The following is a 57,671-nucleotide window of genomic DNA, read 5'->3' as shown; positions in this document are numbered from 1 at the left end:
ATTGAATGCTGGAGCCAGGTGCTCCAGCGGCGTGCCGTGCAGCAGTTGGGCTTCCTTGCGCGCGACGATGACCCAGGACGAGCGCGGCAGCGCGCTCAGTTGCGCAAGGTCGTCACGCCCGACAAACAGCGGCTGCTCGTCATGGTCCAGGTTCATGATGTAGCGAATGGCCCAGGTGTCCTTGCCGAGGTCGAGAAACACCAGTGGCCCGGGGTTCTCGGCCCGCAGGGTCTGCACCGCCCGCACAAAGGTTTTGGTGTCGAACTGCAGATCCTTGGCCGGCTCGACGACCGTCACCAGTACCAGCCATTGAGTGGCCAGAGCAATCAGGCTAAGCGACACCAATCGCGCTCCCACACGGCCGCGCCAACGGCGCCAGGCGACCACCGCCGCCAGTTGCAGGACGATCAGCAGTGCAATCAATCCCGGCACCGAAACATCCGGCCAGTAATCGTGCTTGCTCCACAGCTGCCGGCAGACCACTACCACGACAGCCCCCAGCAGCGGCAGGATCGCCACCAGCCACTCATAACCCCGACGCACGCCAAGCAACCAACCCCGGGCCTGAAGCAGCCCATAGGCCGCCACAGCGGCAAACATCGGGACCATGGGCACGATGTAGTAGGCGCGTTTGAAGTTCGGCACCGACAACCCCAGCAGGATCATCAAGCCACAACCAGCCAGGCGCAGCATCAGTTGCACATCGGCATCGTCATTGCGCGTCGACCAGGTGTGACGCAGGGCAATCAACGTCGCGAGCGCCAGCGGTATCACCGGAAAATAACGATACAGACTCAGTTGCAGGTAGAAGTAGAACGGTTCGCCGCTCTCATCGAGGCGACCGGCCACCTGCATCTTCAACACCTCATCGGCAAACCCTTCACCACCGCTGATCCGCGCCAGCTTCAGCAGCACCCACCCACAGGCCAGAAGCAGGACCAGGCCGATTACCCCGTGGGCAACTACCTTTTTCAGTAAGCGAATCTTCTCTTCTCGCGAGCCAGCAGGCCCCAGCACCCAATACACACAGGCCACCCCACAGACTTCGATCAGCCCCAAAGGGCCCCGAATGGCAAACGCCGCCACGAACAAGGGAAAGATTGCGTATTGGCGCAGCTTTGAGCCCAAACGCTCGCCGGTATGCAGCAGGTAGAAGCACCCAAGACACAGCAGGGAGACCATCTGATCCAGGCACACCGAGCGCGACTTCTCGAGCAATTGCGCCGTCGACGCCGTGAGCAATACCGTCAGCAACGCCCACGCCCGACCCGAAGGCACCAGCAAACGGTAGATCAGCGCCATGACCCCGGCCGATGCCAGGGCAGTGGGCAAGACGTTAGCCAGGTCGTTGGGCGCACCGAACAGCCGGGCAAAGAACAGGCTGAAATAGGTCGCGGTACCTGGGTAATCCGGGTAAGGCTCACCGTAGGTGGTGGGGAAGAAGCTCGCACCGTGGCGAAACATCTCCTGCATGAACACCGCCCAGCGTCCGTCAAACCCTTGCGGCTGTTGGTCCCAGATGCCTAGCGTAAATAGCAACAAGGCCACCAGGAAAACACCCAGGGCCTCCAGACGAAAACGCGTGCGGTGTTCCATGCTTTAACCTGCCAGGCCGGGGGAAATGCTGGCGTATATTGCCGGCAGCACGGCTGAATCACGCCTGAACCAAATGCAACAATCCCTCACCACCGATCGGCATTCACACTTAAAGATTACGGGCCTTTGCCCGTCGATTTTGTTAGCGTCAACTCCCAATAAAAACTGCGCACGGGCAGCCCATGCCCCATCGAAAGCGCATGGATCGAGGCCCGTCATGAACCTGCCCACCCGCCTTCACCCCGAGGCATTCCGCGAGCCCGCCGCCGATAGCTACCCCATCGGCGGCTTCACCTGGCGCCATATCCGCACCGATATCGCACGCCCGGTGGTGATCATCAACGCCGCCAGCTCAGTGCGCTGCCGGCACTATTCGCGCTTTGCCGACTACCTGTTTGCCAACGGTTTTGATGTGATCACCTACGACTATCGCGGCATTGGCCAATCACGCAGCGGCTCATTGCGTGGGTTCAAGGCCTCGTGGTCGGACTGGGGCCGGCTGGATTTCGAGGCCATCTTGCAGCGTGCGCAGCGAGAGTTTGCCGGGCAACCCATTGATGTAGTCGGCCACAGCTTTGGCGGCTGTGCGGCCGGGCTCGGGGCGTCGGGGGCGGCGATCAGGCGCTTGGTGACTGTGGGGGCGCAGTTTGCGTACTGGCGTGACTATCAAGCGAGCGGCCGCTGGCGGATGTTTGCCAAGTGGCATCTGGTGATGCCGCTGGTGACCGCCGTATGCGGGTATTTCCCGGGCAAGCGCCTGGGCTGGCTGGAAGACACACCTGCGGGGGTGGTGCGCGACTGGAGCACGCCCACGCCCACCTACCAGACACGGCCTAGCGGGCGCGCGTTGGGCGAGCTGCCCTTCGCACGGGTGAAGGCACAGATCCTGGCGATCAGCATCAGCGACGACCCGTTTGGCACGGTACCCGCCATTGAGCGTCTGCTGAATTACTTCCAGGCCAGCGAGCGCACGCACTTGCGGATTGCGCCGAGGGATATTGGCGAAGAAGCCGTCGGGCATTTCGCGTTTTTCCGTAGTGAATATGAAGATCGCTTATGGCCGATTGCACTGGCGTGGCTGCAACACGGCCAGCTCGCGGCCGACACGCCGGGAGCGCGACTGTAGAAACCCTTGGGATTTCGCCCGACCTGCGCTTCAATACGCCACCCAGATCCTGAACCAAGGACGTGAGCCCATGGCTTCGCCAGACAAGCAGCAAAAACGCGCCCAGCGGGCAAAAGCCAAGGCCAAGCAGAACCGCACCCAGCGCGCCAATGCGCCGAAGCAGGATGCATTTGCCGGTGACGACGACCGCATTGATCTTGAGTCGGTGGACTTGACCGAACTGTTCGTGGAGATGCGCACAGCCGGCGAGACCAGCCAGCAGGCGCTGTGTGCGGCATTCCTGGCGCACCCGCTGCTGGCGTTGGTGCTGGAACAGGAAGGCGAAGAAAACGCCACAGACTTTATCCTGGCGGCGCTGATCGAATATCGGCAGTGGTCCACGGACAGCGACGATGAAGCAGCGGCGCTGGCATGGATTGAATCGCCCGCGTTCCAGGCCGACTACGTAGCGGCGTCGCAAGCCCTGGCCACCTCGCAAGATTGATACAAACCCAATGTTGGAGCGAGCTTGCTCGCGAAGAACTCAAGAACCACGCGTTTACCCAGGCAGCCCGCGTTATCGTTGACGTTTTTCGCGAGCTCGCTCCTACAGTGTTTTGTGGCGTTAGCAGCAAGGTGGCGGCGTCGCAGGCACTGACCACTTCGCAGGATTAATACAAAACCCATGTAGGAGCGAGCTTGCTCGCGAAGAACTCAAGAACAACGCGTTTACTCAGGTAGCCCGCGTTATCGTTGACGTTTTTCGCGAGCAAGCTCGCTCCTACAGTGGTTTGTGGCGTTAGCAGCAAGGTGGCGGCGCACCAGGCGCCGGCTCCTGCTGAGGGGGTGCTGATTAATTCAGCACCGCAGTCTCAAGGTTGCGGGCCTTGCGGCGGTTCGCCACCAGCAACCCCGCCACCACCACCAGCAAGCTCAACACGCCGGTCGCGATGATCTCCACCCGATGCGCTTCCTGGAACAGCATGATGGTCAACGCACCGACGATAAACACGATCACTGCGTAGGTCAGGCCCGGAAACAGCCACATCTTGAAGGCAATTTTCTCGCCCGCCGCCGTACGTTTCTGACGCATGCGCAGTTGCGACACGGCAATCACCAGGTACACCAGCAGCGCAATCGCGCCGGAGCTGGCCAGCAGGAATTCAAACACCGCCGCCGGCGCCACGTAGTTGGCGAATACCGCGAGGAATGCCGCGCCTGTGGACAACATCACCGCCCAGTAAGGCGTGCCGCTCTTGTTGGTGCGCTTGGCCACCGCCGGTGCATCACCACGACGCCCCAGGGAAAACAGCATGCGCGACGCGGTGTACAGCGCCGAGTTCAGGCAACTGGTCACGGCAACCAATACCACCAGGTCGACGATCAGCTTGGCATTCGGGATGCCCATGCGCTCCAGCACGGTCTGGTAGGAACCTACGGCTGCCAGGGTCGGATCGTTCCACGGCACCAGGGCCACGACGATGAAGATCGATACCAGGTAGAACAAGCCGATCCGCCAGATCACCGAGTTGGTGGCCTTGGTGATCTGCTGGCCAGGGTTCTTCGATTCTGCGGCCGCGATGGTCACGATCTCAGTGCCCATGAACGAGAACATGGTGGTCAGGATTGCCGCCAACACCGCGCCCATACCGTTGGGCAAAAAGCCCTGGGTGTCGAACAGATGCGATACGCCGCTGACCTGGCTGCCCGGCAGCAAGCCGAAGATCGCCAGCACGCCGAGGATCACAAAACCAATGATCGCCACCACCTTGATCAGGGCAAACCAGAACTCGAACTCGCCGTAGTTCTTCACGCTGAACAGGTTGGTAGCAGTCAACAGCAAGGTAATGACCAGGGTGAACGCCCAGATCGCCACGTCGGGGAACCAGGCATGCAGGATGGTTGCGGCGGCGTTGGCTTCCAGGGGAATGACCAGCACCCAGAACCACCAGTACAGCCAGCCGATGGTAAAGCCGGCCCAATGGCCGATGGCCCGGTCGGCGTAGGTGGAAAAAGAACCGGTGTCGGGAGAGGCAACGGCCATCTCGGCCAGCATGCGCATCACCAGCACCACCAGCGTACCGGCCGCAGCATAGGCCAGCAGCACCGCGGGCCCGGCTGCCGCAATCGCGTGGCCGGAGCCGACAAACAAACCGGCGCCGATCACACCGGCAATCGACAACATGGTGACGTGACGCGGTTTGAGCCCCTGTTCGAGGTCATTGGAGCTTTGCGTACTACTCATTGACACACCTTTGCGAGGAATTGCGAATACGGTCCACCCGGCCTGCTGCCACTTCGTGAAAAGAAACAAACGGGGCGTTCTTTATTTTTTACGCAAGATTTGCGCCAAAATGTTACAAAGCCAAGATTGACGCGGCCTGTAGGACAATCCTCTAGCACTCGCAAGCCATTGAGATTACTGGCAATCCGCCACAACGTTACCAGCCGACTCACTTCCAGAACGTATGAGCGCACCAAAAACACACACAGAAAGTAAGTGACGCCCAATTAAAGGGCTGATAGGCACCGTTTACCCGTTTAACCCTTCCAACACCCGACCAAAGCTGGCACCATCGCGCCCTTTTTTACGCGACTGCCACGGGTTTATCGGTTAAAACGGCTGTTCGGTTGTTGATGGCGCGACACGCTGCTGTGCCGATGCGACAACCTGTCACACACTGTCTGTTTTACGCCCGTGGCGCTGTTGGCTGTCATCCGAACGCTATGCTAGCTTGGCGCCACGCCAGGAAGGCGACCCAACAGCAGGAACGCAATGAACACAATGAGGACCGCTCATGGCTTTGGCCGCGCCCGCGCTTGAAATCCGCAACTTGCATAAACGCTATGGTGAGCTGGAGGTGCTAAAAGGCATCTCGCTGACCGCTCGCGACGGCGATGTGATCTCGATCCTGGGCTCCTCCGGTTCCGGCAAGTCCACGTTCCTGCGCTGCATCAACCTCTTGGAAAACCCGCACCAGGGCCAGATCCTGGTGGCCGGCGAAGAGCTCAAGCTCAAGGCCGCGAAAAACGGCGAGCTGATGGCCGCCGATGGCAAGCAGATCAATCGCCTGCGCAGCGAAATCGGCTTTGTGTTCCAGAACTTCAACCTCTGGCCACATATGAGCATCCTCGACAACATCATCGAGGCCCCACGCCGCGTGCTCGGCCAGAGCAAGGCCGAAGCCATCGAAGTAGCCGAGGCGCTGCTGGCCAAGGTCGGTATTGGTGACAAGCGCCACGCCTACCCGGCGCAATTGTCCGGCGGCCAGCAGCAACGTGCGGCCATTGCCCGCACCCTGGCGATGCAACCCAAGGTCATTTTGTTCGATGAGCCCACTTCGGCACTTGACCCGGAAATGGTTCAGGAAGTACTTAATGTGATCCGCGCGCTGGCCGAAGAAGGCCGCACCATGCTGCTGGTCACCCACGAAATGGGCTTTGCCCGCCAAGTGTCCAGCGAAGTGGTGTTCCTCCACCAGGGCCTGGTCGAAGAGCAAGGATCGCCACAGCAGGTGTTCGAGAACCCGCTTTCGGCGCGCTGCAAACAATTCATGTCCAGCAACCGCTAACGGAGCAACATGCATGCAGAACTATAAAAAATTCCTCCTGGCCGCCGCCGTTTCCATGGCATTCAGCGCCACGGCCATGGCCGAGACTTTGAAAATGGGGATCGAAGCGGCCTACCCGCCCTTCAACAATAAAGACGCCAGCGGCAACGTTGTCGGCTTCGACAAAGACATCGGCGACGCCCTGTGCGCCAAGATGAAAGTCGAGAAGTGCGAAGTGTATGTCTCGGATTGGGACGGCATCATCCCGGCCCTGAACGCCAAGAAGTTCGACTTCCTGGTGTCGTCGCTGTCGATCACCGACGAGCGCAAGCAAGCCGTTGACTTCACCGACCCGTACTACTCCAACAAGCTGCAATTCATCGCGGCAAAAACCACGACAGACTTCAAGACCGACGCCGACTACCTCAAAGGCAAGATCATCGGTGCACAACGCGCGACATTGGCCGGTACCTACCTGGAAGACAAACTGCCAGACACCACCGCCAAGCTCTACGACACCCAGGAAAACGCCTACCTCGACCTGACTTCCGGCCGCCTGGACGGGATGCTCGCCGACAAGTACGTGCAGTACGAGTGGCTCAAGAGCAAAGACGGTTCGGCCTATGAGTTCAAAGGCGATCCGGTTGTAGAAAGCGACAAGATCGGCATCGCCGTGCGTAAAGGCGACCCACTGCGCGAGCGCCTGAACAAGGCCCTGGCGGAAATCAAGGCCGATGGCACCTACAAGAAGATCAACGACAAGTACTTCCCTTTCAGCATCGAATGATCCTGATGGGCCAGTCCGGCGCGCTCGCATGAGCGCGCCGGCTTTTCGCAATGCCTTGCGCGATATGAAAAAACCATGAATTTCGATCTCTACGGATTCGGCCCCGCACTCGCTGCCGGCGCGCTGATGACCGTCAAACTGGCGCTCACGGCATTATGCCTGGGGCTGGTGCTCGGCCTGGCCGGCGCCCTGGCCAAGACTTCCCCGTACAAGTTCCTGCAATGGCTTGGCGGCGCTTACTCGACGATTGTCCGGGGCATTCCCGAACTGCTGTGGGTGCTGCTGATCTACTTCGGCACGGTCAATATGATGCGGGCCCTGGGGGAGTTTTTCGGTAACCCCGACCTGTCGCTCAGCGCCTTCGCCGCCGGGGTGATCGCCCTGGGCCTGTGCTTTGGCGCCTACGCCACCGAAGTGTTCCGTGGCGCGATCCTGGCGATCCCCAAGGGCCACCGTGAAGCGGGCGTTGCCCTGGGCCTGTCGAAGCTGCGCATCTTCACCCGGCTGATCATGCCGCAGATGTGGCGCATCGCCCTGCCGGGCCTGGGCAACCTGTTTATGATCTTGATGAAGGACACCGCGCTGGTCTCGGTGATCGGCCTGGAAGAAATCATGCGCCACGCGCAAATCGGCGTGACCGTCACCAAGCAGCCTTTCACCTTCTTCATGGTCGCGGCCTTTATGTACCTGGGCCTCACCGTCCTGGCCATGGCCGGCATGTACTTCCTGGAAAAACGCGCCGCTCGCGGCTTTGCGAGGAGCACGCAATGAACGGCGACTATAGCTGGCTGTCGCATTTCGACCTGGGCCTGAACTGGGCCGTGATCATCAAGTGGCTGCCACGACTGGCCCAGGGCGCGACCCTGACCCTGGAACTAGTGGCCATCGCGGTGATCGCCGGCCTGCTGCTGGCGATCCCCCTGGGCATCGCCCGCTCCTCGCGCCTGTGGTACGTGCGCACCCTGCCCTACTGCTACATTTTCTTCTTCCGCGGCACACCGCTGCTGGTGCAGCTGTTTTTGGTCTACTACGGCCTGGCGCAGTTCGATGCCGTGCGCGAAAGCGCCCTGTGGCCGTACCTGCGGGACCCGTTCTGGTGCGCCACCGTCACCATGACCCTGCACACCGCCGCCTACATTGCCGAAATCCTGCGTGGCGCGATCCAGGCCATCCCGCCTGGTGAGATCGAAGCGGCGCGGGCGCTGGGCATGTCCAAACCCAAGGCGCTGTTCTACATCATCCTGCCGCGTGCCGCGCGCATCGGCCTGCCGGCCTACAGCAACGAAGTGATCCTGATGCTCAAGGCCAGCGCCCTGGCCAGTACCGTGACCTTGCTCGAACTGACTGGCATGGCCCGCACCATCATTGCTCGTACCTACCTGCCGGTGGAGATCTTCTTTGCCGCCGGGATGTTCTACCTGCTGATGGCCTATGTACTGGTGCGTGGCTTCAAACTGCTGGAACGCTGGTTGCGGGTCGATGCCTGCCAGGGCCGCTGATACCGGGTTGACGGGCGAGCGCCTGCTGGAACGCTTCCTCGCACTGGATGCGTTCCTCAGCGAACATCAAGGGCTGTGGCGACCACGGCCCTTTACCCATCTGCAATTGCCCTGGGAAACCCAGCATCCGCAACTGGCCCAATGGCTGCGCCAGCGCTCGCTGGCAGAGGCCGAAAGCAGCCACAACCTGCCCACTGAACTACAAGCACCGGCGCCGTTTCCCCACTGGGCGCAACTGGCCGCGCGCTTGAGTGCTGTGGATAAGTTACCGTCAGGCGCACTGCATACGCCGCCGTCGCGCCTGAATGTGGATGTACCCGGGCGCAAATGGCAGCAGATCGAGGCGTTTGGCGCCGCCCTGCAGTTTGCCCGGCGCCCCGCCCATTGGCTCGACTGGTGCGCCGGCAAAGGCCACCTCGGCCGTCGCCTGCAGCAACCGGGGCAGCAGTTGACCTGCCTGGAATACGATCCCGCGCTGGTTGCCGCCGGCAAAGCCCTCAGTGATCACCATCGACTGCCGGCGCTGCATCGCGAGCAAGATGTGATGGCCGAGGCCGCCGCGCAGCACCTCACCCGCGAACACACCCCGGTTGCCCTGCATGCCTGCGGCGATCTGCACGTGCGTTTGCTGCAACTGGCCAGCGCCGCCGGCTGCCAGCACCTGGCCGTGGCGCCCTGCTGTTACAACCGCATCGGCAGTGAGCAGTACCAGGCGCTGTCGGCCCCGGCCCGCGCTTCGGCACTGCGTTTATCACGGGAAGATCTTGGCCTGCCACTGAGCGAAACCGTCACCGCTGGCGCGCGGGTGCGCCTGCAACGCGACACCTCCATGGCCCGGCGCCTGGGCTTCGACCAACTGCAGCGGCAACTGCGCGGGCGTGATGAGTACCTGCCCACGCCGTCACTGCCCAGCGAATGGCTGACGCGGCCCTTCGCTGATTACTGCCGGCACCTGGCGGCGCTCAAGGGTTTATCCACAGGCGAACAGGATTGGCCAACCCTGGAGCAGCACGGCTGGCAACGCCTGGCGCAGGTACGAAACCTGGAGTTGGTGCGTGGCCTGTTTCGCCGCCCACTGGAAGTGTGGCTGGTGCTGGATCGGGCACTGTTTCTGCAAGAAAACGGCTACAAGGCTCAAGTCGGCCACTTCTGCGAAACCTCCCTGACACCGCGCAACCTGATGGTGCTCGCCGAGCGCGATTAAAGGGCAGGGCGACCTGTGGATAAGTCTGTTGATGGATTTTTTGAAGCCCCCGCATCTACGGGCTCCACAGGCCAAAATGCTGACTGGTCATTTTTTGTTCACAAAATAAAACGCACACAAAACAGGCAGTTGCAGCGTAATGAGAACAGCTCCACAAAATGACTGTTTCCATACCTGTACAACCAACAGATTGTGCATAAGCATCTGCGGTTAGCCGTATAAGACGTGGTTCAAGCGCCATCCAATCGCTGGCACAGCACATGGATATCGTCACAGGCCATGCTCGCAGCATCCCTCTCCAGAGGGTCCTCGCCAAAGGCCAGCGCCTCACTGATATGCGGATCGCGATGGATCACTTCCAGGCCATCTTCCCCAAGGCGTTGCTTGAATAAGTCCACCATATCCAGACTGAAGGCGCTGCCGTCGTCCAGTTGATTGACGAACATGTGGCAACGCGGCGCCGACGGGCGCGCAAGGTATGGCGCCAGCAACCGCTGCATCTGCTCCAGCGCGCCGAGCGACGCCGCGTCTGCCAGGGCAACCACTACCACGGTATGGGCGACGTGCAATGCCTGGTGCAGGTAAATGTTATTGCCGGCGGGAGTGTCAATGATGACCGTGTCCTCCTCACCCAACCCCAGGTGCGACAAGTGCTGCGCCAGCCACTGCGGGTCTTGCTTGAGCCAGCGCTGCAGGTCTTCTTGCTGTTGCATGTCGGTCTCGCCAAACACCAGCACCCGGCTGCCGCAGAAGCCCGGCTGGACAAGTTGATCCCAGGCCTGATTACACAAGCTGGCACGACCGATTCCCGGGCTGTCGTGGGGCAGGCCAAAATGCAGGTGCAGGGCGTTTTGCGGGTCCAGCTCCAGGACCGTCACCGCCCGCCCCAGGCGTTGCAAGCCACTGCCCAGCGCCGTCGCCAGGGTGCTACGCCCCACACCACCATTGACCGATACCAGCACCACAACCTGCGCTCGGCAGGCTGGCATGACGGTGGGATGGGGTTGTTCGGTGGGGGAAGGCGCGTCGTCGAGGGGGGTATCTTCGAAGAACTGCAGCGTCGACGTCATCGGTTGATCATGACTGGCAAAATTCTTTGCAAAACGTTCGTCGTCCTGGCTCACAGCCCATCCTCCCTTGTCACGGCGCCTCCTGCTGGGCATGGGCGCACTTGTTGTTCACGCAGTGTGTGACAGGACTAGGGGGGGTGTCATTATTTTGGTGTTTTTTATCATAGTGATTGCGACGAACGGCCAAACGTCAATTTAGTGGCTTTCTTTTATCCGCTCCCACTGCTGCGCAACCTGCTCGGCACTGGACGCACTGACCCGCGCCAGTTCGACGGGATAGTCCACCCCCGGATTCTCGACAAACCGCGTCGCAGTAAATTGACCGTTGCTGGCGCGCAGGATGTAGCCGGTGTCCTGGCATTGCCCCGACGCCAGGAACACCACCCCGGGCGCTACCCACTCAGGCTTGAGATTATCCGGCTCGCCATCAACCCCCCACATGCGCGTCTTGGCCACCGGCGAGACCGCATTGACCAAAATCCCGTCTTTAGCGCCCTCCATACTCAGGGCATTCATGATGCCCAACTGCGCCATCTTCCCGGCCGCATAGGCCACCAGACCGGGCTGGGCATATTGCTGGTACATCGCCCGATCAGAAGACGTCAGCACCACCCGCGCCGCCGCCGATTGCTTGAGGTATTTCCAGGCATGTTTGCACAGCCAAATGGGCGTATAGACATTGATATCCAGCGCACGCCCGACAAACGCCGCGTCCGCCTGCTCAATGGCTTGATACCCCACCCAGCCAGCGTTATGAATCAGGATATCCAACTGACCAAATGCGGCGATGGCCACCTCGACCAACTGCCGGCAACCCTGCTCGCTGGACAAGTCACCCTGATGATCAACCACCCTCAACCCCTGAGCCTGCAGACGCCGCGCCGCATCCTCGGCGACGGCATTATCGCCCCCCGAACCGAGGTGATCGGCGCCGATATCACTGACCACCACATTAGCCCCGCGCCGGGCCAACGCCTGTGCGTAGACAAAACCCAAGCCACGGCCTGCACCGGTGATAACGGCGGTTTTTCCTGCGAAGTTCATGGGCTTTTCCTCATTGAGTGCCACCTCAACTTAACAACGAACAACGGTGTTGTTTAATACTGATCAAGGGGCGGTTTGATACCTTCTGCGTATCAAGCCTCACGCCACCCCAAGGCCTGGGCACAGGCCCTCATCAGCCTTCGCGAAACCGCTGGAACGCACGACCAGAAGGGGAAAAACCGGGTTCTGAAAAATAGTCAGAATTCAGGGGTTTACAGAACCTTTTCAATCGCTATAATCGTCGCCCTAACACGCCGGTATAGCTCAGTTGGTAGAGCAACTGACTTGTAATCAGTAGGTCCCGGGTTCGACTCCTGGTGCCGGCACCACATTAGGCTCCATTGCATTCCACCGAATGCTCTGGAAGCCCCGAAAACCCGCCCTTTGGCGGGTTTTTTCGTTCCAAGACCCTCTGTCGGGATCCAACAAAATCCCCCTTCCCCGAGGGTATGTTAGGGGTACTGCGATTTCCCGGTCAGGAGCGCGTACCCCTATGCCACGTCTAGCGATCCCCCTCAGCGACCTGCAATGCCGCACGGCCAAAACCCGCGAACGCGCCTACAAACTGTTCGACGGCGGAGGCATGTACCTTTTCGTCAAACCCAATGGCGTGAAGACCTGGCGCTTGAAGTACACCAAGCCCAGCGGCAAGGAAGGTACGCTCATCATCGGCAATTACCCCATCGTTACCCTTTCCGTCGCACGACGTAAGCGAGACGAAGCCAAGGCGTTGCTGCTAGACAACCTCGATCCAATGGAAGAAAAGAAGAAGGCCAAGATCGTAGCCCAGCGGGCGGCACTGCTTTTCGAAACCGTTGCTCTGGAGTGGCACGCCGACATGTCCCGTCGCTGGACCGAAGGACACGCAAAAACCGTGATGAGCCGACTGCGTACCCACGTCTTCCCGTTGATCGGCCAACGACCCATCGCTGAACTCGATACCCATGACCTGCTAGAGATCACCCAGCGCATCAAGGAACGCGGCACCATGGATGTGGCGTTAAGGGTACAGAACTACTTATCCACCATCATGCGCGGGGCCAAAAGGGCTCGGCAGATCACCATGAATCCTGCACTGGATCTGGCAGGCTCGATTCACGCGCCACGCACAATCCATCGTCCGGCCCTATCCCTCAACCGCCTACCCGAATTGCTACACCGTATCGACAACTACAACGGCCGCGAGCTAACGCGCCTTGCTGTGCTACTGACTCTGCATGTATTCGTCCGCTCCAGCGAACTGCGCTTCGCTCGATGGAGTGAGTTCGACCTACAACGCGCCATGTGGGAAATTCCCGATACGCGCGCACCGATTGAAGGGGTACGCAACTCCACACGTGGGACCAAGATGAACGGCGACATTCAAATGGTTCCGCTATCGCCGCAGGTCATCGAAATACTGGAGCGCCTGCGAAGCCTCAGTCGCTTTTCAGAGTTGGTGCTACCGGGCGACCACAAGTACTGGAAGCCCATGTCCGAGAATACGGTGAACACCATGCTCCGTAACGTCGGCTATGACACTAGCAAGGACGTGTGCGGCCACGGCTTCAGGACCATGGCCTGTAGCGCTCTGCTGGAGTCCGGGTTATGGACCGACGCAGCCATCGAAAGACAAATGAGCCACAAGGAACGCAACCGCGTGCGCGCCGCGTATATCCACAAAGCTGAATTTCTGGAGCAGCGCCGGCTGATCATGGCGTGGTGGAGCAACTACATCGACGCCAACCGCCATGGGCATGTGACGCCACACGAATTCGCTCACCCAGTCGGCGACAACATCACGGCCCTACAAAATAGCCGTGGCGCATCCAAACGTGGGTAAGCCTGTGAGATCACCGCAGTCCGCCCTTCCACGCGGGTCCATCCAAGCAGGGCTGCAAAGCCGCCCTGCTTGGATGGACCTCACTTAAAAAATCTAAAGCCCACGCAACTGTCTGTGGAAAACCACTGATTTCCACCGGTGGATAATTTCATCCACAGCCGCAGAATCCCCGAAAATTCGAGCCTTGACCCGAATTATCCACAGGCGTAGAAAAGATCGGGCAAAGCGCTGTCGTTGACAGCAACCCAGGTAGCCAGAACCTTTAAGGCTACGCCACACCGTGGTGGTTCACCCAAAGTGCGATTAGCGTCCGGCGGCTCGCACGGTCACAGCGATGTGATGGATGCCTACTTTTACCAGTGTGCCCACTGCGGCAACTCACACCCCTTCCTAGCTGTTCTGCAGCAACCTACCCGCTTGGCCATTTCCTTGCGCCAACCTGCGCCCGTCTCTTTCTTCCGGAAAGAGACGGGCGCTCCTACCGCTGCTGCAGCCCAACTTGGACAAGGCTTTGCGGCATTCCCCTCGTGACAATCGGCGTGACAAACACCGAAGTCACCAGCAACAGCGATGCAGATGATGGTGCCGCAGCCCAAGGAATGGACTGCACCTGACTGACAGTCAGGCACGCCCCGGTAATCGCATCACTGCCTTCACCCGACTCAGGATCTCGCGGCGCTGCTCTCGTCAGCCAGTGCAGCCTCCACCCGCCCACCACTATCGGTGTTCAGGAGGCCAGATCATGAGATGCCCAAGCTCCCGGTCGTAAAGAGCCGTCAGTCCCGCGTTAGTGGACAACCCTCACAGGTCGCAGGGGCCTTGATCCCTGATAACACTCAACATTCTTGGCGGGATGACGTGGGGAAAGTTTTAAAAGGTTTGGCTTCGAGAGGAGTTCGATCATGGCATTGGTGGGCAGGCGAGATGGACGCAATTTTGGCTATGGTCGGCAGTTGAGCTATGCCGGGCCACAGGCATTGAAAGATCTGTTTGGCGGTGGACATTACGGGACCGTCAAAGCACACAGTGATCGCTGGCAGGCGTTTGTGCGCTGGTGTCGCTCGGAGGATGGGCCGGGGTTTAACGATGCTCGGCAAATTGATCGACAGACCCTGCGGGACTATGCCGAACATCTGCGTCACCACGTTGAACAAGGTGAGCTCGCCATCACCACTGCGCAAAATCGATTATCCAGCGTTAACCGGACTATGGCTGCGCTTCGCGGAGATCAGTATGTGAAGGTGGCAAGTCCGAGCAAGGCGTTGGGAATGCGGCGCACCAGTGTTCGTCACTCGGTGCCCCAAGGCCAAAACCATGACCACCTGAAGCGGATCGTCAACGTGCTCTGCGAGCATCAGCAGTCGCGCGCCGCCGCCATCGCGCAGTTAGCGCGAGCTACTGGCATGCGCTTGCGCGAGGCGATTTTGGCCGACCTTCCGCGTCTAAAACGTGAAGCCGAACAATTCGGCAAGATCAACATCCAGGACGGCACCAAAGGTGGCCGTTCAGGCGCGTCAGCACCTCGTTGGATTACGGTGAACGATCACATCCGCGGTGCACTAGCATTCGCCAATCATGTCTCGCCTGACGGTAGCCGCAACCTACTTGCACCGAACGAAACCTACCTCGATTTCCAACGGGGAATCGTCCGTCCTGCACGGAACATCCTCCATCAGTACAACCTCAAAGGGTTCCACGAATTGCGGGCAGCCTATGCGTGCGAACGCTATGAGCAAATCACCCATCATCCCGCCCCCATCAAAAGTGGCCATTGCTATCAACTCGACCGACGCCTAGATCAGGATGCCCGAGTGCAAATCAGCTATGAGCTGGGGCACAGTCGTATCGACGTGATATCGGCTTACATTGGTGGCCGCGCATGAGCACGGCATTCGATATGGAGCTGTTCATCTCCGGCGTCTTGACCGGGTCGCATACCACGCGCCAACGTCACCTGCGCCAGGCGAAGGCTATCCAAACCGCAATCGCTGAGCGCTGGCAACGCGACAATCCATGGACTTGGAAGAGAAAACACCTTGCGTGGTTTTTGAATCACCACCTAAACCAGCACACTGAATCGACGCGCTATTACTATTTGCTGACCCTGCAATTACTCACTCATCGTCTAGGAAAAACCTGGCAGTTCAACCGCTAAACGAAGGTCAGAAAACGGCCAAAAGCAGTCAAGAGTGTCCACGAAGTCTTTCCCAATTCACCTCGACTGTATACGCCCTGCCTTTGAATCCGTTCGTTGTCAGCCCAGATACTAGAAGTACGGAGCATTCACAGTGGCCATATGTCATCATACCAAGTCAACCTTAGCTAGAAGGAATCTAGGATGTTGCGTGAAATTGATGACGAAGAAGCGAACTTCTATTGCACGGAAGACGAGGGTGACTTTTTCGATCGTAAGGCGTTTGAAATCAGACCAGCAAGTCTTGAGAAAATTGTAGTCGCATTCGCAAACTCGGACGGTGGTGAGGTTTTAGTCGGGATAAAAGACGAAAAACATGAGCCGGACCCTTTGAAACGTTGGGTCGGGGCCGATTCAAGAGAAGCTTACAATCAGCATTTGGACGCACTTATTCGCTTAAATCCAACCGTTGATTTTAAGCACGCTTTTTTGAAGCGTAAGTCAATGAGTCGAAATTATGTTCTTAAAATCTCTGTAGGTAAAGGATTGGAAGTGCATGAGGCATCCGATAAGTCCGTCTATGTAAGGAAAGGTGCCCAATCTTTGATTGTAAGGGGTGCGGCAAAACTGATGGAACTAGCTTATGCCAAAGGCAAGATATCAGCAGAAGATAATGACGTTGAAAATGCTAGGATTGAAGATATAGAAAAAAGCTCTGCACTAACTAGTTTTATAGCACAACTACCAATAACCGATAAGGACCCACTGAATTTTTTACTTCAGGAAAACCTGTTTAATCCTGAAACATGGATCCCTAAAACCTCCTCGGTACTTCTTTTCTCCGAAAACCCCTCAGCGCTGATGAGATCTCAGTGTGCGATTAGAATTGTCAGGTACGACACTCAAAAAGATGATATCGACCGAGATGCTTTAACCTCCGATATCTTTAGCATTGAGGCCCCCCTGCATCTTCAGGTCTCCGAGGCCTTAAAGAAAGTTAAGGAAATGCTAGATAAATGCAATGCATGGTCATTAAATGGATACCAACCTATAAGTTTTCCAGATGAGGCGCTTTGGGAAATTTTGGTAAACTCGGTAATTCACAGAGATTATTCGATTTCCGATAACGTATTAGTTAGTATTTTCAACAATAGAGTTGAAATAAAAAGCCCCGGGCGGCTACCAGGCCTGGTGACGGTTAATAATATTCTAGATAATCGAGCCTCTAGAAATCCAAAGTTAGTCAGATTGCTTTCTAAATACAGGTCCACGCCAAATAAAGATCTTGGCGAAGGTATGAACACAGCATTTCAGCGGATGCGGGACTTCGGCTTTGTTGAGCCCGTTGTCCAGCAAGTTGACAACTACGTAATAGTAACGCTGTATCACAGACCCAATAAGCCAGCTGAAAATTTAGTATTAACATTTATTGAGAATCACGGCTCGATTAACAACGCACAGCTTCGCGACTTGGCAGGAGTGTTGTCTCCGGAACAGGCCACTGCTATTTTTGGTGGAATGAAAGATAGGAACTTGATCCGCAGGTTAGATGAATCGACTGGCGCCAAGGTCAAGTGGGTTAAAGCATAGATCCCCATGCTTTGACTCACCCATGCTTTTGTAAATACATACGGCTGGCCGCTTGTGGCAAAAGCTGCCTTGGCAACCGAAAATAGATCTGCCCCTTTTCCTCCTCACGTCTAAAGTGGCATTGGTGAGCTACCGTTTGGGGTTGTAAACTACCGCTAGTGAGCAGCTGCATCCGACGGTTGATGGCGAGAATTGGCGAACTGAGATCAATGCAGATGCTGAAGCAACATACGTATATTACGGCAAAATATTAGTTACCTTAATTGACCAAGCAGCGCCAAGGCCATAAACAAATGAGCAAGCATACTTTACACTTTATAAAACCTTGCAGAAAAACAGACAGCTCTCCGAGACTCACTCCAAATATAGTAGCGGAAAACAAACGCAGGGGAATTGAAACCACATTACTTCTTGATCTAAACATCCTAATAAGAATGGAAGATGTTATTCTACGAAAACACAGCCCTAATGACTTTGACTTGACCAGACTCATAAACTTCATCAACCTTTGCCCATCTGAAAGTTTATGCCTTACGCCGGGACTTGCACTAAGTGAAGTCCACCCGAAATTTAAGAAGCTTAGCTTTGAGATCTATGAGGTTTTTTTATCGATTTTCTGTCCCGGAATGGTCGATCATCCAACCGCAACGAGAAATACACTGAACGAAGAAGAGCGAACACGGGCGTATGAGTTTTCGGAACTTAGCATAGAAGAACAGTACCTTTATAGCGTTTCACTCTTCTCACTCATGCAGATACACATCATAAGCGCCAAACATCACAATCTATCTGGCGTCGAAAAATTTGAACTTTACCTAGCTCGTGTATGTGGCGATATAGACATGCTTAGCGCCGTGGAAGCCGAAATAGCTAAATATTGCTTCTGTGATAAAAAACTCAAGTATTCCAAAGCCCTCAATGACAAAATTGAGCATATTAAAGAAAACTTTATGAGTGGAAACTCAAAACCAAAACAGCGTTTCATAAATATTTTTAATGGCGTGCAAGATCTAAAGTATATAAGAGGTGCTCTAGAATTCTCCCAAGAGTATTTTTATGGAAAACCCCAAGACACATGGATAGCCACACTCGACTCAAAGCTATACTGGTTGAGTGAGTCCGTTCATCATTATCCTGTAGCCGGAGAGAGGGATGGTAAATATTTTAGTATCGTCCGATCTCCAGATCAGGAGACATGCGATTATTGGATGTCAGTTGACCGACTACAAGAACATCTTCAAGAAAAGAGGCGGTTAAACGGTAAAGGCGTTGCACCACTGGGTAAAGACGGCATGCCTCGCATACATAAAACTCTTACAACAACAGGGTTCGAAGAGTTCTTTGCGGTATTCAAAAACTAATAACTATTTGAAACAACGTACAGGGACGAGGCGCTTACTCTAACGACCCCTTACACCTCTTATTCGGCTGCTCAGCGTCGAAAATCGGGACAAACCGAAAATCGGGACAGATTTATTTTTGACGTACCTCCAGCGGCCACTTTTAACTGATTTCTGCCTTTGGCCAACGGCGCCGTTGAGTCGTATGAATGTAGCGGGGCCGATTTAACGAGGCTCGCGCGCCCAGCATTGACCCGTCTTCGATTTCGTGGCTAATCCGAGCGACGTCTTTGGGTCGAAAGTAGCTGTTCGGTATCCCAAATGCTCAGGCCCTAAATGGGTGCCAGGCTCGACTCGGTTGTAGCCATAGATGAGAAAACGGGTACGACGGGGTCGGCCTGCCAGGTTGGAAAAGAAGAAAACCCCCACAGCTAAAAACTGCAGGGCGAGGTTGCTTTCAACCTAGACTTGAGACCAGCTAATGAAAATCCCGCCTTTATCAAAGAAAACGCTTGGTTTGTTTTTTAAACTATAAAAATCGCTCAACAAGAGAGTAATTTTTTTTGCTTATGCTTGATATCTGGTCGTTGAAGATTATTTTATATTCATCGATATGCTGCACATAACCTCGAAGCCATTCTATATCCTCAAAGCTGAATCCATATTTCAAAAGCCAAATATCAATCTGATCATTGGTTCCGAATTTAATATAGTTGCTTAATGAGGCGGCGCGTTCATCGTGGGTTCTTGAATGGTATAATGTGAACGCCGCACAAAGTGCGTCGGCGAGAGAGAGTCCCACAACCTTGTCTAAGTAGTCGTATGTATCGTATACAACCAGGTCATAATCTGTATATTTTACGGGAGTGTTTTTAGGGAATAGTCCTGCCGCTCTTAAAAATCTGTCAGGCAAGCTAGAAGGAATAGGTGAATATCGAATTTTAAGCTTTTCTAATTCTGACTCGTACTCTTCATTGGTTATATCTTTCGCCTTTAATTGCCTAGTAAGTTTTCTGCGGTTTTTAAGGTCGCTCAAAAAAGCAAAGCGCAGTGATACTATTTCGCTAAATGATTTTCCTTGGACGTGCCAGAGAAGAATAGGGATTGCCGCGCTTAATATTGAAACCTCTGCTCTTGTTAAGTCTTTCCTGCGTAGGTGTTGAATATAGATGCTTCTCAAAGACTTTTTTACATCGTCTCTTTTTGAGCCTAACTCATAATATTCTTCGGCGGTAATTAGCACTCCGTCTACGTATAAGTTATCTAGAATCAGTTGAATGTCGTTGTCAATATCGGCTTGTTTTAAACGCTCAACTTGAGAGTCTGTTAAGTGAAGTTCGTCGTCGTAGCTCTCATTTTTAACTGCTTCGACCATGTCTTTTAAGTCTTCATCAATCTCATCAATAGGCATATCTAATAATGAGTCAGACTCAATCGTTACAATCTCAGAGAATCGCGATTTGAATGTCTTCAGATTTCGCTTGTTGATGATGGTATAGCCGTAATCTAAGCTTCCTTTTTCATTTGTTGTGCGGCCAGCTCGGCCAATTAAGTTTTTCAGCACAAGCGGTTTCATATCCTTGAAGTTATCGATCCAGACAACGTCAAAAGGCATATTAATCCCCTGACTGAGAGTTGAGGTCGAAAAGCATATGCGAGCGAATCCCTGCTTGATGAAACGCTCTATTAACAGCCGGGCTCTTAGTGGGATTGATCCATGATGAATGACTATCCCTTTCTTCATCATGTCAATCAGGGTGGAATGCTTTTCAGAGTTACCACTGCTTGCGCCGATAAACTCTCTAAGCTCCTCGATTATAGAGATTGCTTTCTCTGTTTCTAGTTCGGCACAGAGTTCTATATAATGATTGAACTCGCTTAAATACTCGCCGCTGTAAATTTTTGCCTTCGATATGTATATTAACAGTGTGCCTTCGTTTTCTAGCACGATACTTGGTAAGTCTTGGGTTATTTCTACGTTTTTACAGTTTATATTTGGGGAGAAAAAACTAAATGTTCCATCTTCAGCTACAGCAAATACTTTTCCGACAGAGAAAAGATTGTAGTTTCTAGATGATGAGTTTTCGCTGAAGTCGTGTTTAGACAGCTGCGCTTCAGGGTTTTCAATGAAAGGATGTGCGAAAACTTTTCTTGCCGCTGGGAAATACCGATCCGCGCGCCTAACAAATGAGTCAAACTTCATGCCCCGGACGGGCTCTTCTGAGATCTGAGCTTCATCTAGTAAGAATAAGTCTATATTAAAAGAGTTTTTATATTTAAATAGTTCTGCCCCACGTTCAGGGGTCACAATGAATACTCGGCGTTTGGTTTTTTCTTTATTTACATCTTCTATGAATTGAAGGACAAGTACATCCTTGTCAACCAGGTTCATAACCTCTTCGTAGTATTCCGCTATTAATGCTCGAGAGGGGACTACTATTATGATGTCGTTGCTGGTTTTTTCAATTAGTTCGCGAAATAGAAAAGATTTTCCTGCACTTGTAGGTGCAGAGAATGAAAAATACCTATTGTCCATTATTCCGTTATAGGCACTGGCTTGCATTGGGGTGAATCTCTTACCTAGGCTATCGCTTATAGCATCTGCAAAGACCTCATAGACTTCCTCGAAAACGCTTCGAGGCTCTTCCGTTTTGTAGAAAAGCCCCATGGCTGATAAAAAACGACCTTCATAGTCTTCAAATATATCTTGGTGAAAAATTTTAATGTAGGAGATTTTCTCAAAAATTAGCGGGTTAGATGGACCGTCACGATGTATTTCGTAAAGAGCGTCTTTAAGTATTCTCTCTATATTTACGCCATCTATTAAGTCAGCCAACATCTATTTCCACCCCGATTATGTAAAGCTCTTTATAAACCAAAAGTTTATCCGTTAAAGCATGGCTAACAGCGTTGGATATAATCCTTTCTGGTTCTTCTGAGTTTATGGAGAAGGCAGCCACATAAGCTTTGTGTCCTGCTAGATAGTTTGTTATGGCACCTACTGATACAAAATTTTCAAGCAGGTCCAGTTCTGCGGAATCTTTTTCTAGTGAAATGAAATCTACGATCTGCTGAAGAGCTTTAGTATAAGGATTGATTGAGCCACTATACTTGGCCTCTCCAAAAGCAATGAAACTCTCGCAACTCTCCGTGTGGAAGTCAAAGCCTGGATTACCAGAGACCTTTTCTTTTAATAATTCTGCTAGTGGGACTTTTAGATGGTTGCAGTTGAGGTTTAAAACGCATTGCGCAGAATCAGATACTAGATACTCACCAAAATCTGTAGTCAGCTCGGTCTCTGAGCGATTGACTATTAGGCCAACTAACTTTTGAATTGTACGTTTGGCTCTCGCCTCAAAGGATATTTTCTTTACTGCTCCGAACTCATTGATCCAGCTAGTATTTGATATGGTCTCAAGCATTTCGGAGGCGCGTGAATCCAGGTCTTTTATTTTAATGTGGATTCCTACCACAAGACAGCCATGTGCTTTTCCTAATGCAACTATATCAATAGGACCACATGAGACAACCTCCATTTTTTCTCTCCCACAATGAGTGGCTATTAAATTGTTATATTAATGTTTGATGTGGATTTTTTTTGCCGCAGCACTTCAGATGAAGTTTTCTGATGTTCGCAACTATACTTTCGGAAGAACAAAGAGTATGTGGAAATTGCAGATCTTGTAGCTGCCCGTGTGAAATAGCGGCAGCACGCGCATTTCGATTTTTCAGCGATGACAGCATGCGTGTACTCCCTGTACATAAGGCTTTGCAGTGGCAAGGTGCCACCTTGGAGATTATCTCGCTAGCGGGTAAACGTAAAGGATGTAGAGCCGAAGCGTTATTTTAGCTTCTTGGCCAGCTCTTCCATTTTAGGGTGGTAGTAACGCATTAGCATGCGAGTGTCTTGGTGGCTGGTGATTTTCATGAGCTCGTGAAGTATGAATATCTCCGCCAGGCGTGAGGTCGTCTCATGACAGTGAATCACCCCGGATTTTCCAGACACATCTGACCGACTGCTTTTGGCCGTCTGCTGCCTGTCGCCACGGCAGCTTTTGGCGGATTCCTAACTATTCTCGACGGAGGGGATGATCAACAACGTTCGAACTCAGGAGGTTTACCATTCCGTATGCGGCTCTGAATTACTTGCAGACCGACAACGTGCTGACATCTAAAAAATCCCGAGTTCGATTCCACCGAACGCCATAACTAGCTGATTTGTTTATAGTTACTAGTTGGGGTACGCCGAATTTTCCAGCGAACTCCAGATGCCCGAAAAACCTAGTCTCGCCGAAACATACCGTTCGTCTGGTGCCGCACCATACAAAACAAAGCCCCTGCAGAAATGCAGGGGCTTTGTTGTTTCTGGGGTTTGGGCGTACCCGTCCTCTCCACTCGCCGTGGACATCCTCTTAGCCGTCCTCTCCTCGCCATTACTTAGCTTCGTCGTGCACCTGACGTGCGGGATGCCTGCAGATTAAGGGTGAGAATAAATCGGTCTCCTTTTCCAAAACGTCCACAAAGTGTCCACACCGGAATTACTAGGCCGCGCGCCACCACTTCATTTCGACGGTTGAGATGCTGCTGTCAGCTCACGAGCAAATTTCAGGGCAGGCGCTGGTGAAAATAAATCCGTCCCCTTTTCACTCCCTTCGGGCTTCAGTCCCTAACGTCTCCGGCTGGAGGTTTGCGTGCTTGACCGAATAGTAGGGCACCATGCCAATATCGCCGCAATAATCTGACCTCATTAGCGCGTTGAACGGAAGCAAGCCATGCGTAAAGCTGCTCTTTTACTGACATTTACTGCTTTGGTCGCCGGATGCACAAACACCGGGCCAGGATCACCGGGCGACCCCTACACAAGCATACGTTGCTCGAAATCATTGGATCACCCGCCCATCCCCAGTGAGCATGTCGAGTACATCCGCGCGCAAAGCGATGACGGAGACCTCTATTGCAAAAACGTACTTGCCCTTATGTACGAGAGCGGCACGGGTGTGCCGCAAGATATACCGAAAGCCAGGGCGCTCTTTCAATCAATAGCGAATGTGGACGAAGCGGGTTATCACAACCTTGGCCGCATGGCGGAGGAGGGTATTGGTGAGACATCCGACTATGTGAAGGCAAGAGCCCTTTACCAGCGGTCTATTTCTGTTTCTGATAGCAAAACGAAGTTGGCCAAATTCATGGAGGAAGGGATTGGAGGGCCCCAGGATCTTAACGGGGCGATGGCGCTATATCTGCGAAGCAGCAGCGAAGGTGTTCACCGGCTACGCGCCAAAGGTGTGACATTAACCCCCGAGCAGATAGAAGACTTCAACGCACGCTGGCTCAAGGGAGTGACTGCCTACAGTCAAATGAAGATACTCCAGGTAGAAAACAGTCTGCCCTTGGAAGTAAGGCGGGGCCCTGCTCTCAAGCCAGTTTGGTTCGCGATGAAGTACACCAAGGGGTCCTTAGTACCTGAAATCGAGCTTCTCGAAAGTTCGGGCAATAATTCCGTCGATCAGATGGTGTTGAAGGGGATGAGTTCCTACAGATTTCGCTATGAACCTATCATGCCCGAAGGCAAGACCGTTTGGCCGCTGGTTACCAGTCTCAGCCCAAATTCAGCTCCACGCAGTTTGGAGTAGTACGTTTCCCTTGCTGCGCAGCGGGCCGGGCTTTCGTGCTGCGCATCGAGCCTAGTCAAACAGCCGACCTGTCTCCACCTCTTCTGGCTTCAATACCTAACGTCCGGCCGGGCGGCCTGCTGACCAGCACCCAAACTCAACCCGCCCCACCTCAACCCAACCTATTCAAAAAATACCGACTAGGCACCTCCCCCAACACCCGCCTGAACACACTCGTAAACGCACTCGAGCTGCTATACCCCAAATCAATCGCCACCCGCGTCACCGACTCGCCATTTCCCAACCTGACCACGGCCGCCAACAGGCACGCTTGCTGGCGCCATTCCACAAAGCTGATTCCGGTCTGCTGGCGAAACAGCCGGGTGAAGGTGCGGCGGCTCATGCCGAGGTGTTGGGTCATGTCGTCGATGCTGGTTTCCAGTGATGGCTGTTCCAGCAGCTTGCGGCAGATGTGGGCCAGACGGGGGTCGTTGGGGAGGGGGGCGTTGAGTGACAGGGGGCGCATGCCGGCTATTTCGTCGAGCAGCAGGGTCATCAGCCGGCCGTGCAGGTGCTCCTTTTCGTACAGCGCCGGTACGTCGATGGCGCGGATCAGCAGTTCGCGCAGCAGCGTGGATACGCCGAATACCTGGCACTGCGCGGGCAGGTTGAGACGGGTTGCGGCTCGGTCGCGGATGTAGGTGTTGAGCATGGTCACCGGGCCGCTCATGCTCATTTCGTGGGGCACGCCCGCCGGGACCCAGATGGCGCGGTGGGGTGGTACCACCCAGTTGCCCTGTTGGGTGAACACGGTAATCACGCCGCAGGCGGCGTAGGCAAATTGCCCGCGTTGATGGGTGTGTAACGCAAAGTGCCGGCCATCGTGGTAGTCGTTGGCGGTGACCACGGCGTCGCGGGGGGTGTTTTCGTAGGGGTCGATATCAGTTTCGCGCATGGCCCGAATTTAATGATTTATGACCTGATAGTGCAAGCGAGCCATCGCGCCGATTGCCCATAGTTGCGCCCTGGCTGGCGCACACAGGTGCCGGCGCTGCTTTGTGGAATCAGAACATCATGCAAAACAAGCATCTGGCCCTGGCCGTGTTGGTGACGGCTGTGTGGGGGCTGAATTTTCCGATCACCAAACTGGGTTTGGTGGGGATCGATCCGCTGTTGCTGACCGCCCTGCGCTTTACGCTCGCGGCGTTGCCGTGGGTGTTTTTTGTGCGGCGTCCGGCCGTGGCGATGAAGTGGCTGGTGGCCTATGGCTTGATCTTCGGGGTGGCGATGTGGGCCTTGATCAACCTGGGGATTGAACTGGGTGTACCGCCAGGCACTGCGGCCTTGCTGATCCAGTTCAGTGCGTTTTTTACCTTGGGCTGGGGGGTATTGTTGTTTCGCGAGCAACTGAGCGTAGGCCAGATCCTGGGGGTGGGCCTGGCGGCTGTAGGACTGATCGGCATTATCGCCAGCAGTCCAGGCGAGGCGACGACGCTGGGTTATGGCTTGTTGCTGGTGAGTGCGTTCAGTTGGAGTGTGGGCAACGTCATCATCAAGCAATCGAAGGTGCGCGAGATGTTTGCTTTTGTGGTGTGGGCCAGTCTGTTCCCGCCGCTGCCCTTACTGCTGCTGACGTGGCTGGCCCATGGGGCGGCGCCGTTCACCGCGCTGGTCACCCATGTGCAATGGCCGACGGTGTTCTCGCTGCTGTTCCAGGTGTACGCGGCCACGCACTTTTGTTACTGGGGCTGGAACTTGTTGCTGCGCGAGTACCCGGTTTCGAAGGTGGCGCCGCTGTCGTTGCTGATCCCGGTGTTTGGCGTTACCGGTTCCATGCTGTTGCTGGGGCACAGGGTCGATATCAGCGAGGGCATCTCGATTGCGCTGATTCTATCGGCGCTGGCGGTGGGGTTGGTGAAATGGCGCCGCCCTTCACCACCCACGCCCCGAGTTGACCCAGAAATTCACCGATAGGGATGTGGCCAGTGACTCCACCTGGTGGAACCAGCCTTCGGGCAAGAACAACATATCCCCAGCTCGCAGCACCACGCGTAGGAAGGTTACGTCGCGCGCGGCGGGGAAGCGTTGGTAGTCAGGCGCGTCCGGGTTGAAGTCGCAGCCATCCAGGCCGCCTTTCGGGGCGGTGGACCAGGTACCCAGGGCCTGACGATGATGGGGAGCAGCCAGGATGAAGGATTTTTCGCCCCAGACCTGGGCAAACAGGTTATCGGTGTCGTCGCGATGCAGCGGTGTCAGGGTGCCTTTGGGGCCGATCCAGATGCGGGGAGCGATGTACTGCGCGCGATCAAAATAGAGCGGGTAGCTGATCTGTTCCAGCAATTGCGCCGGCAGGATGTTGTTGCCCATATAGGCCGGCGGCTCGCCGTTGGCGCCGCGCACCGCAGGGCGGTCGAGGGAATCGATGAAATCGGCCATGGGCGTGGAGCGAAAATCGCGCTCGGTAGAGAAGGTTTTCTGCACGTAGTCGCCATGCCGGGTGATGCCTTGCAGTTGGGCGAAGTGCACCAGTGATTCTTCACGGCTCATATTGAACAAGCGCCAGTCTTGCAGGGCGTCGCTGATGACCAGCGGGATGCCCTCCGGCACGTAGCCGCCGCGAAATTCGTCCACCGACAACCCCGCACGCGGCCGCCGCTCGACGCTGTGCTGGGTCGGCAGGCTGGCCGAAACCCGCTCGCTGAAGCGCGGGGGCGTCGGGTAGCGCTTGTTCATATCGACTTTTTCGGCGCTGGCGCCCTGGCGCGCGCTGTCGATGATCTGTGGCAGCAGCGTGGCCAGGCCCATGTTGCCGCTGATTTTCAAACGGCCGCTGGCGAACAGTTCTTCGACGTCGGTGGCGCCGGCCATGATGCCGAGAAAGTCTTGTTGCGCCACTTCAATGGTCACATCCGGCGCTGGATGCACCCCGGCCTGGGTCACGCTGTGGGTCTTAACTTGCGCCCAAAATGCCTGGCCTGGGCCAAAAAGGAACTGGAAGGTGCCCTCCAACCCAACCGCGCCGGCATTGGCAAACAACCTGGACAGAATGTTGAGCACGTCCATTGCGTTCCCTCTTCGTATTTTTCTGAATAGGGAACGAATAGCCGCCTTGAAAAGTTATAACAAAATATTGCACAGCTCCCCAATAGGTAAAGCTGACAGCGCCACAACACCCGCTTGCATAAAAACTCCACCCTCACAATAATGAGAGAGATTACCATTTACGCTTGGTGAAACCCTCATGTCGGCGCTTGATCATTCAGCTCTTCATCAGCTGTACAGCGAACACAACAGTTGGTTGAAGGGCTGGTTGCGCGTCCGCCTGGGCAATGCTGCCGATGCTTCTGACCTGGCTCAAGATACGTTCCTACGGGTCATGACCGCACGCAATGACACGCCCATTCGCGAGCCCCGGGGTTATCTGAGTGCCATTGCCCGTTCGCTGCTAATCGACAAGTCGCGCCGACGCACCATCGAAAGGGCCTACCTTCACGCCCTGGCCCAGAGGCCGGAGCCGGTGGATGTTTCGCCGGAGATTCGTTTGTCCATCATCGAAATGCTGGTAGCCATTGATAGCCTGCTCGATGAACTGGGTACCCGGACCCGGGAGATTTTCCTCGCCGTGCAGCTTGAAGGCCTGAGTTACGTTGCCGCGGCTGAACGCTTCGGCGTGTCGGTGACGACGGTCAAAAACCATCTGATCCGGGCCATGACGCGCTGCCTGTTGCTGGTCGAACCTTGATGCCTGCCACAGTCGACCTCAAGACACTGGAAGCCGCCGCAACCTGGTATGTACAGCTCAACGACGGTAGCGGCAGCGAAGCGCAGACCCAGGCCTGGCAAGCATGGGTAGATGCCAATCCACAGCACGCGGCGGCGTGGGCCCGGGTCGAAATGTTGCAGCAACAATGGGCAAAGATGCCTCGACAAGCGGCCCTGTCGAGCCTTGGCGCCGCCCAGGCACAGCGCCGTGATGTGCTGAAAATACTCGGCATGCTGGTGGCCGTTGGCGGCTGTAGCTGGCTGGCGGTGGAGCAGGTGCCATATCGCTCGATGCTCGCCCAGCAACGCACCCGCCTGGGCGAACGGCGCTCGGTCCGCCTGGACGATGGGTCGCAATTGGAAATGAACGCCGACACGGCACTGGATATCCACTTCGACGCCAGGCAGCGGCGGATCGAGCTGTACCGTGGCGAGATTCTTATCCAGACCGCCAAGGATCCCGCCCACCGCCCATTTATTGTGTACACCACTGATGGCAGCGTGCGTGCCCTCGGCACCCGCTTCAGCGTTCGCCCGCTGGCAGGGCAAACGCAGGTGGGGGTTCTGCAGGACGCGGTCGAGGTCACGCCAGGTAACCATGACCACCAGCCATTGCGCCTGGAAGCCGGGCAACAAGTCACTTTTGATCGCCATGCGGTCTCCCCTCCTCACCCGCTGCCAACCGGCTCGACCGCCTGGGTGCAAGGTATGTTGAGCGTGGACGACTGGCGCCTGGGTGATTTTATCGAGGAGTTGAGCCGCTATCGCCCTGGCGTGCTGCGCTGCGCTGCTGGCGTGCAAAACCTGAGCATCTCAGGTGCGTTCCGTATCGACGACACGGATACGGTCCTGGAAAATCTGAGTAAAACCCTACCGGTGAAGGTGCGTTATCTGACGCGATATTGGGCCAGTATCGAACCGGCCTGATTGCCCGCGCAAATTTGTTTGGCTGCTACCTTGCTGATTCCGATTCTCATCCGTCAATGACACAAGCCGCGATAACAGCGGCTCTCTGCCAGCTCAACGGAAGGATCATCCGATGCCCCCGCTTCCTCTCTACGCCAGGACTTCATTGACACGTGCGGTTCGCCTGGCGCTGTTTGGCTTGACCCTCGCAAGCCTGCCGGCAATGGCGCTCCTGCCGACGCAGGCAATGGCCCAAAGCACGGCGCCTTACGCGATCGCCGCCGGCCCGCTGGGCAAGGCCCTCAGCCAATTTGGTGTGCAAGCTGGGGTGACTATTTCGTTCGATACCGAGCAGGCTCGCCACCTCACCACCGGCGGGTTGCAAGGCGCGTACAGCGTCGAGGAAGGCCTGGCCCGGCTGCTCGCCAACAGCGGCTTGCAGGCCCAGCGCCAGAGCAACGGCGGGTATGTTCTGGTCACCGCCACGGCGCAGGCCGCGCTGGAACTGGGTGCGACCCAAGTCACCGCCAACCAGTTGGGGACGGTGACTGAAGGCTCCGGGTCATATACCCCTGGCACCATCGCGACGGCGACTCGCTTGGTCCTGACGCCTCGCCAAACGCCGCAGTCGATTTCTGTGGTCACCCGCCAGGCCATGGATGATTTCAGCCTCAAATCCATCGACGACGTGATGCGCTATACACCAGGCATCACCGTCGCCACCTACGACAGCGAGCGCACCGCTTACTTCTCGCGTGGGTTTGCCATCCAGAACTTCCAGTACGACGGCATTCCGATCCTGCAGGATGCCCAGTATTCGTCCGGCCATACGCTGACCGATACGGTGATGTACGACCGCGTGGAGATCCTCAAGGGCGCCACCGGCCTGCTCACCGGTGCGGGCGGATCGGGGGGCACGATCAATATGGTGCGCAAAAAGCCGACCTCGGCGTTCAAAGGCTATATCGATCTGGGTGCAGGCTCCTGGGACAACTATCGCTCGGAAATCGATATCAGCGGCCCGCTGACCGAGACCGGCAATGTCCGTGGCCGAGCGGTTGCCGCCTATCAGGACAAACATACGTTCCTGGATCACTACCAGCGCAAGACCAACGTGTATTACGGGATTCTTGAGTTTGATCTGTCGCCGGACACCTTGCTGACGGTTGGTGGTGACTATCAAGACAGCGACCCGCAAGGTTCTAGCTGGTCCGGATCTGCCTCGCTGTATGACTCGGCGGGCAACCGTATCAACACCTCGCGCTCGTTCAACAACGGTGCCAAGTTCAGTAAGTGGGAACAGTACACGCGCACTGTATTCGCCACCCTGGAGCACAGCTTTGAAAACGGCTGGGTGGCCAAGGCGCAATACAATCACCAGATCAACGGCTACGACGCACCGCTGGCGGCCTTGCTGTCACCCGATGTCAATACGGGCAAGGCGATGATGCTGACCCGCAAATACACCGGTGAAACCACCAGCGACACCGGCGATCTTTACGCCACAGGGCCCTTCAGCCTGTTTGGACGTGAGCATGAGCTGGTGCTCGGCACCTCGGTGTCCCGTTCCCGCTGGCTGGGCCGGGATTACACCAACGCCACCAACCTCAACAATAGCCACGACTACTTCAACTGGGACGGCGATGCCCCCCGACCGGACTGGGGCCCGCAAACCAAGCGTAACGATGAACTGACCCGCCAGAGCGCCAGCTACATCACCGGGCGCTTTAGCCTGATGGATGACCTGACGCTGATGCTCGGTACCCGGGTCAACAACTATGAGGTCAGCGGCACCAGCCAGGTGAAGGACACCGGCAAGGTGGTGCCCTATGTCGGCGCGGTCTATGACCTCAACGACTATCTCTCGGCCTACGCCAGCTATACCGAAATCTACCTGCCACAAGACGACTACCGCGACAGGACCAACAAGCCCATCGAACCCGATGAAGGCAAGAACTACGAGGTCGGTCTCAAGGGCGAGTTCTTCAATGGCCGCTTGAACGCAAGCCTTGCGTACTTCCAGGTGCATGAAGAAAACCGTGCGGTGGATGACGATGACTATATCGGCGGCAGCTACCCTGGGCTCGACTACGCCTCCAAAGGGATCAAGGCCAAGACCAAGGGCTGGGAAGCGGAAGTGTCCGGTGAACTGAGCCCTGGCTGGCAGTTGCAGGCCGGCTATACCCACAAGATCATGCGTGATCAGGCGGGGGAAAAGGTTTCTACCTGGGAGCCGGAAGACCAGGTCAATCTCTACACCAGCTATAAGCTCAAGGGCCCACTGGACAAGCTCACCCTGGGCAGCGGCGTACGCTGGCAAGGTACTGGCTGGAAGATGCTCAGTAACTACGGCAAAGGCACCACCGAGAAGTTCTCCCAGGAACCGCTCTGGCTGGTGGACGTAATGGCGCGCTACCAGATCACCGACACGGTGTCGGCCTCACTGAACGTCAACAACATCTTCGACAAGACGTACTACACCAACATTGGTTTCTACAACTCGGCGTACTACGGCGACCCACGCAATGTGATGCTGTCCACCCGCTGGAACTTCTGACCGGCTAACAAGAGCTCTGCGTCCAGGCATCACATCACGCTGCCTGGACCGCCGCCGGACACACCAGATGGCACTTAGCCATATTTCTAATTGACACCCCCCTCCCCGTCCTTTAAAACCCATGCATTCGCTGCATTCACGCGGGAAACCCTGCCCCTGACAGCACCCGCTGCTTTATATCGAGACATGGATGTCGAAGAACCCCCCGCTTTTCAATCCCCGCCGCTATTTGCTCGCGATTTTTATCGTGTTGCTGGCGGTGCTCGACCCCTTCGGCCTGGCCAGTTCCAGTGACAAGGCATCCGCCCAGTGGCTCAACCGGATGTCTTCCAGCAAGTACCCCAGCACCGGCCAGCAACACATCACCGTGGTGTTGGTCGATGACGCCTACTTGATGCGTAACAACACCTCGTGGCCGATGCCGTACAACGAGCAGAGCAAGTTGTTCAAACGCTTGCTGGCCTACAAACCCAAGGCGGTGTTTGTGGATTTGCTGTACAGCCACGATCACTCCCTCGGTGACCCGACGCGGGGCAGTCAGTTGTTGGCGAATGTGTTCGAGCGCTATCAGCGCCGGGGCATTCCCTTGTTGCTGGCCAATACCGGGGTGACGCGTGGCGAAAAGGGCCAAGCCAATACCCTCGAACAATTTGCCGCATTCAGCCAGCCGGGGCTGGTGGTGTGGGACGGTGTGGACGACAAGTACCCGCTGGCAATGCCGACCGCGCTGGGGGTGATGGAAACCCCGGCCTTGGCGATGTACCGCCAATTCTGCAAGGACGCTCCCTGCACGGGTCTGCCCGAAGATGCCGAGGCGGCCTCACGCTTGCAGCCAATCGCCGTGCAGTGGGGCTTGAAGCTGGCACCCGAGCAGGCACAGATCGCCGATATTCGCCACTGCGCAGCGCCGCGCAACTTTGTACTGGATTGGGTGGCGCAGTTGCTCCAGGCGGTGTTCTGGAAACTGGACGACTCAGCCCAGGCCCGCTGCCCTTATAGCCTGACCTTGTCGGCCAGCGACCTGGAGGTCAGCTCGCCGCAGGATCAGGCGCTGGTGGCCGGGTTGCTGCGCGATCGGCTGGTGATGGTCGGGGCCAGCATCACCTCCACCGGCGACGTGGTGCAATCACCCGTGCATGGCCTGATTCCTGGGGTTTACCTGCATGCCATGGCCTTGGACAACCTGATCAACAAGGGCATGGATTACGAGCGCGAGCCGGCCAATTTCCCCGGTTGGAACCTGCACTGGGTGGACGTGCTGGAGCTTGGGCTGCTGGCGCTGATTATCGTGCTCAAGGCCCTGCATGCCCGGCGTCTGGCCGGCCTGCATACCTGGACTCGCTGGCGCAGGCAGGAGATCCGCTTCTTCACCTCGCCCTATCCGTCGTGGGGTTTGGTGATGCTGATGCTGCTGGTGGTGTGCGGGGTGCTCTATCTGAACCACATCACCCTGGTCAACGTACTGGGGATTGTTTTGTTGTCATTGGCGCTGTTCAGCGAGCGGATCGAAGCCTTCTTCGACCGTGGCCGCTGAGGGGTGCCGCCATGTCGTCTCACTCAAGGAAACCAAGGATGAACAAGATCCTCATCGTGTTACTCGCCGCGCTTTACAGCCAGGGCGTGCTGGCCGAAACCCATCTCATCAAGGAGTTCCTGGCCGACCCGGTGGAGGTGGTGGACGAGCAAGGCAAAGTGCAGCGGGAAATCGCGCGCAAAGACGCACCCAAGCAACCTCTTCCGGTGTTGCAGCTCAACCAGGCGCTGGAGCTGATCCAGGTGGAATTGGCAGGGCAGAAAGTCTGGCTGGACACTGGCGACGTGCGTATCGAGCCGCCATTTCACAAAACCGCACTGCCGTGCCAGCTAATGCCCCAAAGCCTGGCCAAGGACACACACAACAATTCCACGCTCAGCTACGGCGCCGGCTGCAATCAATAAGGGAGTACCGCGGTGAAGGGATATCTATTGCTGGCCAGTGCATTGCTCAGCGGCTGCGCCACCTTGAAAGGTGCCGACCAGGCGTTTCTGAACCTGGTGGGGCCATCGACCCAGTCACGCGTCGAAGGCCACTATGTGGATAACGCCGACGTGCGCCAGTACTACAAGCTCGACCCGCAACGCGCGGGCCAGCAGCGCTTGAGTTACGACGGTCGCACCGTACCCGCCGCCGAGGCGCGCCAGCAGAACCTGGCGGATATCCCGATGTTGCAGGTGTACTTGCAGGGCATCGTCACGCGCCTGTCCAAGGGCTGGCCAGGGCAGTTGCCGCTGCTGCAGGTGAAGATCACCGACAGCTACAGCTTCGGGCCGTCGGCGGACCCGTACGGCAATATCTTCGTGCCCCTGGGCATGCTGGAAAACGTCGGCAGCGAAGATGAAATCGCCGCCATGCTCGGCCACGAGATGAGCCATGTGCTGCTGCATCACCATGACCGCGCCGCCGCCTTCAAGCAGCAGAAGGACATGTTTACCACCGTAGCCTCCACTGTGGCCCTGGCAACGGTGGCGGCCAACACCGGGGTGGATCGCAGTTCGGGCACCATGAAACTGTTCAGCAAGGACCCGGCGGGCACGCAAAAAACCATCGGCAACACCGTGCTGTATACCTCGCTGGCCAACAGTTTTTCCGACAACGTCTGGAGCACCGCCTGGGGCCGCAGCCAGGAAGACCAGGCAGATTTACTTGGCACCGACCTGATGATCCGCGCCGGCTACGCGCCCCGTGCGGCCACCCATAGCCTGGAACGCCTGAATGATTTCCAGGGCAAGCAGAAGCCGCTGCTGACGGGCTTTCTCACCGCCCGCAAGGACGCGATGCAAGACTCATTGCAGCAGTTCAACCTCGACCGCTTTACCAAGGAGCTGGACGTGCTGGTCAAGGACGGCCTGACCAATACCATCACCGCCACCACCGATTACTTCAACCGCTCCCACATGTCCGCCATCGACCGTGACACCGAGCTGCGCCAATACCTGCAACGCGAGTACCGCAAGGAGCGTCGCGCTCGGGTCAATACCACGAGCTGGCCAAAGGTGCGTGACGCCGCGCCCGTGGCCAAGGCCATGCAAGGCTACAAGGATGCGTACGCCGCCACCGCTGCCCTGGCAAAAAACAAAGTGCCCGAGGCCGATGCCTTTATCCGGCGCGCCTTGAGTTCACCGGTCAAGGACCAGCCGAACATCCGTCGCACCGCCTACGCCGTACGCCTGGCCCAGGGTCGGAACGCCGATGCGCTCAAGGAGTTGCAGGCGATCAAGGACTGGTCCCTGGCTGGGCCTTCGACCTATGACTTGATGATCAGCTACTACCTCAAGCGCGGCGACGGCAAGGCCGCGCTGGCCATGATCGACAAGGCCGAACGCAACCTGGGCTCGGAAGAGTTGTTTATCACCGAGAAGCTGCTGGCCAACCAGCAACTGCAAAACACCCAGCAGGTGCAGAGCGTGCTGCGCAAATGCGGGCAGTACCCGGCGCGCAAGGCCAACTGCCAGAAGCTGGCGCAGGTCAAGGCGTAGGGTTTCAGGCAGGTAAAAAAAAACCCCGACAAGTCGGGGTTTTTTATTGCCTGGTATCAGGCACGACGCTCGATCTTAGAACACGTTGATCGGGTAGTCGGCGAACAGACGGATTTCGTTACCACCAACGTTGTAGTTGTTGGCGTTGGTCGAAACACGCAACCAGGAAGCGCGGGCACGCAGGCTCAGGTCTTTAGCCGGGCCGCTCTGTACCACGTACTTGAACTGGTTGAAGATTTCACGCTCGGTGCCATCGCCACGGTTGCTACCGTCGTCGATGTTGGTGCCGCGCACGTAAGCGATGTTGTAGCTCAGGCCCGGTACACCGAAGGTGGTGAAGTCAATGCCGTAGCCGACCTGCCAGGAGCGCTCGTCTTTAGCGTTGAAGTCAGACCAGTAGGAGTTGGCCAGCAGGATGGTATTACCACCGTCGCCGATACCGCTGCCACGGGTGTTGTTGCGATAGCCGCCGTACATGTAGCCGGTGTCACCGGAGCTGCGCTGGTGAGCCAGGGTCAGGCTGTGCGGACCGAAGGCCCAAGTGGCGCCCAGGCTCCAGATTTTGTTGTCGCGAGCGCTAGCATCACCTTGAGTCAGCTGGGCGAAGCTCTTGTCCAGCTTGGTCTTGTAGCCGTTGAAGTCAAAAGTCAGCGACTGCTCCTGTGGCAGGGCCAGCACGTAGTTGACGTTGACGTATTGCTTCTTCAGCACGTCTTCCATGTCGGATGCGTACAGCGCGGCCGACAGGCTTTCGGTGAACTTGTAGCTACCGCCCAGGTAGGCGATGTTTTTCAGGTTGCCGCTGTCGGTGCCTTCGGCGCCTTTTTGGGCTTCCTTGGTGAAGTAACCACCTTGCAGCTCCAGACCTTTGATCTCTTTGGAGACGATCGAGGTACCGGTGTAGGTTTCCGACAACAGACGGGAGTTGTCGTACTGCAGGACCGGCACGGCTGGCATCTGGTCACCGTACTTCAGCACAGTGTTGGAGATGCGTGCCTTGACGGCTGCGCCGCCCTTGGCCAGGTCGTGTGGTGCTGCGCCGCTGTCGCCTTGCTTGAAGAAGTTGATACCGCCAGCGCCGCTGCGACCTTTACCACCGTCCAGACGGATGGCGTATTGGCCGATCACGTCCACACCCACACCGACGGTGCCTTGGGTGAAGCCGGACTCGAACTTACCGATGAAGCCTTGGCCCCACTCGGCTTTATCTTGACCACCGTCTTTGTAATCGCGGCTGATATACGCATTACGCGCCGCGATGTTCAGGTGACTGTCTTCCACGAAGCCTTTGGATTGCTCCTGGTCGTTTGCCATTGCCTGAGTAGCGCTCAAAATCCCCAGAGCAAGCAGACCCATCCGTTTATTCAACATTTTTTTATTCCTTATTACTGGTTGAGTACGCGCTGTGACACCTGGCTCCATTTGGCTTTTTTGGTATCGACTTTCCCCGGATAAAAAAAGGCCCGCGGACGACCGAATATGCCGCGGGCCTTTTTTTATAGAGAAGTCATGGCGGTTAGCCACAGGCGTTGAGGCGAATCCTATCCGCGCCCTCAACCGCATGTCAATTTAGTGAATCGTCTGTATTTAGGCAAAAAAAGTCTAAGCGATATTATTTAGCCATTATTTACGCCATATATACGCTCGCCCGATTCATACGGTGAATAAGCCGCTGGTGGGTAACGCAATTTCCAATGTGGCGTAAAATTCCCTACAAGACACATCTTGATACAAATACCCGAGCGGGCAGCGCAAGAATAAATCACGCGCGCAAATAGCAAGCATTATCATTCGCGCGTTATTTTCCCTCCCTCTTACGGATGCGCCCCTAGATGCCTGCCCCACGCCTGACGCCCATGACCCTTGGGCTTTCTGCACTGCTGTGCGCCGGATTTGCCTGCGCCGCGACCACACTTCCCGCCACCTCGATCAGCGCCGAAGCGGACGAGGACGACCCTCGCGTCAAAGACTCCAACACCGCCACGCGTACCAATACGCCGGTACGCTACGTGCCCCAGGCGATTGATTCGGTAAAGACCGAGAACCTGCGCGCCTACGGCACCAACGACCTGGGCCAGGCCTTGAGCGGTATCCCCAACGTCAGCAGCGGCGCCGATACGCGCTTCGACAGTTTGCGCATCCGCGGCTTCGAGGCCAGCAGCGACTTCTACCTCGATGGCATCCGTGACGACAGCCAGTACGTGCGCGACCTGCACAATATCGAGCGCATCGACGTGCTCAAGGGCCCCGCCGCAGTGTTGTACGGGCGTGGCGGCCAGGGTGGGATCGTCAACCGCGTCAGCAAGCTGCCCCAGGCCGGGCGTGCTTCCAGTATCGAGGCCCAGGGCGGCACCAACGGGTTGCGCAGCCTGTACACCGACTTGAGCGCCGACCCTAGCGAGAACATCAGCCTGCGCCTGAACATGGGTAACGAGGACACCGACAGTTTCCGCGACGATATCAGCGGCAACCGCAAACTGTTCGCGCCGTCGATAAGCTGGCAACTGACCCCGCAACTGAACTGGCTGGTGCAATACGAATACAGCCGCTACGACCGCACCCCGGACCGTGGCATCCCTGGCGTGCGTGGACGCCCGGCCGATGTGAGCCGCGACACCACCTACGGCGACCCGCGCGACTACATCGACGACACCACCCAATCCCTGCGCTCCAAGCTCGCCTATGAACTCAACGACAGTTGGCAACTGCGCCACACCCTGGGCGTGTTCAAGCTCGACAGTGACTTCGACAACACCTACCTGACCGGCTACGACCCCAAGACCAACACCGTCGGGCGCCAGCGCTGGCAGCAGGACCTGAGGACGCGCAACGTATTCAATAACGTCGAGCTCGAAGGCGGCTTCAACACCTTTGGCCTGGAACACCGCCTGCTGAGCGGTGTGGAATTGGGCAGCCAGCGCCGTGATCCGAAGCTGTACAGCGCGGTAACGGCAACAGTGCCCGGCCTTGATCTGAACCACCCCAACCGGCACCTGAGCCATACCGGGCCGATGAGGATCTCCAGCAACAACCACACCGAAGTCGAAAGCCAGGGGCTGTATGTGCAGGACCAACTGCGCCTGAACGATCAGTGGCAAGTCCTCGCCGGTTTGCGCTACGACCGTTTTGAAGTAGAAACCACCAATAAGATCACCCATATCCGGCAACCCGTCGACAGCCACAACACCAGCCCACGGCTGGGCGTGGTGTGGACGCCAGTGGAAAACCATTCGTTCTACGCGTCGTGGAGCAAGACGTTTTCCCCCACCGGTGGCGGCCTGATCGGCATCACCCCGAATGCGCCGGGCAATGCCAACGACCTGAGCCCCGAGCTGACCAAGCAAAAAGAAATCGGGGTCAAGAGCGACTGGCTCGACGACCGCCTGAGCACCACCCTCGCCGTGTATGAACTGGAACTGTACAACCGCCGCACCCGTGACCCGGAGAACCCGCTGATCACCCTGCTCAGCGGCATGCAACGCTCCCGCGGTATCGAGCTGACCACCACCGGCAAAATCGTCGGCAACTGGTATGTGCGCGGCGGCGTCGGCGTACAGGACGCCAAGGTGGTGAAAGACAACAACGGCTTTGAAGGCAAGCGCATCAGCGACGTGGCCAAGCGCAACGCCAGCCTGTTCGTGACCTGGAAACCCGAGATGGGCTGGTACGCCGAAACCGGCCTGACCCTGGTGGGCGATCGTTATGCCGATAACGCCAATACCGTGATGCTGCCCGGCTATGGCCGCTGGGACGCCCTGGCGGGCTTCCGGCACAAGGAATGGGATGTGAAGGCGGCGCTGAACAACATCAGCGACAAGACGTACTACGCGTCGGCGACCAGCGCCAACCAGATCCAGTTTGGCGACCCGCGCAGCCTGGTGGTGACGGGGACGTACAACTTCTAACCCACATGCAGTTCCTGTGGGAGCGGGCTTGCCCGCGATAGCAGTGTGTCAGTTGATGCATATGTGACTGAAACACCGCTATCGCGGGCAAGCCCTCTCCCACATTTGGATATCAGCGTCCGTCAGTCCTGGATCAAGTCGCACAGCACCTGCACTTCATCCTCGCTGAACAACCCCACCGGGTAACGCTCACTCATCACCCTGCGCGAATCAGCCTGCCTGATCCGGCGCGAGCCGTTTGCCTTCAACCAGAGTGCCAGCGCGTGAATCGCGTCGCCCCGCATTGCCAGGGGATGGGACGCGCGTTTATAGACCAGGTTGATATCGGCGTTCATTTCAGCGCTCTCTCCTACTGCTTGAGCGGCTAACTTACTCAAGGTTTATGACAGAACTGCGCAGTCACAAACCCCGATCACTGTCACAACGCCGATACAAGAGCTGTGCCAATAAGCCCGGTTTATCTGGCACCAGGCACAAAAAAACCCACGACCCTCACGGGCCATGGGCTTGCTGTTACTGCTCGGTGCAACTAGCGGCGATCAGTCGCCGTACGGCGAAATTGCCTGTTACAACTGCACTCAGTTTTTGTGCGGTGCGGGCTGTTGTTGGGTCAGGCAGTGGATATTGCCGCCACCCAGTAACAGTTCACGGCCGGGCACCATCACCACTTCATGTTGCGGGAACAGACCCTGAAGGATTTCCTGGGCACGGCTGTCCAGCGGATCATCAAAACTCGGCGCAATAATGCCGCCGTTGACGATCAGGAAGTTGACGTAGGAACCGGCCAAACGCACGGTCGGATTACGCTCCTGGGAACCGTCCACCGGGTCGACCCCGGCGCATTCTTCCTCAGTGGCGTACAGCGGCCCCGGGATCGGCATTTTATGCACAATAAATGCGCGGCCCTTGGCATCGGTGCTGTTTTGCAGCACGTCCATGGCAGCATGGCAGCGCGCATAGTTCGGGTCTTGCGGGTCGTCAGTCCAAGCCAGCAGCACTTCACCCGGGCGCACGTAGCAGCAGAAGTTATCCACATGGCCGTCGGTTTCATCGTTGAACAGACCGTCGGGCAACCAGATGATTTTATCCACCGCCAGGTTGGCGCTGAGGACCGCTTCGATTTCTTCACGGCCCAGATGCGGGTTGCGATTGCGGTTGAGCAGGCATTCCTCGGTGGTGATCAGCGTGCCTTCGCCATCGACGTGAATCGACCCGCCTTCGAGCACAAACCCCTCAGTGCGATAACGCGGGCTGCGCTCGATCTCCAGGATCTTGCCGCCCACCTGGGAGTCGCGGTTCCACGGCGCATACAAGCCACCGTCAAACCCGCCCCAGGCATTGAAGTCCCAATTCACGCCACGGACTTCACCCTGGTCATTGATCACGAAGGTCGGCCCGCTGTCGCGTACCCACGCGTCGTCGCTGGACATCTCCACCACGCGAATATTCGGCACATCCAGGCGCGCCCGGGCGTTTTCGTACTGGGCGGCCGAAACCGCCACCGTCACCGGCTCAAAGCGCGCAATGGCCTTGGCCACCGCCACATGGGCCGCCTGTGCCGGTTTGCCGCCCAGGCGCCAGTTGTCCGGGCGCTCGGGCCAGATCATCCAGGCCTGGGTCTGGGGTGCCCACTCGGCTGGCATATAGAAGCCGTCAGCGCGAGGCGTGCTGTGCAAAGTGGTCATGGCGATCAGGACTCCAGGGAACCGTCGAGGGTCTTGAGCGCGCCGTACAGGTTCGGCCGGCGATCACGGAACGAGCCCCACGCGCTGCGGATGTGCTCCAGTTCATCGAGGTCAAAGCTGTGCACCAGGATGCCTTCTTCGGTTTCGTTGAGTTCTTCGACCTTCTCACCGAACTGGTTGGCAATGAACGACGAGCCGTAGAAGGTAATGTCGTAGCCGTCCTGCTCTTCGTTGCCGATACGGTTGCTGGCGATCAGCGGCATCAGGTTGGCGCCGGCATGGCCTTGTTGCACACGCTGCCAGTGGTCGCGGGACGAGATGGTCTTGTCGTGCGGCTCGCTGCCGATGGCGGTCGGGTAGAACAGGATTTCCGCGCCTTGCAGCGCCATGCTGCGGGCGCATTCCGGGAACCACTGGTCCCAGCAGATGCCCACGCCGATTTTTGCGTAGCGGGTGTTCCACACTTTGAAGCCGGTATCGCCCGGGTTGAAGTAGTACTTTTCGTGGTAACCAGGGCCATCCGGGATGTGGCTTTTACGATAAATCCCGAGGTTGGAGCCGTCGGCATCGATGATCGCGATGCTGTTGAAACGCGCACGGCCGGCCAGCTCGAAAAAGCTGATCGGCAGGACGACTTGCAGTTCCTTGGCGATTTTCTGGAAGTGCTTGATGGCCACGTTTTCTGCAACCGGGGTTGCCAGTTGCAGATAGTCCGGGTTTGGCTTCTGGCAGAAGTAAGGGCTTTCGAACAGTTCCTGGATCAGGATGATCTGCGCGCCTTTGGCGGCGGCCTCACGGACCAGCTTCTCAGCGGTCTCGATGTTGGCTTCGAGGTCCCAGGAACAAGCCATCTGGGTAGCGGCGACGGTAACGATACGGCTCATGAATCATCTCCTGGGCGGTGGTCAGCGGCCAGGATAACCGGGGCCGATGACAGAAAGGGGAATGCTGGGCGACTTTATAGCGGATAAAAATCGGCTTTTAAAGCTTGCAGATCTCCACCCATCGAAAAAAAGCAAAATATTCCCGATAACAATCGGGTTAAAGTCTGAAACACCATCGCCCTTGTGGGAGCGGGCTTGCTCGCTCCCACAGTGGTGATCTCATTTCAACTCATAGAAAGGTGTCTACAACCCTTCATCCAACACCTTCGACAACATGTCGACAAAGAAATCCACACTGCGTTTAGACGTGACCATCGGCGGCTTGATCTTGAGGATATTCAGATAGTCCCCGGTCGGTTGCATGAAAATCCCCAGTTCACGCAGACGATCGCACAACCGCGCGGTCTCTTCGGTGGCCGGTTCCAGCGTCTGCCGATCCCGCACCAACTCCAACCCCAGATAGAAGCCCGAGCCATGCACCGCTCCCACCAGAGGATGACGCTCGATCAACGCTTGCAGCCGCGCCTTGAAATGCGCGCCGACCACCTGGGCGTTTTCCCAGAGTTTTTCTTGCTCCATCACATCCAGCACCGCCAGGCCAATCCGGCAACTGACCGGGCTGCCGCCTGAGGACGAGAAGAAATACCCTTCGGCCTCCAGCGCTTCGGCGATTTCCCGGCGAGTAATCACCGCGCCCAGGGGCTGGCCGTTGCCCATGCCCTTGGCCATGGTGATGATGTCCGGCACTACGCCCTGCTCTTCAAAGCCCCAGAAGAAATGGCCCATGCGTCCGTAGCCGACCTGCACTTCATCGGCAATACACACACCACCCTGGGCGCGGACCAGGGCGTACACCTGCTGCAGATAGCCCGGCGGCAAGGAAATACCGCCGGCATTGCCATACACCGGCTCGCAGATAAAACCCGCCAGTTGGCGCTGGCTGGCCGCGATTTTCGCCAGGTTGTGCTCGACGCTGCGCACATAATCCGGCGCACTGTGCGGGCCACGGAATTCGCCACGATAGGTATTGGGCGCGGTCACCGGATGCACCCAGTCTGGCCGGCTGCTCAAGGCCTGGGGGTTGTCGGCGATCGAAGTGGACACCGCATCGGCCGCCACCGACCACCCGTGGTAAGCCTCCAGCACGCTGAGCATGTCGCGCCCGCCGCTGTAGGCCCAGGCCAGGCGGATCGCCAGGTCGTTGGCTTCGGTGCCACTGTTGACCAGGAATACTCGGTCCATGGAATCCGGCGCCAGCGCCAACAGCCGCTCGGAAAACTCGGCAATCGCGGCGTAATGAAAACGCGAGTTGGTGTTGAGCAACGACCACTGCCGGGCCGCCACCTGTGCCATGCGCGGATGGCCGTGGCCCAGCACCGCGACATTGTTGAGCATGTCCAGATAGGAACGGCCCTGCATATCGATCAGATGGTTGCGCCAACCGCGTTCGATGCGCGGAGGGTCAACGTAATAGTGCTTCTGCGAGCGCGCAAAGCTGGCATCGCGCCGGGCCAGCAAGGCGTGTGGATCCAGCTCCGGCTCGGCGTCGCAGGCAAGACCCAGCAGCGTCGCCGGCGAGGGGCACAACGCCTGCCAGGCCGCTGCGCGCGATGGCGCGCAGAACAACGGTGGCTCAAGGTCGACGCGGCACAGTTGCACCGCCAATAGCCCGCCAGCCTCACCCAGGACCTGGCCCTTGAGCACCGCGGCACCGGCTTGCAACGTCGGTTCAACCCCCCACAGCCATATATTCAGTTGCGCACTGTGCAGACACAGGCCGCCATCGGCCGTGCGCCGCAGGGTGCCGGCAAACGGCGCTTGTACGACCGTACCCGCAGGCGCATGCAGTTCCACATGCAGCGCGAAGGTATCGGGTTCGGCCGCGCAATCGGGGCGCGTGCGGGACAGGCGATATTGGCCATAACGGCTGGCCGCCAAGCCATGGGCCGCCGCCGCTTGCTGCAATAGTTGCTGATCGATGCCAGGGGCTTCCCAATTACCTGCTTCAAAATGCGGGCTGAGCACGCCCAGGTCGACCAGCGCGAACTCGCGTCCCACCAGGCCCGGCAGCAGCGGGGCAAAGTCTTCGCTGGCCGTGAACGACGGGGTAGCACCGACGCAAGCCAGGATCGCCGACTCCATCAACTCAAATGGCACCGAGGTGGCTACCTGGAAGATTTCCCACTCGTGCTCGGCATTCTTCAACAGGTAGGTGTTATCCGGATCCAGGCGCTGCTGCTGTTCACTGCTCAACACCAACACCGCCGCGCGGGCCACGATCAGCGGCCACAGCGCCTGCAATTCTTGCGGCTGCAGGGGCGTCAGGGCGTGACAGGCCTGGATCGCCGGCAGGATCGCGAACGGGTCGCCCTCGGCGTGGTGCAGTAACGCGGCGCAGGTCACCGACAGATCGGCAATCCGCCAGGTGTGCACCAGGTCGCCGAAATCGATGACCCCCTGCACCTGCCAATGCCGCTGGGCATCGCGCTGCCAGACCACATTGTCGTCGGTGATATCCATATGCACGGCTTGCCAGGGCAATTGATCGGCCAGGGGCCGGATGCGCTGCTCGACCTGTGCGGCGACCCGTTCCAGGGCCGCGCGGTGCGGCAGGTTGTCGAGTGTCGACAACAAATGGCTGATCAACTCCCCGGCATGGCGCGGGTCCCACTGCAGCGTGCGCGCAAGGCCCGCATGGGTGAAACCGGCCAACGCCTGGCTCATCTGCCCGCACAGCCGGCCAAAACCTTCGATCACCTCACGGCCCAGGTGCGGCAGGTGGGTCAGCGGCTGGCCTTCGATATAGTCCAGCAAACGCACATGCAGGGTTTGCCCGGCGACTGTCACGGTCAGCAGTTGCTCGCGGTCGAGAGCCCTGATGACCTCTGGCACTCGCACCTCGGATTGCAAGTGCGCCAGGGCCGCATGCTGGGCGTGCAGCTCCATGGCGGCATACTCGCCACGGCAGATTTTCAGGACGAAGCGGCCACGGTCACTGTCGACGCGGTAATTGAGGTCTTGCTGGCTGCCCAGGGACTGCAGCGTGCCACTGAGGCCGTAATGCTGCTCCAGCAACTGCAAAGCCTGCTGCGGCCCGACCTGCGGGCACGACAAACTGGCGCGGTGGATCAATGTATCGAGCAACATGTGACGGCCCCTGGTTTTTTGTCCGGCGCTTATATCGCCATTGTTGACGGGGTTTGCGCAACCCCTGGGCGACGGCCAAGCCGCCAATCTGACCGCACGCCCTTGCACCGGCCCGCGCCACAACACAAGCTATGCTCCATTCGCTTTATGTCTGTCTAAGGAAAAGGGCTTTTGACATGCGCATTCTGATTACCGGCGGTGCAGGATTTATTGGTTCGGCCCTGGTCCGACACTTGATTCAACATACCGGGCATGAAGTGCTCAACCTCGACAAACTGACCTACGCCGGCAATCTTGAGTCGCTGACCAGCATTGCGAGCAATACCCGCTACGAATTCGTCCAGGCCGATATCATCGACCAGGCCACCGTCAGCGCAGTGCTGGCACGCTTCCAGCCCCAGGCCATCATGCACCTGGCAGCCGAGTCCCATGTCGACCGCTCCATCGACGGCCCGTCGGACTTTATCCAGACCAACATCGTCGGCACCTACAGCCTGCTGGAAGCCACTCGCGCCTACTGGCAACAGCTGGCAGAGCCGGCCAAGAGCGCCTTCCGCTTCCATCACATCTCCACCGACGAAGTGTATGGCGACCTGCATGGCGTGGATGATCTGTTCACCGAAACCACGCCCTACGCGCCAAGCTCGCCCTACTCCGCGAGCAAGGCGGCGTCCGACCACCTGGTGCGCGCCTGGCAGCGCACCTACGGCTTGCCGGTGCTGCTGACCAACTGCTCGAACAACTACGGGCCGTTCCACTTCCCCGAGAAATTGATCCCGCTGGTGATCCTCAACGCCTTGGCGGGCAAGGCTCTGCCGGTGTACGGCGACGGCCTGCAAGTGCGCGATTGGTTGTTTGTCGAAGACCACGCCCGTGCGTTGCTCAAAGTGGTCACCGAAGGTGTGGTGGGCGAGACCTACAATATCGGCGGGCACAACGAGCAGAAAAACATCGACGTGGTCCGTGGCATCTGTGCACTGCTCGAAGAGCTGGCGCCACAGCGCCCGGCCGGCGTTGCCCAGTTCACCGACCTGATCACCTTCGTCAAGGATCGCCCCGGCCACGACCAGCGCTACGCCATCGATGCCAGCAAGATCGAGCGCGAATTGGGCTGGGTTCCTGAAGAAACCTTCGAAACCGGCCTGCGCAAGACCGTTCAGTGGTATCTGGATAACCTGGAGTGGTGCCGCCGGGTGCAGGACGGCAGCTATCAAGGACAACGACTGGGCAACACCGACCTAAAGGATCTGATCGCATGATGAAGGGAATTGTACTGGCCGGCGGCTCCGGCACCCGCCTGCACCCCATTACCCTGGGGGTGTCCAAGCAGTTGTTGCCGGTCTATGACAAACCGATGATCTACTACCCGATCTCCGTGCTGATGCTCGCTGGCATCAAGGAAATCCTCGTGATTTCGACCCCCGCAGACCTGCCGCAATACCGCAACCTGCTGGGAGACGGCAGCCAGTTCGGGGTCACCTTCAGCTACGCCGAACAACCCAGCCCGGACGGCCTGGCCCAGGCATTCCTGATTGGCGAAGCATTTATCGGCAAGGATCCCGTGTGCCTGATCCTGGGCGACAACATCTTCCACGGTCAAAGCTTCAGCCAACAACTGCACAGCGCCGTCAAACGCGACAAGGGCGCCACGGTGTTCGGCTACTGGGTCAAGGACCCAGAACGCTTTGGCGTGATCGACTTCGATAGCGAAGGCCGCGCCCTGTCTATCGAAGAGAAGCCTCTCACGCCCAAATCCAGCTATGCGGTGACCGGGCTGTACTTCTACGACAACGACGTGATCCAGATTGCCAAATCGATCAAACCCTCGCCACGCGGCGAACTGGAGATCACCGACGTCAACAATGCCTACCTGCAACGAGGCGACCTTCAGGTTGAGCGCTTTGGCCGGGGTTTCGCCTGGCTCGACACCGGTACCCACGACAGCCTGCTGGAGGCCTCGCAGTACGTACAAACCATCGAGCATCGCCAAGGCTTGAAAGTCGCGTGCCTGGAAGAGATTGCCTACCAGAGCGGCTGGATCGACCGTGAGCATTTGCTCGAGCGGGCGAAGTATTTTGGCAAGACCGGCTATGGGCAGTACCTGTTCGCCCTGGCTGGAGAGCGCCAGTGAATATCGTCCAAACCACGCTGCCGGGCGTGTTGATCATCGAACCTAAAGTGTTCGGTGACGAACGTGGTTTTTTCTACGAAAGTTTCAACGCCCGCGCCTTTGCGGAGGCCACCGGCCTGACGCGCAACTTTGTCCAGGATAACCACTCACGCTCACAGAAAGGCGTATTGCGCGGCCTGCATTACCAACTGGAACATACCCAGGGCAAGCTGGTGCGCGTCAGCGCCGGCGAGGTCCTGGACGTGGCGGTCGACATCCGCCGCAGTTCACCGAATTTCGGCCAATGGGTGGGCGTGCGCCTGTCCGCGCAGAATCATCGGCAACTGTGGGTACCCGAAGGGTTTGCCCATGGCTTCGTGGTGTTGAGCGACTATGCCGAGTTTCTCTACAAAACCACCGACTATTACCAGCCAAGTGCCGAGCGCTGCATCTTGTGGAATGACCCGACACTGGCCATTGACTGGCAACTGACCACGCCGCCACAACTGTCCGCCAAGGATCAGCAGGGCAAGCCCCTGCTGGAAGCCGACCTGTTCCCATGAGCACACCCTTGAAAATCCTCATCACCGGCCAACACGGCCAGGTTTCCCGCGAACTGCAACAGCGGCTGCAGGGCCTGGGCGAACTGGTGGTGCTCGGTCGCGACCAGCTCGACCTGGCCAACCCCGAACAGATCCGCCAACAGGTCCGCGGCCATCGTCCCGGGCTGATCATCAACGCGGCGGCGCATACCGCTGTCGACCAGGCCGAGAACGAGCCCGATGTGGCCTTCGCGATCAATGCCACGGCGCCCGGTGTCCTGGCCGAAGAAGCCAAGGCCCTGGGCATCCCGCTGATCCACTACTCCACCGACTACGTGTTCGACGGCAGCAAGCCTGCGCCCTACACCGAAGACGATGTGCCCAACCCGCTGGGCGTCTACGGCGCGAGTAAACTGGCGGGCGAACAGGCCATCGCGGCAGTGGGGGGGCAGTACCTGATCCTGCGCACCAGTTGGGTGTATTCGAGCCATGGCAAGAATTTCCTGCTGACCATGCAGCGCCTGCTCCAGGAAAAACCCCACATGCGCATCGTCGCCGACCAGATCGGCGCACCGACCTGGGCCGGGACCATCGCCGACAGCACCCGCGCACTGATCGAGCGCTGGCAGGCTGGCCAAGCCGGCGAGTGGGGCGTGTATCACCTGACGGCCCAGGGCGAGACCTCGTGGTTCGGCTTTGCCCAGGCCATCGGCGAGCAATTGCTGGCCGAAGGCAAGGCCTGCGCCGCGCTTGAAGGGATTCCCGCCAGCGAGTACCCAACGCCCGCCAAGCGCCCGTTGAACTCGCGCCTCGATTGCAGCCGCCTGCAACAACAATGGCAAGTTAGCCAACCGCAGTGGCGCGAAGCATTGCGCGAGTGTCTTGCACAGCAGCACTAGGCATAATGCGCCTGTACCCACAGGCGCAGACTTACATGACTCCACCCCTTCCACGCAGACCCCGCTGGCGCAGCCTGGCCTTGCTGGCATTGTGCCTGGCGCCACTGCTGTGGCCGTTGGAGCATCTGGCCGAGCGTTACTACCGCAGCGAGCTGGCCGGGCAGAACCGCCAGACCCTCGACCTGTACGTCGCCAACCTGCTGGGCACCCTGCACCGCTACGAAGTGTTGCCGCAGATCCTCGGCGACCTGCCGGCCCTGCGCACCGCCCTGGCAGCGCCCCAGGTCAGCACCAACCTGGTGGCCGCCAACCAATTGCTCAAGCAGGTGGCGGCCCAGGCGGGCGTGGAAGTGATGTACCTGATGGACACCCGCGGCAAGACCCTGGCCGCCTCGAACTGGGACAAACAGGACAGCTTCGTCGGCCGCAACTTTTCCTTTCGGCCTTATTTCAGCGAAGCCATGGCCGGGCGCCTGGGCCGCTTCTTCGGCCTGGGGACCACGTCGGCCAAGCGCGGGTACTTCTTTGCCGCTGCGGTGCGAGAAGACGAACATGTGATCGGCGTGCTGGTGGTCAAGGTTGACCTGGACCACACCGAAAGCCTGTGGGGCCAGACCCCCGAACAACTGCTGGTCACCGACCACAACGGCGTGGTGATCCTGACCTCACGCCCACAATGGCGTTTTCGCACCACCCGGCCACTGACCGAGGCCGAGCGCCAGGCCATCATCGCGATCCAGCCCTACCCGACCCGTGATCCGCAGCCTCTGAATTTCAGCTCCAGTGCCTGGCTGCGTCAATCCACCGAAATCGCCGAAACCGGCTGGAATGTGGAAATCCTTGCCCCGCGCACCCTGATCGACCGCCCCGTGCGCACGGTAGTCGCGGTCGGCGGCGCGACCTTGCTGGTGCTGATGCTGCTGCTCGGCCTGATGATGCAGCGCCGGCGTCATTACCTGGAACGCATCGCCTTTGAAGCCAAGGCCCGGCGCGAGCTGGAAATGCGCGTGGCCGAACGGACCAGCGACCTCGAAGGCCTCAACCGCCGCCTGCGCCAGGAAGTACTGGAGCGGGAAAATGCCCAGCAGGAGCTGGTACGCGCCCAGGATGACCTGGTGCAAGCCGGCAAACTGTCGGCGCTGGGTACCATGTCGGCGAGCATCAGCCATGAGCTCAACCAACCCCTGGCGGCCATCCGCAGTTACGCGGAAAACGCCGGGATTCTCCTCGACCACCAGCGCACCGATGATGCCCGGGGCAACCTCAAGTTGATCAGCGAACTGACCGGGCGCATGGCCTCGATCATCGCCCACTTGCGCGCCTTTGCCCGCCGCGACCGGCATGCCCCGGAAAGCGTGGCCCTGCAACCAGCCCTGGACGACGCGCTGGCGTTGCTGGCCAAGCGCCGGCGGGCCATGGAAGTGGAACTGATCCGCGACTTGCCAGAGGCATCCCTGTGGGTAGAAGCCGGGGAAACCCGCCTGCGTCAGGTACTGGGAAATCTGCTGGCCAACGCCCTGGACGCCCTGACCGAAAAGGGCCCGCCGCGCAAACTGTGGCTGAGTGCCGAATCCACCGATCAAGGCGTCAACCTGTACATCCGCGACAACGGGCCGGGGTTCTGCATGGAAGCCCTGGGGCGCGCCGGCGAGCCCTTCTACACCACCAAGACCCGCACCCAGGGCCTGGGGTTGGGCCTGGCCATCTGTGACACCCTGATGCGTGCCTTTGGTGGCGAACTGTTGTTTGCCAACCACAAGGAAGGCGGCGCACTGATAACCTTGAAACTGCGCGCCGGAGCACCTGGCGTCAGTCTGCAACCGTCCGAGGACCGCAGTGTATGAGTATCGATAACCAGATTCAGGTGGTGTTGATCGACGATGATCCACACCTGCGTCAGGCCCTGTGCCAGACCCTGGACCTGGCCGGGCTGAAGGTCCTGCCCCTTGGCGAAGCCACTGGCCTTACGGCGCAGCTGTCGCGCGACTGGCCGGGAGTGGTGGTCAGCGACATTCGCATGCCCGGCATGGATGGCCTGGAGCTGCTCGCCGAACTTCACGGCCAGGACCCGGAGCTGCCGGTGCTGCTGATCACCGGCCACGGCGATGTGCCACTGGCGGTGCAGGCGATGCGCGCCGGCGCCTATGACTTCCTCGAGAAACCCTTTGCCAGCGACGCCCTGCTCGACAGCGTACGCCGCGCCCTGGCCCTGCGCCGGCTGGTGCTGGACAACCGCAGCCTGCGCCTGGCCCTGAGTGATCGCCAGCAACTGAGCACCCGTTTGGTGGGCCAGTCGGCGCCGATGCTGCGCCTGCGCGAGCAGATTGGCGCGCTGGCGGCGACCCGCGCCGATGTGCTGATCCTCGGTGAAACCGGCGCCGGCAAGGAAGTGGTGGCACGCGCCCTGCACGACCTGTCGAACCGTCGCGCCGGGCCCTTCGTTGCCATCAACGCCGGAGCGCTGGCCGAATCCGTGGTGGAAAGCGAACTGTTCGGCCATGAGCCGGGGGCGTTTACCGGGGCGCAGAAGCGGCGGATCGGCAAGTTCGAGTTTGCCAACGGCGGCACGTTGTTCCTTGATGAAATCGAGAGCATGAGCCTGGATGTGCAGGTCAAGTTGCTGCGCCTGTTGCAGGAACGTGTGGTCGAGCGCCTGGGGGGTAATCAGCAGATCCCGCTGGATATCCGCATCATCGCCGCCACCAAGGAAGATCTGCGCCAGTCCGCCGACCAGGGGCGCTTCCGTGCAGACTTGTACTACCGCCTAAACGTCGCGCCGTTGCGCATTCCGCCCCTGCGTGAGCGTGGCGAAGATGCCTTGATGCTGTTCCAGCACTTTGCCGACGAGGCCAGTAGTCGCCATGGCTTGCCGCTGCATGAATTGCAACCCGGCCAACGGGCAATGCTGTTGCGCCATAACTGGCCGGGCAACGTGCGGGAGCTGCAAAACGTCGCCGAACGCTTCGCCCTCGGCCTGGAACTGGCCCTGGACAGCACACCCGACGGCCCGGCGCCCGGCGTACCGATGTCTACCGGGGGCTTGAGCGAGCAAGTCGAGCACTTTGAAAAAGCCTTGATCGCCGCCGAACTCGGCCGCCCCCACAGCTCTGTGCGCAGCCTGGCCGAAGCCCTCGGGGTGCCACGCAAGACCTTGCATGACAAGCTGCGCAAGCATGGGCTGAGCTTTGCCGACAGCGGCAACGCCCACGCCGATGACGAATGACCTTCCCCACCCGCCAAGAGACCGCCATGAGCCGCGATAGCCGTTACCTGGAATCGATTCTGCACCATGACATCCCCCTGACCCGGGAGATGGGCCTCAAGGTGCTCGACTGGCAGGACCGGCAACTGCGCCTGCACTTACCGCTGCAAGCCAATATCAACCACAAGAGCACCATGTTTGGCGGCAGCCTGTACTGCGGCGCCGTACTCGCGGGTTGGGGCTGGCTGCACCTGCAATTGCGTGAGGAAGGGGTTGAAGACGGGCATATCGTGATCCAGGAAGGGCAGATCAGCTACCCGTTGCCTGTCACCCAGGACGCCACGGCGATTTGCCCGGCCCCGGAGGACAAGGTATGGAAGCGCTTTTTGGCGACCTACCAACGCCATGGCCGGGCGCGGCTGGCGTTGCAGACATGGATTGTGAATGAGGGCAGTGAAGCGCCGGCGGTGGTGTTTACCGGGCAGTACGTCCTGCACCGCTAAACCCAAAGTGAGAGCCAGATTGTGTGTGGGAGCTGGCTTGTGTGGGAGCTGGCTTGCCTGCGATAGCATCACCTCGGCTTATCTGAAAAACCGAGGCGCCTGCATCGCGGGCAAGCCCGGCTCCCACACCAGACTAAACCCCAACCACAGTCAAGATCGGGCCAGCGCCAGCAAGCGCTCGCGCCAGGCGGCCTTGGCCGGCAAGGCCAGGAAGAACGGGTTCAACAGCGACGCCCGCGCCGGGTAGCTGAACCGCTGGCCATTCAACTCCAGCACTTCGCCGCCAGCGCCCTCCAGCACGCCCTGGGCAGCGGCGGTGTCCCACTGCGAGGTCGGTGCCAGGCGCGGATAGCAATCGGCGCTGCCTTCGGCCAACAGGCAGAATTTCAAGGAGCTGCCGATATTGGCCAGTTTCAACTCCCCGAGCCCTTCGCTCAAGCCGTCGAGCAAGCGCTCTTGTTCGGGGCTGGTATGGCGACGGCTGGCGACTACGGTGAACGCCTCGCCGGCGGCGGGTTTCTGCCGCACCTGGATCTGCCGGGGCGCGGCATTCACGTCGGAGCGCCACGCCCCAAGCCCGGCGCCACCGAAGTAGCAGCGGCCACTGGTGGGCATGGAAACCACACCAAACACCACACGCCCGTGTTCGATCAAGGCGATGTTGACGGTAAATTCTTCACTGCCACTGATAAATTCCTTGGTGCCATCCAGTGGGTCTACCAGCCACCAGCGCTGCCAACCGGCACGCACGCTCTGGTCGATATCGGCGTCTTCTTCCGACAGCACCGGGATGCTCGGGTCCAGCGCGGTGAGACCGGCGAGAATCAGGTGATGGGCGGCCAGGTCGGCGGCGGTGACCGGCGAATCATCCGCCTTGGCCGTCACGGCCACATCGGCGCGCCAATACGGCAGGATCACCTCGCCGGCCTGGCGGGCCAGTTCGATCACCGGGGCAATGTAGGCGTGGCCGAGGAACAATTCACTCATGGCTGGTAGGCTCCGCGCTGGGTCAGCAGGTCACGCACCAGGTACAACGCGGCCAGGGCACGGCCTTCGCTGAACTGCGCGTGCTGCGCCAGCTGTGCAAGCTCGCGCAGGTTGACCCGGTCCACGCGCATCGGCTCGGGCTCGTCACCCTCCAGGCGCTCTTCGTAAAGCTCGGTGGCCAGCACCACCTGGATTTTCTGGCTCATATAGCCTGGGGACAGGGACAGTTCGGTCAAGTGTTCCAACTGCCGTGCGCCATAGCCCGCCTCTTCCTTGAGTTCACGGTCTGCCGCCGCCAGCACGTCTTCGCCCGGTTCGATCAGGCCCTTGGGCAAGGACAGTTCATACTCATCCGTGCCGCCGCAGTATTCTTCCACCAGCAGCGCGTGGTCAGCGTCGATCATCGCCACGATCATCACCGCGCCATACCCTGCGCCACGGCCCACCAGGCGCTCGTAGGTCCGCTCAACGCCATTGGAGAAGCGCAACTGCACTTGCTCCACGCGGAACAAACGACTACTGGCGACAATTTCGCGGGCGAGGACGGTGGGTTTCTGGCGCATAAAGGGCTCCTTGGCGTGATCGGGTTACTATACCGTGGCTTTTCCGATTGTCTGTGTCGGATATATTTACTTACCTGCTTGAGACCCCACCATGCCTCCATTGCCCTGGTCCGAAATCGACACCGTCCTGCTGGACATGGACGGCACCTTGCTCGACCTGCATTTCGACAACCACTTCTGGATGGAACACCTGCCCCGGCGCTATGCCGAACTGCACGGGGTGAGCCAGGCCATGGCCGAGATGGAGTTGCAACCGCTGTTCGAGCGTAACGCCGGCCAGTTGCAATGGTATTGCCTGGATTTCTGGAGCGCCGAACTGAAGATCCCGGTGCGCGAACTCAAGCTGGAAACCGCCCACTTGATCGCCCTGCGCCCGGATGCCGATACCTTCCTGGCGGCGATCAAACAGGCCGGCAAACGCGTGATCCTGATCACCAATGCCCACCGCGATTCGCTGTCGTTGAAGCTGGAACGCATTGAGCTGGCGCCGTATTTCGAGCGACTGATCAGTTCCCACGACTATGGGTTTGCCAAGGAAAACCCGCAGTTCTGGGACGCATTGCAGGCGGATATCGACTTCGACCCGGCGCGTAGCCTGTTTATCGACGACACCTTGCCGATTCTGCGCAGTGCGCGGGATTTTGGCGTGGGGCATTTGCTGGCGGTCAAACAGCCGGACAGCCGCAAGGGGCCGAAGGATACGGCGGAGTTCGATGCGGTCGAGGATTACCGGGAATTGATTTCAGAATTATCGTTGTAGGAGCGAGCTTGCTCGCGAAAAACGTCTGGACAGCGCTTTCATTCAGGATGTCCGCGTTATCGTTAACGACCTTCGCGAGCAAGCTCGCTCCTACAAGGGGACAAGCTTACTCAGGAATACGCAGTGTCTGCCCTGGGTAGATTTTGTTCACATCCTTGAGCATTGGCTTGTTGGCCTCGAAGATTTTGTTGTACTGATTGGCGTTGCCATAGACCTTCAGAGAGATCGCGCTCAATGTGTCGCCTTTCTCCACGACAACAAAGCGAGCTGCGGTGACCGCAGGCCCGGTGACGGTAATCTGATCATCCACACTGGAGACGCCTGCGATGTTACCTGCGGCCAGTAGAATTTTTTCCTTCTCTTCCTGGCTGGAAACCTCACCGGTGATCGTGACTTTGTCACCATCAACAGTAGCCGTCACATTCGGATTGCCCAGCCCGACGGCTTCAATGTGCTTCTTCAGTTCATCACTCGCGTTCGCATTACCCGGCGTCAACAGATCAATCAGCTTTTCGCCTGCTTCCTTAACAAAACTAAAAATACTCATACGTGCGCTCTCCTTGGGATTGGGTTTCCAGATGCCAAAGACTAGACCAGTCTTACAGACCTTGGTTCCAGTCCGACCAATGACGCAAACGCGCTAGAATCCCCCCGCCATTGGAATAAGAGCCCGGAGCGAAGATGGACATCAAACAGCTGAAATTCCTCATCGCCCTCGACGAAACCCGTCACTTCGGCCAGGCGGCCGCGCGCTGCCACATTACCCAGCCGACCCTGTCGATGCGCCTGCGCAGCCTGGAAGAAGAACTGGAGCTACCGCTGGTCAATCGCGGCCAGCGTTTCGAGGGTTTTACCGCCCCCGGCGAGCGGGTGCTGGCCTGGGCGCGTACGGTACTGGCAGCCTATGACGGCCTGCAGGCCGAGGCGGCAGCCTGCCGTGGCAACCTGGTGGGGACACTGCGCCTGGGGGTGGTGCCGTTGTCGAGCTTCGATCCGCTGGCCTTGATGCAACAACTGCACAGGCAGCACCCCAGCCTGCGGTTTGAGCTATCGGCCCTGAGTTCCGAGCAGATCCTCGAACAACTGGCGAGCAATCGCCTGGATTTGGGCGTGTCCTACCTCGAGCGCCTGGACGCTGAGCGCTTTGACTCCCTGGCCCTGGACGAAACCCGCATGGGCCTGCTGTACGACCAACGGTTTTTCAGTTTTGGCGAAAAGCCCTTGAGCTGGGAGGCGCTGATCGAACTGCCCCTGGGCATGCTGACCAGCGGCATGCACTTTCGCCAGTCCATCGACCACAACTTCCACAGCCGCGGCCTGACCCCCCAACCCTTGCTGCAAACCGATGCCGTCCATCAGTTGCTGCAGGCCGTGCACGGCGGGCTGTGTTGTGCGGTGATGCCCCTGGACGGCGGCCTTGACGCCCTGACCGAGCACCTGCGCCTGCAACCCATCGAAAACGCGCAAACCCTGGCCAAGCTGGGGCTGATCATGCGCCGCAGTGCGCCGCGTTCGGCGCTGGCCGAGGCGTGTTTTGCGCTTTATCAGTAATCGCTGCTGGAACCTTGATCGACGTCATCTATCGGCAGATCAGTACTGACGATTAGACGCGACCCTTTGTCGCGCCTAGTCTTCACTCTGAACACTTCGCCGGTGACTAGACTTCATGAACGCCCAGCGCCCAGCACGCGCGGCGCCCGCCCTGACAACGCCCGCGCCCGCCGCCAGCCAGAGTTATCAGTATTGCAACCTCGACCGCACGCAATCGGACAGCACCGCGCTGGCCGAGGAAGTCGCGTTGGCGATTGCCTATAACGACATCAGCCAGGCCGTGATGCTGGTGACGCCCACCGACCTTGAAGACTTTATCGTCGGCTTCAGCCTGGGCAGCGGCATCATCAGCGACATCAGCGATATCTACGACCTGCAACTGAGCGGCACAGGCTCGGCCCAATACGCTCAGGTACAGATCTCCAGCCGTGCCTTCTGGAACCTCAAGCAACAGCGCCGGCAACTGGCTGGCACCAGCGGCTGCGGCCTGTGCGGGGTGGAAGCGCTGGAGCAAGCGCTACCGGACCTCAAGGTGTTGCCGGGCGCACCATTGCCGCCTGCCGCGTGGCTGGAGGGCTTGCGCCAGCGCATCAGCGCCTTTCAGCCATTGGGCCAATACAGCGGCGCGGTGCATGCGGCGGTATTCATGAATAACCAGGGTGAACTGCTGCTGGGCCGCGAAGATATCGGCCGGCATAACGCCCTCGACAAACTGATCGGCGCCTTGGTCCGTCAGCACATCCCGACGGCAGGCGGCGTGGCAATTGTCACCAGCCGTTGCAGCCTCGAATTAATCCAGAAAGTCCTGCGCGCGGGCATCCAGACCCTGGTCAGCCTGTCGTCGCCCACCGGCCTGGCCCTGCAGTGGGCACGCCGGCACAACCTCAACCTTATCCACCTGCCGCAAAAAAGCGCGCCGCGGGTCTATAGCCCTGCGATGGAGTATCAGCCATGAGCAATCATCACCAAGCCGACCAAACCCCAACCCCGCGCTACAAGCCCTACAAAGGCCCGGCTGGCGGCTGGGGCGCGCTGATCAGCGTGGCGCAGGCGTGGCTGACCAGCGACAACGCGCTGAAAAATATCCGCATGATGCTCAAGACCAACCAGAACGGCGGCTTCGACTGCCCCGGCTGCGCCTGGGGTGACTCGCCGGAAAGCGGCATGGTCAAGTTCTGCGAGAACGGCGCCAAGGCAGTCAACTGGGAAGCCACCAAGCGCCGGGTGGACGCGGCGTTCTTCGCCAAACACAGCGTCAGCGCGCTGCTGGAACAAAGCGACTATTGGCTGGAATACCAGGGCCGCCTGACCGAGCCGATGAGCTACGACGCCGAGACCGACCGTTACAAGCCCATCAGTTGGGAGTCAGCCTTCGACTTGATCGGCCAGCACTTGCGCGCCCTGCCAAGCCCGGATATGGCCGAGTTCTATACCTCGGGCCGCGCCAGCAATGAGGCCGCGTACCTCTATCAACTGTTCGTGCGCGCCTACGGCACCAACAACTTCCCGGATTGCTCGAACATGTGCCACGAAGCCAGCGGCGTGGCCCTGGCGCAAAGCGTGGGCGTGGGCAAAGGCACGGTGACGTTTGACGACTTTGAACACGCCGACGCGATTTTCGTCTGGGGCCAGAACCCCGGCACCAACCACCCGCGCATGCTCGAACCGCTGCGCGAAGCGGTGAAGCGCGGCGCCCAGGTGGTCTGTATCAACCCGCTCAAAGAGCGTGGCCTGGAACGTTTCCAGCACCCGCAACACCCGCTGGAAATGCTCACCAACGGCGACAAGCCAACCAACACTGCGTACTTCCGCCCAGCACTGGGTGGCGACATGGCCAT

General features: G+C 58.4%; 48 protein-coding genes and 1 tRNA gene (2 of these 49 cut by a window edge). 33 read left to right on the top strand and 16 right to left on the bottom strand.

Going from position 1 to position 57,671, the window contains the following annotated elements:
- Nucleotides 1-1,596 carry the 5' portion of an ArnT family glycosyltransferase gene (locus HKK57_RS10850; RefSeq protein WP_169390149.1) on the bottom strand. Its footprint begins 45 nt before the window's first position, so only the first 1,596 of its 1,641 coding nucleotides appear in the window; it begins with the start codon at nt 1,594-1,596; the stop codon falls past the left edge of the window.
- Nucleotides 1,597-1,813: 217 nt separating this feature from the next.
- Between HKK57_RS10850 and HKK57_RS10845 the strand changes: the two genes are divergently transcribed.
- Entirely contained in the window at nt 1,814-2,722 is a 909-nt protein-coding gene (locus HKK57_RS10845; RefSeq protein ID WP_169390148.1) for an alpha/beta hydrolase family protein, read from the top strand.
- 70 nt (nt 2,723-2,792) lie between these two features.
- Nucleotides 2,793-3,206: a hypothetical protein gene (locus tag HKK57_RS10840; RefSeq protein ID WP_070996150.1), complete on the top strand. Its 414-nt coding sequence runs from the start codon at nt 2,793-2,795 to the stop codon at nt 3,204-3,206.
- A gap of 348 nt (nt 3,207-3,554) precedes the next feature.
- On the opposite strand, the gene gabP is transcribed toward HKK57_RS10840, so the two are convergent.
- A complete protein-coding gene (gabP, locus tag HKK57_RS10835) occupies nt 3,555-4,946 on the bottom strand; it encodes a GABA permease (RefSeq protein ID WP_029295863.1) in 1,392 nt (463 codons plus the stop codon).
- Nucleotides 4,947-5,499: 553 nt separating this feature from the next.
- On the opposite strand from gabP, the gene HKK57_RS10830 reads away from it, so the two are divergent.
- The 5 genes from HKK57_RS10830 (at nt 5,500) to HKK57_RS10810 (ending at nt 9,742) form a co-directional block, all read left to right on the top strand.
- Complete coding sequence (locus tag HKK57_RS10830; RefSeq protein WP_029295861.1) at nt 5,500-6,273, top strand: ABC transporter ATP-binding protein; 774 nt, start codon at nt 5,500-5,502, stop codon at nt 6,271-6,273.
- Nucleotides 6,274-6,286: 13 nt separating this feature from the next.
- Nucleotides 6,287-7,039: an ABC transporter substrate-binding protein gene (locus tag HKK57_RS10825; RefSeq protein ID WP_169390147.1), complete on the top strand. Its 753-nt coding sequence runs from the start codon at nt 6,287-6,289 to the stop codon at nt 7,037-7,039.
- Nucleotides 7,040-7,114: 75 nt separating this feature from the next.
- On the top strand, nt 7,115-7,810 hold the full coding sequence (locus HKK57_RS10820; protein ID WP_029295857.1) for an ABC transporter permease: 696 nt from the start codon (nt 7,115-7,117) through the stop codon (nt 7,808-7,810).
- 38 nt (nt 7,811-7,848) lie between these two features.
- A complete protein-coding gene (locus HKK57_RS10815) occupies nt 7,849-8,538 on the top strand; it encodes an ABC transporter permease (RefSeq protein WP_029295855.1) in 690 nt (229 codons plus the stop codon).
- Entirely contained in the window at nt 8,519-9,742 is a 1,224-nt protein-coding gene (locus HKK57_RS10810) for a methyltransferase (RefSeq protein WP_169390146.1), read from the top strand. Before HKK57_RS10815 ends, HKK57_RS10810 begins: the two co-directional genes overlap by 20 nt.
- 230 nt (nt 9,743-9,972) lie before the next feature.
- On the opposite strand, the gene bcsQ is transcribed toward HKK57_RS10810, so the two are convergent.
- Complete coding sequence (bcsQ, locus tag HKK57_RS10805; protein ID WP_237150397.1) at nt 9,973-10,866, bottom strand: cellulose biosynthesis protein BcsQ; 894 nt, start codon at nt 10,864-10,866, stop codon at nt 9,973-9,975.
- 141 nt (nt 10,867-11,007) lie between these two features.
- Nucleotides 11,008-11,856, bottom strand: coding sequence for an SDR family NAD(P)-dependent oxidoreductase (locus HKK57_RS10800; RefSeq protein WP_169390145.1), 849 nt, complete (start codon nt 11,854-11,856; stop codon nt 11,008-11,010).
- A 253-nt stretch (nt 11,857-12,109) separates the two neighbouring features.
- Between HKK57_RS10800 and HKK57_RS10795 the strand changes: the two genes are divergently transcribed.
- The 6 genes from HKK57_RS10795 to HKK57_RS10765 all read left to right on the top strand — a co-directional run bounded on the left by HKK57_RS10795 (nt 12,110) and on the right by HKK57_RS10765 (nt 18,763).
- Nucleotides 12,110-12,185: transfer RNA gene (locus tag HKK57_RS10795), tRNA-Thr, on the top strand.
- Nucleotides 12,186-12,349: 164 nt separating this feature from the next.
- Nucleotides 12,350-13,678 (top strand): tyrosine-type recombinase/integrase, encoded by a 1,329-nt coding sequence (locus tag HKK57_RS10790; RefSeq protein WP_169390144.1) that lies wholly within the window; start codon nt 12,350-12,352, stop codon nt 13,676-13,678.
- A 902-nt stretch (nt 13,679-14,580) separates the two neighbouring features.
- Entirely contained in the window at nt 14,581-15,561 is a 981-nt protein-coding gene (locus HKK57_RS10780) for an integrase domain-containing protein (protein WP_169390143.1), read from the top strand.
- Nucleotides 15,558-15,833, top strand: coding sequence for a hypothetical protein (locus HKK57_RS10775; protein WP_169390142.1), 276 nt, complete (start codon nt 15,558-15,560; stop codon nt 15,831-15,833). The genes HKK57_RS10780 and HKK57_RS10775 overlap by 4 nt, the downstream gene beginning before the upstream one ends.
- Nucleotides 15,834-16,016: 183 nt before the next feature.
- Nucleotides 16,017-17,402, top strand: coding sequence for an ATP-binding protein (locus tag HKK57_RS10770; RefSeq protein ID WP_169390141.1), 1,386 nt, complete (start codon nt 16,017-16,019; stop codon nt 17,400-17,402).
- 293 nt (nt 17,403-17,695) lie between these two features.
- Nucleotides 17,696-18,763 carry a hypothetical protein gene (locus HKK57_RS10765; protein WP_169390140.1) on the top strand — a complete coding sequence of 356 codons (1,068 nt, stop codon included), beginning with the start codon at nt 17,696-17,698 and terminating at the stop codon, nt 18,761-18,763.
- A 508-nt stretch (nt 18,764-19,271) separates the two neighbouring features.
- Here HKK57_RS10765 and HKK57_RS10760 read toward each other — a convergent pair.
- Together HKK57_RS10760 and HKK57_RS10755 are read right to left on the bottom strand one after the other, a co-directional pair.
- Nucleotides 19,272-21,581, bottom strand: coding sequence for a DEAD/DEAH box helicase (locus tag HKK57_RS10760; protein ID WP_169390139.1), 2,310 nt, complete (start codon nt 21,579-21,581; stop codon nt 19,272-19,274).
- Entirely contained in the window at nt 21,571-22,278 is a 708-nt protein-coding gene (locus tag HKK57_RS10755) for a hypothetical protein (protein ID WP_169390138.1), read from the bottom strand. Before HKK57_RS10755 ends, HKK57_RS10760 begins: the two co-directional genes overlap by 11 nt.
- 1,236 nt (nt 22,279-23,514) lie before the next feature.
- Between HKK57_RS10755 and HKK57_RS10745 the strand changes: the two genes are divergently transcribed.
- Nucleotides 23,515-24,375: a tetratricopeptide repeat protein gene (locus HKK57_RS10745; protein ID WP_169390137.1), complete on the top strand. Its 861-nt coding sequence runs from the start codon at nt 23,515-23,517 to the stop codon at nt 24,373-24,375.
- A 151-nt stretch (nt 24,376-24,526) separates the two neighbouring features.
- On the opposite strand, the gene HKK57_RS10740 is transcribed toward HKK57_RS10745, so the two are convergent.
- Nucleotides 24,527-25,309 carry an AraC family transcriptional regulator gene (locus HKK57_RS10740; protein WP_169390136.1) on the bottom strand — a complete coding sequence of 261 codons (783 nt, stop codon included), beginning with the start codon at nt 25,307-25,309 and terminating at the stop codon, nt 24,527-24,529.
- A gap of 119 nt (nt 25,310-25,428) precedes the next feature.
- Between HKK57_RS10740 and HKK57_RS10735 the strand changes: the two genes are divergently transcribed.
- Nucleotides 25,429-26,328 (top strand): EamA family transporter, encoded by a 900-nt coding sequence (locus tag HKK57_RS10735; protein WP_070995034.1) that lies wholly within the window; start codon nt 25,429-25,431, stop codon nt 26,326-26,328.
- Here the strand turns inward: HKK57_RS10735 and HKK57_RS10730 are convergent.
- Nucleotides 26,287-27,417 (bottom strand): cupin-like domain-containing protein, encoded by a 1,131-nt coding sequence (locus HKK57_RS10730; RefSeq protein WP_029299843.1) that lies wholly within the window; start codon nt 27,415-27,417, stop codon nt 26,287-26,289. The two genes, HKK57_RS10735 and HKK57_RS10730, sit on opposite strands and share 42 nt — an antisense overlap.
- 178 nt (nt 27,418-27,595) lie before the next feature.
- Here HKK57_RS10730 and HKK57_RS10725 point away from each other — a divergent pair, with 178 nt between their 5' ends.
- The 6 genes from HKK57_RS10725 to HKK57_RS10700 all read left to right on the top strand — a co-directional run bounded on the left by HKK57_RS10725 (nt 27,596) and on the right by HKK57_RS10700 (nt 35,095).
- On the top strand, nt 27,596-28,096 hold the full coding sequence (locus HKK57_RS10725) for a sigma-70 family RNA polymerase sigma factor (protein ID WP_029299841.1): 501 nt from the start codon (nt 27,596-27,598) through the stop codon (nt 28,094-28,096).
- Complete coding sequence (locus tag HKK57_RS10720) at nt 28,096-29,043, top strand: FecR domain-containing protein (protein WP_104911371.1); 948 nt, start codon at nt 28,096-28,098, stop codon at nt 29,041-29,043. Before HKK57_RS10725 ends, HKK57_RS10720 begins: the two co-directional genes overlap by 1 nt.
- A gap of 112 nt (nt 29,044-29,155) precedes the next feature.
- A complete protein-coding gene (locus HKK57_RS10715) occupies nt 29,156-31,579 on the top strand; it encodes a TonB-dependent siderophore receptor (RefSeq protein ID WP_154907191.1) in 2,424 nt (807 codons plus the stop codon).
- Between the two features lie 190 nt (nt 31,580-31,769).
- On the top strand, nt 31,770-33,113 hold the full coding sequence (locus HKK57_RS10710) for a CHASE2 domain-containing protein (RefSeq protein ID WP_070995031.1): 1,344 nt from the start codon (nt 31,770-31,772) through the stop codon (nt 33,111-33,113).
- Between the two features lie 38 nt (nt 33,114-33,151).
- Complete coding sequence (locus HKK57_RS10705) at nt 33,152-33,517, top strand: hypothetical protein (protein WP_029299836.1); 366 nt, start codon at nt 33,152-33,154, stop codon at nt 33,515-33,517.
- Nucleotides 33,518-33,529: 12 nt separating this feature from the next.
- Nucleotides 33,530-35,095: a M48 family metallopeptidase gene (locus tag HKK57_RS10700; protein ID WP_029299835.1), complete on the top strand. Its 1,566-nt coding sequence runs from the start codon at nt 33,530-33,532 to the stop codon at nt 35,093-35,095.
- Nucleotides 35,096-35,170: 75 nt separating this feature from the next.
- Here HKK57_RS10700 and HKK57_RS10695 read toward each other — a convergent pair whose 3' ends face one another.
- Nucleotides 35,171-36,466: an OprD family porin gene (locus HKK57_RS10695; RefSeq protein WP_029299834.1), complete on the bottom strand. Its 1,296-nt coding sequence runs from the start codon at nt 36,464-36,466 to the stop codon at nt 35,171-35,173.
- Between the two features lie 461 nt (nt 36,467-36,927).
- Here HKK57_RS10695 and HKK57_RS10690 point away from each other — a divergent pair, with 461 nt between their 5' ends.
- Nucleotides 36,928-39,000, top strand: coding sequence for a TonB-dependent receptor (locus HKK57_RS10690; protein WP_029299833.1), 2,073 nt, complete (start codon nt 36,928-36,930; stop codon nt 38,998-39,000).
- A 122-nt stretch (nt 39,001-39,122) separates the two neighbouring features.
- Here the strand turns inward: HKK57_RS10690 and HKK57_RS10685 are convergent, their stop codons facing one another.
- From HKK57_RS10685 to HKK57_RS10670, 4 genes are all read right to left on the bottom strand, one after another.
- The gene (locus HKK57_RS10685) at nt 39,123-39,335 is read right to left on the bottom strand and encodes a hypothetical protein (RefSeq protein WP_154907188.1); all 213 of its coding nucleotides are present in this window, start codon (nt 39,333-39,335) and stop codon (nt 39,123-39,125) included.
- 243 nt (nt 39,336-39,578) lie between these two features.
- Nucleotides 39,579-40,685, bottom strand: a complete 1,107-nt coding sequence (aguA, locus tag HKK57_RS10680; RefSeq protein WP_070995029.1) for an agmatine deiminase — start codon at nt 40,683-40,685, stop codon at nt 39,579-39,581.
- Nucleotides 40,686-40,690: 5 nt separating this feature from the next.
- Nucleotides 40,691-41,569, bottom strand: coding sequence for an N-carbamoylputrescine amidase (gene aguB, locus HKK57_RS10675; RefSeq protein ID WP_029299828.1), 879 nt, complete (start codon nt 41,567-41,569; stop codon nt 40,691-40,693).
- Nucleotides 41,570-41,812: 243 nt separating this feature from the next.
- A complete protein-coding gene (locus HKK57_RS10670) occupies nt 41,813-44,716 on the bottom strand; it encodes an aminotransferase (RefSeq protein WP_169390135.1) in 2,904 nt (967 codons plus the stop codon).
- Nucleotides 44,717-44,892: 176 nt separating this feature from the next.
- Between HKK57_RS10670 and rfbB the strand changes: the two genes are divergently transcribed.
- Genes rfbB through HKK57_RS10635 form a run of 7 tightly spaced genes read left to right on the top strand, consistent with a single transcriptional unit; the run spans nt 44,893 to nt 51,972 of the window.
- Nucleotides 44,893-45,975, top strand: coding sequence for a dTDP-glucose 4,6-dehydratase (gene rfbB, locus HKK57_RS10665; RefSeq protein WP_029299825.1), 1,083 nt, complete (start codon nt 44,893-44,895; stop codon nt 45,973-45,975).
- The gene (gene rfbA, locus HKK57_RS10660) at nt 45,972-46,847 is read left to right on the top strand and encodes a glucose-1-phosphate thymidylyltransferase RfbA (RefSeq protein WP_029299823.1); all 876 of its coding nucleotides are present in this window, start codon (nt 45,972-45,974) and stop codon (nt 46,845-46,847) included. The genes rfbB and rfbA overlap by 4 nt, the downstream gene beginning before the upstream one ends.
- Nucleotides 46,844-47,389, top strand: coding sequence for a dTDP-4-dehydrorhamnose 3,5-epimerase (gene rfbC / locus HKK57_RS10655; protein WP_029299821.1), 546 nt, complete (start codon nt 46,844-46,846; stop codon nt 47,387-47,389). The genes rfbA and rfbC overlap by 4 nt, the downstream gene beginning before the upstream one ends.
- Nucleotides 47,386-48,267, top strand: a complete 882-nt coding sequence (rfbD, locus tag HKK57_RS10650) for a dTDP-4-dehydrorhamnose reductase (RefSeq protein WP_169390134.1) — start codon at nt 47,386-47,388, stop codon at nt 48,265-48,267. Before rfbC ends, rfbD begins: the two co-directional genes overlap by 4 nt.
- A 35-nt stretch (nt 48,268-48,302) precedes the next feature.
- A complete protein-coding gene (locus HKK57_RS10645) occupies nt 48,303-50,111 on the top strand; it encodes a sensor histidine kinase (protein ID WP_070995049.1) in 1,809 nt (602 codons plus the stop codon).
- On the top strand, nt 50,108-51,490 hold the full coding sequence (locus HKK57_RS10640; RefSeq protein ID WP_029299815.1) for a sigma-54-dependent transcriptional regulator: 1,383 nt from the start codon (nt 50,108-50,110) through the stop codon (nt 51,488-51,490). The genes HKK57_RS10645 and HKK57_RS10640 overlap by 4 nt, the downstream gene beginning before the upstream one ends.
- Nucleotides 51,491-51,516: 26 nt before the next feature.
- The gene (locus HKK57_RS10635) at nt 51,517-51,972 is read left to right on the top strand and encodes a YiiD C-terminal domain-containing protein (RefSeq protein WP_092232747.1); all 456 of its coding nucleotides are present in this window, start codon (nt 51,517-51,519) and stop codon (nt 51,970-51,972) included.
- 150 nt (nt 51,973-52,122) lie between these two features.
- Here the strand turns inward: HKK57_RS10635 and cysQ are convergent, their stop codons facing one another.
- Both cysQ and nudE read right to left on the bottom strand, forming a co-directional pair.
- Nucleotides 52,123-52,959 carry a 3'(2'),5'-bisphosphate nucleotidase CysQ gene (gene cysQ / locus HKK57_RS10630; RefSeq protein ID WP_029299811.1) on the bottom strand — a complete coding sequence of 279 codons (837 nt, stop codon included), beginning with the start codon at nt 52,957-52,959 and terminating at the stop codon, nt 52,123-52,125.
- Nucleotides 52,956-53,522: an ADP compounds hydrolase NudE gene (gene nudE / locus HKK57_RS10625; RefSeq protein ID WP_029299809.1), complete on the bottom strand. Its 567-nt coding sequence runs from the start codon at nt 53,520-53,522 to the stop codon at nt 52,956-52,958. Before nudE ends, cysQ begins: the two co-directional genes overlap by 4 nt.
- A gap of 91 nt (nt 53,523-53,613) precedes the next feature.
- Between nudE and yrfG the strand changes: the two genes are divergently transcribed.
- A complete protein-coding gene (gene yrfG, locus HKK57_RS10620) occupies nt 53,614-54,282 on the top strand; it encodes a GMP/IMP nucleotidase (protein ID WP_154907183.1) in 669 nt (222 codons plus the stop codon).
- 106 nt (nt 54,283-54,388) lie between these two features.
- Here the strand turns inward: yrfG and lysM are convergent, their stop codons facing one another.
- On the bottom strand, nt 54,389-54,829 hold the full coding sequence (gene lysM, locus HKK57_RS10615) for a peptidoglycan-binding protein LysM (protein WP_070995022.1): 441 nt from the start codon (nt 54,827-54,829) through the stop codon (nt 54,389-54,391).
- A gap of 134 nt (nt 54,830-54,963) precedes the next feature.
- On the opposite strand from lysM, the gene HKK57_RS10610 reads away from it, so the two are divergent.
- The 3 genes from HKK57_RS10610 to HKK57_RS10600 form a co-directional block, all read left to right on the top strand.
- Nucleotides 54,964-55,833, top strand: a complete 870-nt coding sequence (locus HKK57_RS10610; RefSeq protein ID WP_029299805.1) for a LysR family transcriptional regulator — start codon at nt 54,964-54,966, stop codon at nt 55,831-55,833.
- A 115-nt stretch (nt 55,834-55,948) separates the two neighbouring features.
- Nucleotides 55,949-56,788: a formate dehydrogenase accessory sulfurtransferase FdhD gene (gene fdhD / locus HKK57_RS10605; protein WP_029299803.1), complete on the top strand. Its 840-nt coding sequence runs from the start codon at nt 55,949-55,951 to the stop codon at nt 56,786-56,788.
- On the top strand, nt 56,785-57,671 hold the 5' end (the start) of the coding sequence (locus HKK57_RS10600; RefSeq protein WP_070995020.1) for an FdhF/YdeP family oxidoreductase. It continues 1,462 nt past the right edge of the window; the window shows 887 of its 2,349 coding nt (coding positions 1-887); its start codon is at nt 56,785-56,787; its stop codon lies beyond the right edge, outside the window. Before fdhD ends, HKK57_RS10600 begins: the two co-directional genes overlap by 4 nt.

The organism is Pseudomonas sp. ADAK21 (assembly GCF_012935735.1).
GTDB lineage: Bacteria > Pseudomonadota > Gammaproteobacteria > Pseudomonadales > Pseudomonadaceae > Aquipseudomonas > Aquipseudomonas proteolytica.
The sequence above is the reverse complement of the archived record's forward strand: the minus strand, read 5'-3'. Positions and strand labels throughout refer to the sequence as shown.

Excerpts from the sequence above, each read along its gene's own strand:
- HKK57_RS10640 (WP_029299815.1), top strand. The coding sequence starts at position 50,108 with ATGAGTATCGATAACCAGATTCAGGTGGTGTTGATCGACGATGATCCA.
- rfbA (WP_029299823.1), top strand. The coding sequence starts at position 45,972 with ATGATGAAGGGAATTGTACTGGCCGGCGGCTCCGGCACCCGCCTGCAC.
- HKK57_RS10725 (WP_029299841.1), top strand. The coding sequence starts at position 27,596 with ATGTCGGCGCTTGATCATTCAGCTCTTCATCAGCTGTACAGCGAACAC.
- HKK57_RS10705 (WP_029299836.1), top strand. The coding sequence starts at position 33,152 with ATGAACAAGATCCTCATCGTGTTACTCGCCGCGCTTTACAGCCAGGGC.
- rfbD (WP_169390134.1), top strand. The coding sequence starts at position 47,386 with ATGAGCACACCCTTGAAAATCCTCATCACCGGCCAACACGGCCAGGTT.
- HKK57_RS10635 (WP_092232747.1), top strand. The coding sequence starts at position 51,517 with ATGAGCCGCGATAGCCGTTACCTGGAATCGATTCTGCACCATGACATC.
- HKK57_RS10610 (WP_029299805.1), top strand. The coding sequence starts at position 54,964 with ATGGACATCAAACAGCTGAAATTCCTCATCGCCCTCGACGAAACCCGT.
- HKK57_RS10730 (WP_029299843.1), bottom strand. The coding sequence starts at position 27,417 with ATGGACGTGCTCAACATTCTGTCCAGGTTGTTTGCCAATGCCGGCGCG.
- aguA (WP_070995029.1), bottom strand. The coding sequence starts at position 40,685 with ATGACCACTTTGCACAGCACGCCTCGCGCTGACGGCTTCTATATGCCA.
- HKK57_RS10765 (WP_169390140.1), top strand. The coding sequence starts at position 17,696 with ATGAGCAAGCATACTTTACACTTTATAAAACCTTGCAGAAAAACAGAC.
- HKK57_RS10825 (WP_169390147.1), top strand. The coding sequence starts at position 6,287 with ATGCAGAACTATAAAAAATTCCTCCTGGCCGCCGCCGTTTCCATGGCA.
- HKK57_RS10775 (WP_169390142.1), top strand. The coding sequence starts at position 15,558 with ATGAGCACGGCATTCGATATGGAGCTGTTCATCTCCGGCGTCTTGACC.
- fdhD (WP_029299803.1), top strand. The coding sequence starts at position 55,949 with ATGAACGCCCAGCGCCCAGCACGCGCGGCGCCCGCCCTGACAACGCCC.
- HKK57_RS10760 (WP_169390139.1), bottom strand. The coding sequence starts at position 21,581 with ATGTTGGCTGACTTAATAGATGGCGTAAATATAGAGAGAATACTTAAA.
- HKK57_RS10800 (WP_169390145.1), bottom strand. The coding sequence starts at position 11,856 with ATGAACTTCGCAGGAAAAACCGCCGTTATCACCGGTGCAGGCCGTGGC.
- HKK57_RS10830 (WP_029295861.1), top strand. The coding sequence starts at position 5,500 with ATGGCTTTGGCCGCGCCCGCGCTTGAAATCCGCAACTTGCATAAACGC.
- HKK57_RS10790 (WP_169390144.1), top strand. The coding sequence starts at position 12,350 with ATGCCACGTCTAGCGATCCCCCTCAGCGACCTGCAATGCCGCACGGCC.
- HKK57_RS10780 (WP_169390143.1), top strand. The coding sequence starts at position 14,581 with ATGGCATTGGTGGGCAGGCGAGATGGACGCAATTTTGGCTATGGTCGG.
- yrfG (WP_154907183.1), top strand. The coding sequence starts at position 53,614 with ATGCCTCCATTGCCCTGGTCCGAAATCGACACCGTCCTGCTGGACATG.
- nudE (WP_029299809.1), bottom strand. The coding sequence starts at position 53,522 with ATGCGCCAGAAACCCACCGTCCTCGCCCGCGAAATTGTCGCCAGTAGT.
- HKK57_RS10710 (WP_070995031.1), top strand. The coding sequence starts at position 31,770 with ATGTCGAAGAACCCCCCGCTTTTCAATCCCCGCCGCTATTTGCTCGCG.
- HKK57_RS10810 (WP_169390146.1), top strand. The coding sequence starts at position 8,519 with ATGCCTGCCAGGGCCGCTGATACCGGGTTGACGGGCGAGCGCCTGCTG.
- HKK57_RS10840 (WP_070996150.1), top strand. The coding sequence starts at position 2,793 with ATGGCTTCGCCAGACAAGCAGCAAAAACGCGCCCAGCGGGCAAAAGCC.
- HKK57_RS10820 (WP_029295857.1), top strand. The coding sequence starts at position 7,115 with ATGAATTTCGATCTCTACGGATTCGGCCCCGCACTCGCTGCCGGCGCG.
- cysQ (WP_029299811.1), bottom strand. The coding sequence starts at position 52,959 with ATGAGTGAATTGTTCCTCGGCCACGCCTACATTGCCCCGGTGATCGAA.
- gabP (WP_029295863.1), bottom strand. The coding sequence starts at position 4,946 with ATGAGTAGTACGCAAAGCTCCAATGACCTCGAACAGGGGCTCAAACCG.
- HKK57_RS10845 (WP_169390148.1), top strand. The coding sequence starts at position 1,814 with ATGAACCTGCCCACCCGCCTTCACCCCGAGGCATTCCGCGAGCCCGCC.
- lysM (WP_070995022.1), bottom strand. The coding sequence starts at position 54,829 with ATGAGTATTTTTAGTTTTGTTAAGGAAGCAGGCGAAAAGCTGATTGAT.
- aguB (WP_029299828.1), bottom strand. The coding sequence starts at position 41,569 with ATGAGCCGTATCGTTACCGTCGCCGCTACCCAGATGGCTTGTTCCTGG.
- rfbB (WP_029299825.1), top strand. The coding sequence starts at position 44,893 with ATGCGCATTCTGATTACCGGCGGTGCAGGATTTATTGGTTCGGCCCTG.
- HKK57_RS10720 (WP_104911371.1), top strand. The coding sequence starts at position 28,096 with ATGCCTGCCACAGTCGACCTCAAGACACTGGAAGCCGCCGCAACCTGG.
- HKK57_RS10670 (WP_169390135.1), bottom strand. The coding sequence starts at position 44,716 with ATGTTGCTCGATACATTGATCCACCGCGCCAGTTTGTCGTGCCCGCAG.
- HKK57_RS10715 (WP_154907191.1), top strand. The coding sequence starts at position 29,156 with ATGCCCCCGCTTCCTCTCTACGCCAGGACTTCATTGACACGTGCGGTT.
- HKK57_RS10740 (WP_169390136.1), bottom strand. The coding sequence starts at position 25,309 with ATGCGCGAAACTGATATCGACCCCTACGAAAACACCCCCCGCGACGCC.
- HKK57_RS10735 (WP_070995034.1), top strand. The coding sequence starts at position 25,429 with ATGCAAAACAAGCATCTGGCCCTGGCCGTGTTGGTGACGGCTGTGTGG.
- HKK57_RS10645 (WP_070995049.1), top strand. The coding sequence starts at position 48,303 with ATGACTCCACCCCTTCCACGCAGACCCCGCTGGCGCAGCCTGGCCTTG.
- HKK57_RS10745 (WP_169390137.1), top strand. The coding sequence starts at position 23,515 with ATGCGTAAAGCTGCTCTTTTACTGACATTTACTGCTTTGGTCGCCGGA.
- HKK57_RS10690 (WP_029299833.1), top strand. The coding sequence starts at position 36,928 with ATGCCTGCCCCACGCCTGACGCCCATGACCCTTGGGCTTTCTGCACTG.
- HKK57_RS10770 (WP_169390141.1), top strand. The coding sequence starts at position 16,017 with ATGTTGCGTGAAATTGATGACGAAGAAGCGAACTTCTATTGCACGGAA.
- HKK57_RS10695 (WP_029299834.1), bottom strand. The coding sequence starts at position 36,466 with ATGTTGAATAAACGGATGGGTCTGCTTGCTCTGGGGATTTTGAGCGCT.
- HKK57_RS10755 (WP_169390138.1), bottom strand. The coding sequence starts at position 22,278 with ATGGAGGTTGTCTCATGTGGTCCTATTGATATAGTTGCATTAGGAAAA.
- HKK57_RS10685 (WP_154907188.1), bottom strand. The coding sequence starts at position 39,335 with ATGAACGCCGATATCAACCTGGTCTATAAACGCGCGTCCCATCCCCTG.